The sequence below is a fragment of the Stenotrophomonas maltophilia genome, from assembly GCF_013464915.1.
In the GTDB taxonomy this organism is placed as follows: domain Bacteria; phylum Pseudomonadota; class Gammaproteobacteria; order Xanthomonadales; family Xanthomonadaceae; genus Stenotrophomonas; species Stenotrophomonas maltophilia_AT.
Map to the genome: position 1 here is coordinate 1 of NZ_RAVT01000040.1, position 55,051 is coordinate 55,051.

53 protein-coding genes are annotated in these 55,051 nt (G+C 66.6%); 24 read left to right on the forward strand and 29 right to left on the reverse strand.

Annotated features, from left to right (window positions below):
• Positions 1–40: 40 nt before the first annotated feature.
• Complete coding sequence (locus D7T59_RS13895) at positions 41–889, reverse strand: endonuclease/exonuclease/phosphatase family protein (protein WP_180851764.1); 849 nt, start codon at positions 887–889, stop codon at positions 41–43.
• Positions 890–1,052: 163 nt separating this feature from the next.
• Here D7T59_RS13895 and D7T59_RS13900 point away from each other — a divergent pair, with 163 nt between their 5' ends.
• Both D7T59_RS13900 and D7T59_RS13905 read left to right on the forward strand, forming a co-directional pair.
• Positions 1,053–2,618: a POT-type proton-dependent oligopeptide transporter gene (locus tag D7T59_RS13900; RefSeq protein WP_032129657.1), complete on the forward strand. Its 1,566-nt coding sequence runs from the start codon at positions 1,053–1,055 to the stop codon at positions 2,616–2,618.
• Positions 2,619–2,625: 7 nt separating this feature from the next.
• Complete coding sequence (locus D7T59_RS13905) at positions 2,626–3,252, forward strand: rhomboid family intramembrane serine protease (RefSeq protein ID WP_010486760.1); 627 nt, start codon at positions 2,626–2,628, stop codon at positions 3,250–3,252.
• A 43-nt stretch (positions 3,253–3,295) separates the two neighbouring features.
• On the opposite strand, the gene D7T59_RS13910 is transcribed toward D7T59_RS13905, so the two are convergent.
• On the reverse strand, positions 3,296–3,457 hold the full coding sequence (locus D7T59_RS13910; RefSeq protein ID WP_180851762.1) for a hypothetical protein: 162 nt from the start codon (positions 3,455–3,457) through the stop codon (positions 3,296–3,298).
• A gap of 209 nt (positions 3,458–3,666) precedes the next feature.
• Between D7T59_RS13910 and D7T59_RS13915 the strand changes: the two genes are divergently transcribed.
• The 3 genes from D7T59_RS13915 to cfa are packed head-to-tail and all read left to right on the forward strand — an operon-like array spanning position 3,667 to position 6,023.
• Positions 3,667–3,969, forward strand: a complete 303-nt coding sequence (locus D7T59_RS13915) for a GNAT family N-acetyltransferase (protein WP_006455911.1) — start codon at positions 3,667–3,669, stop codon at positions 3,967–3,969.
• A gap of 37 nt (positions 3,970–4,006) precedes the next feature.
• Positions 4,007–4,888 carry a DUF3298 and DUF4163 domain-containing protein gene (locus tag D7T59_RS13920; protein WP_180851760.1) on the forward strand — a complete coding sequence of 294 codons (882 nt, stop codon included), beginning with the start codon at positions 4,007–4,009 and terminating at the stop codon, positions 4,886–4,888.
• 19 nt (positions 4,889–4,907) lie between these two features.
• Positions 4,908–6,023 (forward strand): cyclopropane fatty acyl phospholipid synthase, encoded by a 1,116-nt coding sequence (gene cfa / locus D7T59_RS13925; RefSeq protein WP_164135976.1) that lies wholly within the window; start codon positions 4,908–4,910, stop codon positions 6,021–6,023.
• Between the two features lie 175 nt (positions 6,024–6,198).
• On the opposite strand, the gene D7T59_RS13930 is transcribed toward cfa, so the two are convergent.
• Positions 6,199–8,367 carry a M3 family metallopeptidase gene (locus D7T59_RS13930; RefSeq protein ID WP_180851758.1) on the reverse strand — a complete coding sequence of 723 codons (2,169 nt, stop codon included), beginning with the start codon at positions 8,365–8,367 and terminating at the stop codon, positions 6,199–6,201.
• 176 nt (positions 8,368–8,543) lie between these two features.
• Between D7T59_RS13930 and D7T59_RS13935 the strand changes: the two genes are divergently transcribed.
• Positions 8,544–9,029 (forward strand): glutathione peroxidase, encoded by a 486-nt coding sequence (locus tag D7T59_RS13935; protein ID WP_180851756.1) that lies wholly within the window; start codon positions 8,544–8,546, stop codon positions 9,027–9,029.
• A gap of 33 nt (positions 9,030–9,062) precedes the next feature.
• On the opposite strand, the gene D7T59_RS13940 is transcribed toward D7T59_RS13935, so the two are convergent.
• The 5 genes from D7T59_RS13940 to D7T59_RS13960 all read right to left on the reverse strand — a co-directional run bounded on the left by D7T59_RS13940 (position 9,063) and on the right by D7T59_RS13960 (position 14,142).
• The gene (locus D7T59_RS13940) at positions 9,063–9,617 is read right to left on the reverse strand and encodes a TlpA disulfide reductase family protein (RefSeq protein WP_164135980.1); all 555 of its coding nucleotides are present in this window, start codon (positions 9,615–9,617) and stop codon (positions 9,063–9,065) included.
• 168 nt (positions 9,618–9,785) lie between these two features.
• Entirely contained in the window at positions 9,786–10,565 is a 780-nt protein-coding gene (locus D7T59_RS13945) for a ferredoxin--NADP reductase (RefSeq protein WP_164135981.1), read from the reverse strand.
• Positions 10,566–10,645: 80 nt separating this feature from the next.
• Complete coding sequence (locus tag D7T59_RS13950; RefSeq protein WP_180851754.1) at positions 10,646–12,517, reverse strand: ABC transporter ATP-binding protein; 1,872 nt, start codon at positions 12,515–12,517, stop codon at positions 10,646–10,648.
• A 242-nt stretch (positions 12,518–12,759) separates the two neighbouring features.
• A complete protein-coding gene (locus D7T59_RS13955; protein ID WP_053509636.1) occupies positions 12,760–13,209 on the reverse strand; it encodes a carboxymuconolactone decarboxylase family protein in 450 nt (149 codons plus the stop codon).
• Between the two features lie 36 nt (positions 13,210–13,245).
• Positions 13,246–14,142, reverse strand: a complete 897-nt coding sequence (locus tag D7T59_RS13960; RefSeq protein WP_180851752.1) for an RNA polymerase sigma-70 factor — start codon at positions 14,140–14,142, stop codon at positions 13,246–13,248.
• Between the two features lie 147 nt (positions 14,143–14,289).
• Here D7T59_RS13960 and D7T59_RS13965 point away from each other — a divergent pair, with 147 nt between their 5' ends.
• The 3 genes from D7T59_RS13965 (at position 14,290) to D7T59_RS13975 (ending at position 16,962) form a co-directional block, all read left to right on the forward strand.
• Positions 14,290–15,807: a fumarate hydratase gene (locus tag D7T59_RS13965; protein ID WP_049434851.1), complete on the forward strand. Its 1,518-nt coding sequence runs from the start codon at positions 14,290–14,292 to the stop codon at positions 15,805–15,807.
• A gap of 122 nt (positions 15,808–15,929) precedes the next feature.
• Positions 15,930–16,268 (forward strand): hypothetical protein, encoded by a 339-nt coding sequence (locus D7T59_RS13970; protein WP_164135984.1) that lies wholly within the window; start codon positions 15,930–15,932, stop codon positions 16,266–16,268.
• 58 nt (positions 16,269–16,326) lie between these two features.
• The gene (locus D7T59_RS13975) at positions 16,327–16,962 is read left to right on the forward strand and encodes a glutathione S-transferase family protein (protein ID WP_164135985.1); all 636 of its coding nucleotides are present in this window, start codon (positions 16,327–16,329) and stop codon (positions 16,960–16,962) included.
• Positions 16,963–17,123: 161 nt separating this feature from the next.
• On the opposite strand, the gene arsC is transcribed toward D7T59_RS13975, so the two are convergent.
• The 3 genes from arsC to D7T59_RS13990 form a co-directional block, all read right to left on the reverse strand.
• Entirely contained in the window at positions 17,124–17,465 is a 342-nt protein-coding gene (gene arsC, locus D7T59_RS13980; protein WP_164135986.1) for an arsenate reductase (glutaredoxin), read from the reverse strand.
• Positions 17,465–18,619, reverse strand: a complete 1,155-nt coding sequence (locus D7T59_RS13985; RefSeq protein ID WP_005413953.1) for a phospholipase A — start codon at positions 18,617–18,619, stop codon at positions 17,465–17,467. The genes arsC and D7T59_RS13985 overlap by 1 nt, the downstream gene beginning before the upstream one ends.
• A gap of 119 nt (positions 18,620–18,738) precedes the next feature.
• The gene (locus D7T59_RS13990; RefSeq protein ID WP_049429424.1) at positions 18,739–19,224 is read right to left on the reverse strand and encodes a DUF456 domain-containing protein; all 486 of its coding nucleotides are present in this window, start codon (positions 19,222–19,224) and stop codon (positions 18,739–18,741) included.
• 236 nt (positions 19,225–19,460) lie between these two features.
• On the opposite strand from D7T59_RS13990, the gene D7T59_RS13995 reads away from it, so the two are divergent.
• Positions 19,461–19,670, forward strand: a complete 210-nt coding sequence (locus tag D7T59_RS13995; protein WP_005410290.1) for a cold-shock protein — start codon at positions 19,461–19,463, stop codon at positions 19,668–19,670.
• Positions 19,671–19,743: 73 nt separating this feature from the next.
• Here D7T59_RS13995 and D7T59_RS14000 read toward each other — a convergent pair whose 3' ends face one another.
• Positions 19,744–20,238: a glycine zipper 2TM domain-containing protein gene (locus D7T59_RS14000; RefSeq protein WP_005410289.1), complete on the reverse strand. Its 495-nt coding sequence runs from the start codon at positions 20,236–20,238 to the stop codon at positions 19,744–19,746.
• Between the two features lie 136 nt (positions 20,239–20,374).
• On the reverse strand, positions 20,375–20,809 hold the full coding sequence (locus tag D7T59_RS14005) for a cytochrome c (RefSeq protein ID WP_180851750.1): 435 nt from the start codon (positions 20,807–20,809) through the stop codon (positions 20,375–20,377).
• An 80-nt stretch (positions 20,810–20,889) separates the two neighbouring features.
• Here D7T59_RS14005 and D7T59_RS14010 point away from each other — a divergent pair, with 80 nt between their 5' ends.
• Positions 20,890–21,690 carry a tRNA threonylcarbamoyladenosine dehydratase gene (locus tag D7T59_RS14010; protein WP_164135989.1) on the forward strand — a complete coding sequence of 267 codons (801 nt, stop codon included), beginning with the start codon at positions 20,890–20,892 and terminating at the stop codon, positions 21,688–21,690.
• Positions 21,691–21,761: 71 nt separating this feature from the next.
• On the opposite strand, the gene D7T59_RS14015 is transcribed toward D7T59_RS14010, so the two are convergent.
• Both D7T59_RS14015 and D7T59_RS14020 read right to left on the reverse strand, forming a co-directional pair.
• Positions 21,762–22,541 carry a TatD family hydrolase gene (locus D7T59_RS14015; protein WP_180851748.1) on the reverse strand — a complete coding sequence of 260 codons (780 nt, stop codon included), beginning with the start codon at positions 22,539–22,541 and terminating at the stop codon, positions 21,762–21,764.
• Entirely contained in the window at positions 22,538–22,756 is a 219-nt protein-coding gene (locus tag D7T59_RS14020) for a DUF6116 family protein (protein WP_005410285.1), read from the reverse strand. The genes D7T59_RS14015 and D7T59_RS14020 overlap by 4 nt, the downstream gene beginning before the upstream one ends.
• Positions 22,757–22,919: 163 nt before the next feature.
• On the opposite strand from D7T59_RS14020, the gene D7T59_RS14025 reads away from it, so the two are divergent.
• The 11 genes from D7T59_RS14025 to D7T59_RS14075 all read left to right on the forward strand — a co-directional run bounded on the left by D7T59_RS14025 (position 22,920) and on the right by D7T59_RS14075 (position 36,657).
• On the forward strand, positions 22,920–23,762 hold the full coding sequence (locus D7T59_RS14025) for a glycine zipper 2TM domain-containing protein (protein ID WP_049429434.1): 843 nt from the start codon (positions 22,920–22,922) through the stop codon (positions 23,760–23,762).
• Between the two features lie 124 nt (positions 23,763–23,886).
• Positions 23,887–24,429, forward strand: a complete 543-nt coding sequence (locus D7T59_RS14030) for a GNAT family N-acetyltransferase (RefSeq protein ID WP_164135991.1) — start codon at positions 23,887–23,889, stop codon at positions 24,427–24,429.
• A 175-nt stretch (positions 24,430–24,604) separates the two neighbouring features.
• The gene (locus tag D7T59_RS14035; RefSeq protein ID WP_164135992.1) at positions 24,605–25,261 is read left to right on the forward strand and encodes a glutathione S-transferase family protein; all 657 of its coding nucleotides are present in this window, start codon (positions 24,605–24,607) and stop codon (positions 25,259–25,261) included.
• Between the two features lie 77 nt (positions 25,262–25,338).
• Complete coding sequence (locus D7T59_RS14040) at positions 25,339–27,618, forward strand: transketolase C-terminal domain-containing protein (RefSeq protein WP_180851746.1); 2,280 nt, start codon at positions 25,339–25,341, stop codon at positions 27,616–27,618.
• A 3-nt stretch (positions 27,619–27,621) separates the two neighbouring features.
• Complete coding sequence (gene asnB, locus D7T59_RS14045) at positions 27,622–29,565, forward strand: asparagine synthase (glutamine-hydrolyzing) (protein WP_180851744.1); 1,944 nt, start codon at positions 27,622–27,624, stop codon at positions 29,563–29,565.
• Between the two features lie 66 nt (positions 29,566–29,631).
• Entirely contained in the window at positions 29,632–30,192 is a 561-nt protein-coding gene (locus tag D7T59_RS14050) for an NADPH-dependent FMN reductase (RefSeq protein ID WP_005410279.1), read from the forward strand.
• A 405-nt stretch (positions 30,193–30,597) separates the two neighbouring features.
• Complete coding sequence (locus D7T59_RS14055) at positions 30,598–32,028, forward strand: replicative DNA helicase (protein ID WP_099552507.1); 1,431 nt, start codon at positions 30,598–30,600, stop codon at positions 32,026–32,028.
• Positions 32,029–32,201: 173 nt separating this feature from the next.
• A complete protein-coding gene (locus tag D7T59_RS14060; protein WP_180851742.1) occupies positions 32,202–34,445 on the forward strand; it encodes a TonB-dependent receptor family protein in 2,244 nt (747 codons plus the stop codon).
• Complete coding sequence (locus D7T59_RS14065; RefSeq protein WP_180851740.1) at positions 34,445–36,034, forward strand: alkaline phosphatase D family protein; 1,590 nt, start codon at positions 34,445–34,447, stop codon at positions 36,032–36,034. Before D7T59_RS14060 ends, D7T59_RS14065 begins: the two co-directional genes overlap by 1 nt.
• 165 nt (positions 36,035–36,199) lie before the next feature.
• Positions 36,200–36,412: a hypothetical protein gene (locus D7T59_RS14070; RefSeq protein WP_010486834.1), complete on the forward strand. Its 213-nt coding sequence runs from the start codon at positions 36,200–36,202 to the stop codon at positions 36,410–36,412.
• The gene (locus D7T59_RS14075) at positions 36,409–36,657 is read left to right on the forward strand and encodes a hypothetical protein (RefSeq protein WP_180851738.1); all 249 of its coding nucleotides are present in this window, start codon (positions 36,409–36,411) and stop codon (positions 36,655–36,657) included. The genes D7T59_RS14070 and D7T59_RS14075 overlap by 4 nt, the downstream gene beginning before the upstream one ends.
• A gap of 25 nt (positions 36,658–36,682) precedes the next feature.
• Here the strand turns inward: D7T59_RS14075 and gstA are convergent, their stop codons facing one another.
• A complete protein-coding gene (gene gstA, locus D7T59_RS14080) occupies positions 36,683–37,285 on the reverse strand; it encodes a glutathione transferase GstA (RefSeq protein WP_180851736.1) in 603 nt (200 codons plus the stop codon).
• A 124-nt stretch (positions 37,286–37,409) separates the two neighbouring features.
• Here gstA and D7T59_RS14085 point away from each other — a divergent pair, with 124 nt between their 5' ends.
• Complete coding sequence (locus tag D7T59_RS14085; protein ID WP_258016832.1) at positions 37,410–38,306, forward strand: LysR family transcriptional regulator; 897 nt, start codon at positions 37,410–37,412, stop codon at positions 38,304–38,306.
• 136 nt (positions 38,307–38,442) lie between these two features.
• Here D7T59_RS14085 and lpdA read toward each other — a convergent pair whose 3' ends face one another.
• From lpdA to purB, 6 genes are all read right to left on the reverse strand, one after another.
• A complete protein-coding gene (gene lpdA / locus D7T59_RS14090) occupies positions 38,443–39,879 on the reverse strand; it encodes a dihydrolipoyl dehydrogenase (RefSeq protein ID WP_108762410.1) in 1,437 nt (478 codons plus the stop codon).
• Between the two features lie 63 nt (positions 39,880–39,942).
• Positions 39,943–41,145 (reverse strand): dihydrolipoyllysine-residue succinyltransferase, encoded by a 1,203-nt coding sequence (gene sucB / locus D7T59_RS14095; protein ID WP_005410272.1) that lies wholly within the window; start codon positions 41,143–41,145, stop codon positions 39,943–39,945.
• 40 nt (positions 41,146–41,185) lie between these two features.
• The gene (locus tag D7T59_RS14100; protein WP_164136001.1) at positions 41,186–44,017 is read right to left on the reverse strand and encodes a 2-oxoglutarate dehydrogenase E1 component; all 2,832 of its coding nucleotides are present in this window, start codon (positions 44,015–44,017) and stop codon (positions 41,186–41,188) included.
• A 186-nt stretch (positions 44,018–44,203) separates the two neighbouring features.
• Complete coding sequence (locus D7T59_RS14105) at positions 44,204–45,100, reverse strand: GNAT family N-acetyltransferase (RefSeq protein ID WP_180851728.1); 897 nt, start codon at positions 45,098–45,100, stop codon at positions 44,204–44,206.
• A gap of 8 nt (positions 45,101–45,108) precedes the next feature.
• A complete protein-coding gene (locus tag D7T59_RS14110; RefSeq protein ID WP_180851727.1) occupies positions 45,109–46,524 on the reverse strand; it encodes a ribosomal protein uL16 3-hydroxylase in 1,416 nt (471 codons plus the stop codon).
• A 724-nt stretch (positions 46,525–47,248) separates the two neighbouring features.
• Complete coding sequence (gene purB, locus D7T59_RS14115) at positions 47,249–48,616, reverse strand: adenylosuccinate lyase (RefSeq protein WP_180851726.1); 1,368 nt, start codon at positions 48,614–48,616, stop codon at positions 47,249–47,251.
• Between the two features lie 294 nt (positions 48,617–48,910).
• On the opposite strand from purB, the gene D7T59_RS14120 reads away from it, so the two are divergent.
• A complete protein-coding gene (locus D7T59_RS14120; protein WP_180851725.1) occupies positions 48,911–50,350 on the forward strand; it encodes a class II fumarate hydratase in 1,440 nt (479 codons plus the stop codon).
• Between the two features lie 115 nt (positions 50,351–50,465).
• On the opposite strand, the gene D7T59_RS14125 is transcribed toward D7T59_RS14120, so the two are convergent.
• The 7 genes from D7T59_RS14125 to D7T59_RS14155 all read right to left on the reverse strand — a co-directional run bounded on the left by D7T59_RS14125 (position 50,466) and on the right by D7T59_RS14155 (position 55,048).
• Complete coding sequence (locus tag D7T59_RS14125; protein ID WP_033833950.1) at positions 50,466–50,891, reverse strand: hypothetical protein; 426 nt, start codon at positions 50,889–50,891, stop codon at positions 50,466–50,468.
• A gap of 100 nt (positions 50,892–50,991) precedes the next feature.
• Entirely contained in the window at positions 50,992–51,603 is a 612-nt protein-coding gene (locus tag D7T59_RS14130) for a DUF2884 family protein (protein WP_106550270.1), read from the reverse strand.
• A 30-nt stretch (positions 51,604–51,633) separates the two neighbouring features.
• Entirely contained in the window at positions 51,634–52,521 is an 888-nt protein-coding gene (locus D7T59_RS14135) for a DUF4097 family beta strand repeat-containing protein (RefSeq protein WP_180851724.1), read from the reverse strand.
• Positions 52,522–52,546: 25 nt separating this feature from the next.
• Positions 52,547–53,575, reverse strand: coding sequence for an ABC-2 transporter permease (locus tag D7T59_RS14140; protein WP_180851723.1), 1,029 nt, complete (start codon positions 53,573–53,575; stop codon positions 52,547–52,549).
• A complete protein-coding gene (locus D7T59_RS14145; RefSeq protein ID WP_180851722.1) occupies positions 53,572–54,447 on the reverse strand; it encodes an ABC transporter ATP-binding protein in 876 nt (291 codons plus the stop codon). The genes D7T59_RS14140 and D7T59_RS14145 overlap by 4 nt, the downstream gene beginning before the upstream one ends.
• Positions 54,447–54,806, reverse strand: coding sequence for a GntR family transcriptional regulator (locus D7T59_RS14150; RefSeq protein WP_079222416.1), 360 nt, complete (start codon positions 54,804–54,806; stop codon positions 54,447–54,449). Before D7T59_RS14150 ends, D7T59_RS14145 begins: the two co-directional genes overlap by 1 nt.
• A 2-nt stretch (positions 54,807–54,808) precedes the next feature.
• Entirely contained in the window at positions 54,809–55,048 is a 240-nt protein-coding gene (locus D7T59_RS14155) for a hypothetical protein (RefSeq protein WP_142806340.1), read from the reverse strand.
• Positions 55,049–55,051: the final 3 nt, after the last annotated feature.

Genomic DNA, 55,051 nt, shown 5'->3' on the forward strand with positions numbered 1-55,051 from the left:
CTCGGGTACCACACGATTGCCGGCCAGCGGCCGGCACTACCTATTCCGCGGTGGCCGTTTCGCCCTGCAGGCGCAGGGTGGCCATCACGCCCAGGCGCAGGCCGGGCAGATCGCCGTCGGCGGGCAGCAGGATCGGCTGCTGGCGGATGCCGCCGAAGTGCTTGACCTGGAACAGCACGTCCAGGCCATGACCACTGGCGCCGCCGCCGCTGGCCGCCGGGGGCTCGGGGCGGCCGCCCGGGTTGCGCCGGGCCGGCTGGAAGCCGGGGGTACTGCGTACCAGTTCCACGGTGTTGGCGGAGAAATCACCCGCGATCAGGCTGGGCATGCCCTCGGCAGTAGCGCCGATCCAGGTCATCAGGTCGCTGGTCTGGTGCTGGCGGGCGGTGGTTTCATCCGGATCCGGGCGCAGCCGCGCCACATAGATGTTGACCAGCGCCTCGCCCAGCTTCAGCCGCATCATGCCGGCAGCGCTGAAGGTACCGGGCGGGTGCAGCAGGGTCACGCCATCCTCGCTGACCGGCAGCCGGGTCAGCATGGCGTTGCCATGCCGCAGCGGCTGGCTGGGCGGGTCTGCGGTAACGAAGTCGCAGCTGTAGCGCAGCCGGCTTGCCAGCCAGCAGGCCGGATTGCGGCCTTGCTGCTGCAGCACCTGCTGCACCGAGATCACGTCCGGCTGCAGGTCGGTGAGCAGCTGCGCCACCTGCTCGCGGCGCTGCTTCCACTGCGCGTCATCGCGGCTGGGTAGTTCCAGGGCGGCCACCGTCAGCTGGCGCGCCTCGCCCTCATTGGCGGCAGAGGCCGGTGCCTGCGGCCGCGCCTGGGCCTGCAACGCCAGCACCAGCACGAGGCTTCCGAGCAGGAGACGGGCGTGGGCGAGGGGGCGCATAACGATAAGTTTACGCTTTTGTCGTGCAGGTGCCGTGACTTCCGGCATGTAGTGTCGCTGCCTGCCATGGATTGGCACCGTTGTCATGCAGCCCTGCAGCGTGCTTCGCAAGCCCCGGTTCCGGTAACCTTGCGCCTTTCGCTTTGCAGGAATGCCTTACAGGATGAGCCACGACGCAGTTGCCCCCATCGCCGGCCAGGGAAAGATGCCGCGCCAGATCCCGTACATCATCGGCAATGAGGCCTGCGAGCGGTTCAGTTTCTACGGGATGCGCAACATCCTGGTGCAGTTCCTGATCACCTCGCTGCTGCTGCAGGAAATCACTGCGGAAGGCCGTGCCGGTGAAGCCAAGGACATCATGCACAGCTTCATGATCGGCGTGTATTTCTTCCCGCTGCTCGGTGGCTGGCTGGCCGACAGGTTCTTCGGCAAGTACCACACCATCCTCTGGTTCAGCCTGGTCTACTGTGCCGGCCACCTGTGCCTGGCGCTGTTCGAGAACAGCCGCGAGGGCTTCTTCCTCGGCCTGGGCCTGATCGCGCTCGGTGCCGGTGGCATCAAGCCACTGGTGGCCTCGTTCATGGGCGACCAGTTCGACCAGAGCAACAAGCACCTGGCCAAGATCGTCTTCGACGCCTTCTACTGGATCATCAACTTCGGCTCGCTGTTCGCCTCGCTGCTGATCCCGCTGGTGTTGAAGAACTGGGGCCCGCAGTGGGCGTTCGGCATCCCGGGCATCCTGATGTTCATCGCCACCTTCGTGTTCTGGCTGGGCCGCAAGCGCTACGTGCTGGTGCCGCTGCCGCCGAAGGATCCGCATTCGTTCGCCAACGTGGTGCGTACCGCACTGACCACGCGCGTGGCCGGCCAGGGCCGTCCGGGCCTGGTGATCGCCGTGCTCGGCCTGGTGCTGGCAGTGGCCTCGTTCGGCCTGGTTGGCTCGCTGGGCATCGTCATCTGCCTGTGCCTGGCGCTGGTATCGATCCTTGCCGGTATCGGCGGTGGCACCTGGCTGCAGCTGGATCGCGCCCGTGGCCAGCATCCGGCCGAAGCGGTTGAAGGTGTGCGCTCGGTGCTGCGCGTGCTGGTGATCTTCGCCCTGACCACGCCGTTCTTCTCGCTGTTCGACCAGAAGGCCTCGACCTGGGTGCTGCAGGGCCAGCAGATGCAGATGCCGAGCTGGTTCACCGCCTCGCAGATGCAGGCGCTGAATCCGCTGCTGGTGATGATCCTTATCCCGTTCAACAACCTGGTGCTGTACCCGGCCCTGCGCCGCTTCGGCTTCGAGCCGACCGCGCTGCGCCGCATGACCGCCGGTATCGCCTTCAGCGGCCTGGCCTGGATCGTCGTCGGCGGCATCCAGGTGGTGATGGACGGTGGCAACGCCATGTCGATCTTCTGGCAGATGCTGCCGTACGCGCTGCTGACCTTCGGTGAGGTGCTGGTCTCGGCCACCGGCCTGGAGTTCGCCTACAGCCAGGCGCCGCAGGCGATGAAGGGCGTGGTGATGAGCTTCTGGAACCTGACCACCACCATCGGCAACCTGTGGGTGCTGCTGTCGAACGCTGCCGTGCGCAACGATGCCGTCACCCACAAGATCGCCAGTACGGGCCTGAGCGAGGCGGCATTCCTGATGTTCTTCTTCGCCGGTTTCGCCTTCGTCGCGGCGTTGGCCTTCGGTTGGTACGCGAAACGCTATCGTATGGTCGACAACTACCGTAGCGCCTGAGCCTGACATGACCCCCGTCAATCTGCTGTTGATCGCCATCACCGCCATCCTGTCGTGGATGGCGTTCAACAACCGCAAGCTGGCCGACCGCCTGATCCTGTGGCCGCCGGCCATCGACCGTCACCGCCAATACGACCGGTTGGTGACCTATGGCTTCATCCACGCAGACTGGTCGCACCTGATCTTCAACATGATCACCCTGTTCTTCTTCGGGGGATTCATCGAGAGCGTGATGGTGCAGCTGACCGGCAGCTACCTGACCTACCCGGCGTTCTACATCGGTGCGCTGCTGGTCTCGATCCTGCCCAGCTACCTGAAGAACCAGAAGAACCCGAACTACCTCAGCCTCGGCGCGTCCGGGGCGGTGTCGGCGGTGCTGTTCGCCTTCATCCTGATCAAGCCGTGGTCGATCATCCTGGTGTTCTTCATCCCGGCGCCAGCGATCGTCTATGCCGCGTTCTACGTGGGCTACAGCATCTGGATGGACAAGCGCGGTGGTGATCGCATCAACCACAGCGCGCACCTGGCCGGTGCGGCATTTGGCGTGATCTTCATGCTGGCCATGCAGCCGAGCATCTTCACCCACTTCCTGCGCGAACTCTCCAACCCGACCTTCCGCCTCGGCGGCGGTTGATGGCGGGAGCGGGGCGGATCGGCAGCGATCCGCCCCGGCAGGCTCAGGCCGCGGTCTGCTGGCCGTAGGTGTCCAGCAGGCGGGCGAACACTTCCTCGCCGATGCGCTGGAAATCCTGGTCTTCGGTCTGCCCTTCCACCGCCAGCTGCAGCAGGCCCTCCAGCAGGGCGCGGTCGGTGTCGGAATGGGAATCGCTGGGGTGCATCGGGGCCTCCGCGGTGATGCGCATGGTCAACGGTCGCAAGGGCCGTGCCAGCCTGGCCGTACCCCTCCATAGGCGATAGCGGCCGTCCTCCCTCCAGCTTGAGGGTCGGAAACTGACGTGAATGGATTGGACTTGCCCCTGTTCAGGCTTCACGCGATCATGGCGCCCGGCTGCGCACCATCCACGCAGTCGCCGCAGGAGACAGTTCCATGGCTTCGGTCACGCCCCCCGGTCTGGCCTACGAGGTCGAACACGACCTGGCCAACCATCGCTTCACCGCCCGTGTGCGCGGACAGCTGGCGGTGCTCGATTACCAGATCAAACGCAGGCGCATGGTCATCACCCACACCGAAGTGCCCGAGCCGATTGCCGGCCGAGGCATCGCCGGTGAGCTGACCCGCGTGGCGCTGCGTTTTGCCCGCGAGCAGAAGTACAAGGTGGTGCCGGCGTGCTCCTACGCCGAGGCCTTCCTGCAGCGGCACGAGGAGTACCACGACCTGCTCGTTGGCTGAATGCCAGCGGGCCACGCTTCAGCCACGGCAGGCGATGATGTACAAACATGAACAGGGGATCCCGATGAAGATTGGAAACAACCGGCCATTGCGCGGCAGCGTGCTGGCCGGCGTGGTGGGCGTGCTGTTGCTGGCCGGTTGCCAGCGCGAGAGCGAGCCGGCTCCGGCGACCGATGCGGCCCCCGCCGCCGAGGCCACCGCTGCGGGTGAGACGCCGGCCACGGAGGCGCCGCTGGACCTGCGCGACGTGATCGAGAACAACGAACGCGAAGTGGTGGGCATCAGCTACCCGGCCGGCATTGACCGTTACCCGGGCCTGGCGCGCGCGCTGCAGGACTATGCCACCAGCGCGCGCAGCGACCTGCAGCAGGCGCTGGACGGGCTTGGCAACGACAAGCCGACCATGCCGTACGAGCTGTCGCTGAGTTTCGAGAAGCTGCTGGAAACCCCGCAGCTGGTGGTGGTCAGTGCCGATGGCAGCCGCTACACCGGTGGCGCCCACGGCGAGCCGCTGGTGGCCCGCTTTGTATGGCTGCCGCAGCATCAGCAGATGCTCAGCGCCGAAAAGCTGGTGGCCGATGCCAAGGGCTGGAAGGCGATCAGCGATTTCGTCGCCGACCAGTTGCGCGAACGCGTGGCTACCCGCCTCAGCGGCGAGGACATGGACCCGGCCCAACTGCAGGAATCGCTGCGCAACGCATCGCGCATGATCGCCGACGGTACCGGCCCGCAGGCCGACAATTTCAGCCAGTTCCAGCCCCTGACCAACGACAAGGGGCAGATCACCGCACTGCGCTTTGTGTTCCCGCCGTACCAGGTGGGTCCATACTCGGACGGCACCCAGACCGCCGATGTACCGGCGGCGGTGCTGTTGCCGCACGTGGCCAAGGACTACGTGGAGCTGTTCGCACGCGGTTGACCGCAGTCGAGGAGGTGGCGTGGATACAGGGTTGCAGGAGCGGGTCGCCGGCCTGCTGCAGGAAGCCGGGGTCCGCATCGGCGGTACCCAGCCACAGGACATCCAGGTGCATGACCCGCGCTTCTTCGCGCGGGTCATGGGCCACGGCTCGCTGGGCCTCGGCGAGAGCTACATGGAGGGTTGGTGGGATGCCAACGTCCTGGATGAATTCCTCGTCCACCTGATGCGGGCGCACCTGGACGAACGGGTGCACGGCTGGCGCGAAGTGGCAGACGCGCTGAAGGCGCGGCTGTTCAACCTGCAGGCCGGGCAGGGCAGCTACGAGGTCGGCCGCCGCCATTACGATCTCGGCAATGATCTGTACCAGGCCATGCTCGGCCAACGCCTGGTGTACAGCTGCGGCTATTGGCGCAATGCCGGTGATCTCGATGCCGCGCAGGAGGCCAAGCTGGACCTGGTCTGTCGCAAGCTGGGCCTGCGCCCGGGGCAGCGCGTGCTGGACATCGGCTGCGGTTGGGGCGAAGCCCTGAAATTCGCCGCCGAGCGCTACGGTGTGAGTGGCGTCGGCGTGACCATTTCGCAGGAACAGGCCGAGTTCGCCCGCGAACTGTGTGCCGGCCTGCCGATCGAGATCCGCCTGCAGGACTATCGCGAACTGGATGAGCCGTTCGATGCGATCTTCTCGATCGGCATGTTCGAGCATGTCGGCGACAAGAACTACGCCAGCTTCTTCGAGGTGGCCCGGCGCTGCCTGTCGTCGCGCGGGTTGCTGCTGCTGCACACCATCGGTACCAACATCTCGCGGCATCGTACCGATCCGTGGATCGCGCGCTACATCTTCCCCAATTCGATGCTGCCGTCGGCGGTGCAGATCACCAGGGCGTTCGAAGGGCGCTTCGTGCTGGAGGACTGGCACAACTTCGGCACCGACTACGACCTGACCCTGCAGGCGTGGCGGCGCAACGTGGAAGCGGCCTGGCCGCAGCTCGACGCCGGTTACGACGAGCATTTCCGGCGCATGTGGCGCTTCTACCTGGCCGGGTCGATGGCCACCTTCCGTTGCCGGCACGCGCAGCTGTGGCAGCTGGTGCTGTCGCCGGAGGGTGTGCCGGGTGGGTACGTGGCGCCGCGTTGACAGCCAGTAGATCCACGCCATGCGTGGATGGACGATGCCGGGGTTCATGGCCCGGAAGGATCGTGCCGGCCAACGGTCGGCAGCCACCCGTAGATCCACGCCATGCGTGGATGGCGCAACGAAAAAACCGCCCGGTCTCCCGGGCGGTTCTCGTTTCACGCTACCGCGCGGGCGATCAGTTGCCGGCGCCGGTCAGGCCACGCTTTTCCAGCAGCGGCTCGATCTGCGGCTCGTGGCCGGCGAAATCGCGGAACAGCTGCATCGCATCCACGCTGCCGCCCTTGGACAGCAGGGTGGCGCGGAAGTGGTCGCCGTTCTTGCGGCTCAGGCCACCGTTGTCCTTGAACCACTTCTGGGTGTTGGCGTCGAGCACTTCCGACCAGATGTAGGCGTAGTAGCCGGCCGAGTAGCCGCCCATGATGTGGCTGAAGTACGGGGTCTTGTAGCGCGGCGGAACCGGCGCGTAGTAGATGCCGTCCTTCTCCAGTGCGGCGCGCTCGAAGGCCATCACGTCCTTGGCGGCCGGCACCTGGTCGGCGCCGATCTGGTGCCAGCGCTGGTCCAGCATGGCCGCACCCAGGTACTCGGTGGTGGCGAAGCCCTGGTTGAACTTGGCAGCGGCCAGCACCTTGTCCAGCAGCGCCTGCGGCATCGCCGAACCATTCTGGTAGTGCTTGGCGTAGTTCTTCAGGATGACCGGGTTGTCCGACCACATCTCGTTGACCTGCGAGGGGAACTCGACGAAGTCACGCGGCACCGAGGTGCCCGAGAAGTACGGGTACTTCACGTTGGAGAACATGCCGTGCAGGGCGTGGCCGAACTCGTGGAAGGTGGTGTTCACCTCGTCCCAGGTCAGCAGAGTCGGCTGGCCGGCCGGCGGCTTCGGGATGTTCAGGTGGTTGGCGACCACCGGCTTGAAGCCGGTCAGCTTGGACTGCGAAACGTAGGAGTTCATCCACGCACCACCGCGCTTGGAGGCGCGTGCATACGGGTCGAAGATGAAGATCGCCAGCTGGCTGCCGTCGGCGTCGAACACGTCGTAGACGGTGACGTCATCGTGGTAGACCGGCAGGTCGGTGCGCTGCTTGAAGGTCAGGCCGAATTCCTGGCCGGCGGCGTAGAACACGCCGTTCTCCAGTACGTTCTTCATTTCGAAGTACGGCTTCAGCTGCGACTCGTCGAAGTTGTACTTGGCCTGGCGCACCTTCTCGCTGTAGAAGGCCCAGTCCCACGGTTCCAGCTGGAAGGTCGGCTTGCGCGCGGCCTTCTGTTCCTTGTCGATCATCGCCTGCAGGTCGGCGGCTTCGCGCTTGGCGTTGGCCACGGCGGCCGGAGCCAGCTTGCCCAGCATTGCGTTGACCGCTTCCGGGGTCTTGGCGGTCTGGTTGGTCAGGTTGTAGGCGGCGAAGTTCGGGAAGCCCATCAGCTTGGCCTTGTCGGCACGCAGCTGCATGATGCGCGAGACCAGCGCGGTGTTGTCGAACTCACCGCCGCGGCTGCCGCGGCTGACCGATGCTTCGTAGATCTTCTGGCGCAGGGCGCGGTTGGCCAGGTTGGTCAGCGGCGGCTGGCCGGTGGTGTTGAGCAGGGTGATCACGTACTTGCCGTCCTGGCCGCGGGCCTTGGCGGCTTCGGCAGCGGCGGCGATCTGCTCCTTGGACAGGCCGTCCAGTTCCTTGACGTCGTCGACGGTGATCGCCGAAGCGTTCACTTCCGACTGCACGTTCTGGCTGAACCTGGTGCCCAGGTTGGCCAGCTCGGCGTTCATCTCCTTCAGCTTGGCCTTGTCGGCCTCGGACAGCTTGGCGCCTGCGCGCACGTAGTTGTCGTAGTACTTCTCGACCAGGCGCACGCCCTCGGCGTCCAGGCCCAGCTGGCTGCGGGTGTCGTACAGCGCCTGGATGCGGGCGAACAGCTTGCCGTTCAGCGCGATCGCATCGCTGTGCGCGGCGAACTTCGCCGAGTAGTCGGCCTGCAGCTTCTTGCGGGTGTCGTTGGTATCGGCGCCCACCAGGCTGAAGAACACGGTGGTCGCGCGGTCGAGGATGTCACCGCTCTTTTCCAGGGCGATGATGGTGTTGTCGAAGGTCGGCTTGGCCTTGTTGCTGGCGATGGCCTCTACTTCCTTCAGCTGCTGCGCCATGCCGGCGTCGAAGGCCGGGGCGAAGTCGCTGTCCTTGATCTTGTCGAACTGCGGGAAGTGCAGCGGCAGCGGGCTTTCGGCGAAGAACGGGTTGGCCTGCTGGGCGGCGGTGCTGGCGGCCGGGGTGGCGGCGCCGGCCGAGAAGGCGGGCAGGGCAAGGCCGAGGGACATGGCCACGGCAAGGGCAAGGCGAGTGGTCAAGGTAGGAACTCCGGTAAGGCAAACAAGGGCCCGAGGGTAACCCGGCCGGCCGCGCCTGCACTTGTGTCAAAAGGCATGCTGGCAATGCCAGCGGCGGTGGAGCCAGCCCATGGATGGCTGCCAGGGACGTGGCTACCCCGGTACCATGCGGGTGTCGTCTTTCCGGGCCCACTTCCATGACCACCGCCTACGATTTCAGCTTCAACGACCTGGACGGCCAGCCGCAGGCCTTGGAGCGGTACCGCGGCAAGGCGCTGCTGCTGGTCAATGTGGCCAGCAAGTGTGGTTTCACCCCGCAGTACGAGGGGCTTGAGGCGCTGTGGCGCGAGTACGGCCCGAGAGGCCTGGTGGTGATCGGCTTCCCCTGTGACCAGTTCGGTCACCAGGAACCAGGCAATGCCGAGGAGATCCGGAGTTTCTGCTCGCTGACCTATGCAGTGGACTTCCCGCTCTCGGAGAAAATCGAGGTCAACGGTGACGGCGCGCATCCGCTGTGGAAGTGGCTGAAGGCCGAGAAGACCGGGCTGCTGGGCCTGAGCGCGATCAAATGGAACTTCAGCAAGTTCCTGATCGGACGTCAGGGGCAGGTGCTGGGGCGCTATGCACCTACCGACAAGCCGCAAAGCCTGCGCGGGGATGTCGAGAAGGCGTTGCAGTCCTGAGCATGCGGGCGTGTTCTCCTGCTTGAGGACGGATCAGCCCTGCGGCGGACGGTTACGCACCTCTTCAGGGAGTTGGGCCAGGATGGCGTCAATCACCTTGGGCAGGCTTTCTTCGGAGTAGCCGCGGTGGATATGGGCAATCCGGCCGTCCTGTCCGATGATGAACATGTGCGGGATGGTCTGGATGCCGTACTGGTCGCTGACCTCGCCCTTGGCGTCGTGAATGTAGTCCAGTACCGGCGCATTGCGGTTGCGTATCACGCTGATGAAGTCGCGACGCGGTTCCTTGAAATTGACCGCATACACCTGCAGTGCGTCGCGCCCGACCACCCGCTGCAGGTTGCCCAGCATGGGCAGTTCCTTGCGGCACGGGCCACACCAGGACGCCCAGAATGTCACGATGACCACTTTGCCTCGCTGGGTGCCGAGATCGACCAGGTTGCCATCGCGATCCTTGCCCAGGATTTGCGGAGGTACTTCGTTCGGGCGCGGGCGCGAAGCCGGGTCGACGGGCGCAGCGGTGGCGACCCCACTTGCCGCCAGCAGTGCGACGGCCAATACCAATACACGACGAAGCATCCTGATCATCGTTGTTCCAGGTAGGGACGGGCTCACTGCCCGCCGGGCTCGGAGCATACGCAATTGCGGGAAGCGCGCGAATCCCCTCGGCCCCGCGATGGCCACGCCCGGGTGGGCCGGGCGCAGGCCCGGCGCCATTCAAGCCGAGCATGGGCCCGGCTCTACAGCTGCAATGCCTTATTTCTCGACGAACGCGCGTTCGAACACGTAGTGGCCCGGCTGGCCGATACGCGGCGAGACCTGGAAGCCGCGCGCGTCAAGCACGCTGCGCAGGTCGGCCAGCATCTGCGGGCTGCCGCAGATCATCGCGCGGTCGTTCTCCGGGCTCAGTTCCGGCAGGCCGAGGGTGCGCTGCATTTCACCGCTTTCCATCAGCGAGGTCAGGCGGCCCTGGTTGGCGAACGGCTCGCGGGTGACGGCCGGGTAGTACAGCAGCTTGTCGCCGATCATCTCGCCGAGGAACTCGTGCTCACGCAGTTCCTTCTCGAAATACTCGCGGTAGGCGAGATCCTTTTCGTAGCGTACGCCGTGGCACAGGATCACCTTCTCGAAACGCTCGTAGGTTTCCGGGTCCTTGATGACCGACAACCACGGCGCCATGCCGGTGCCGGTGCCCAGCAGGTACAGGTTCTTGCCGGGGTGCAGGTCGCTGATCAGCAGGGTGCCGGTGGGCTTCTTGCCGACCAGCACCTTGTCGCCCGGCTTGATGTGCTGCAGGCGCGAGGTCAGCGGGCCGTCCTGCACCTTGATGCTGAAGAACTCCAGGTGCTCTTCCCAGTTGGCGCTGGCGATGGAATAGGCGCGCAGCAGCGGCCGCGCTTCGGTTTCCAGGCCGATCATCACGAACTGGCCGTTCTCGAAGCGGAAACCGCTGTCGCGGGTAAGGGTGAAGCTGAAGTAGGCGTCGGTCCAGTGGCGGACCTCAAGCACCGTTTCGGCGCCGAAAGCGGAGGACATGGGCGTATCTATCGGAAGTCGTCGGGGGTGATTCTATCTCAAATGAGACAGGTTCTCATTAGGCGGAACGAGAGGCGTTCTCAGCGGTAACCCGCTGCCTGCAGCTCGAACAGCTCGGCGTACCGCCCTCCTTGGGCCATCAGCTGCTCATGGGTGCCGCTGGCCTCGATGCGGCCATCGGCCAGCACCAGGATGCGATCGGCCATGCGTACCGAAGAGAAACGGTGGGAAATCAGCACTGCGGTACGATTATCCGCCAGCTCCCTGAACCGCTGGAACACTTCGAACTCACTGCGCGCATCCAGCGCTGCGGTTGGCTCATCCAGGATCATCACCTGCGCATTGCGCATCCATGCGCGGGCAATGGCGATCTTCTGCCACTGGCCACCGGACAGGTCCACGCCCTGCTTGAAGCGGCGGCCGATCAACTGGTCGTAGCCGCCGGGCAGGTCGTCGATCACTTCCTCGGCCATGCCGCGCCGCGCGGCGTCGGCGATGCGCGCCTGGTCGTCCATCGCCTCGACCTGGCCGACGCCGATGTTCTCGCCGGCGCTGAGGTTGTAGCGCACGAAGTCCTGGAAGATCACCCCGAGGTTGGCGCGCAGGTCGTCCAGATCGTAGTCGCGCAGGTCGCGACCATCGAGCAGGATGCGGCCTTCGTCCGGTTCGTACAGCCGCGCCAGCAGTTTCACCAGCGTGGTTTTGCCGGCGCCGTTCTCGCCGACCAGGGCCAGCACTTCGCCGGCCTGCAGCTGGAAATCAAGGTGGCGCACCGCCCATTGCTCGGCATCGGGATAGCGGAAGCCGACGTTCTCGAACACGAAGCCCTGCTGGATCGGCTGCGGCACGCGCACGGCACCTTCGCGCGAGTGGATTTCCGGCTGGATCTGGAAGAACGAGAACAGGTCATCCAGGTACAGCGCCTGGCTGGCCACCTGCGAGAACCCGATCAGCAGCCCTTCCAGCAGCTGGCGCAGGCGCAGGAAGCTGCCGGCGAGGAAGGTCAGGTCGCCGATCGAGAAGTCGCCGCGCACCGTGCGCCAGGCAATGTAGGCATAGGCGGTGTAGTAACCCAGCGTGCCCAGCGCGGCCAGCAGCGTGCCCCAGAACGCGCGGCGCCGGGCCAGGGCGCGGTTGGCCTGGAACAGCGCCACCGACAGCCGCCGGTAGCGTTCCACCAGGAAGCGGTGCAGGTTGTAGATCTTCACTTCCTTGGCCGTTTCCACGCTTGCACCGAGCTGGCGCAGGTAGTCGAGCTGGCGGCGCTCGGGCGTCCACTGGAAGTTGAGGCTGTAGCCGGCCGCGTTGAAGTGCGATTCGCCGATGAAGGCCGGCACCAGCGCCAGCGCCAGCAGCAGGATCAGCCACGGCGCGTAGACCAGCAGGCCGACGGCGAGGCTGGCCACGGTGATCGCATCCTGCACCTGGCCGAACAGCTGGCTCATCAGGTTCATCCGGCCCATGGTCTGGCGCCGCGCACGGTCCAGCTTGTCCTGCAGGTCCGGGTCTTCGAAGTCCTCCAGGTCCAGCGTTGCGGCGTGTTCCATCAGCCGGATGCTGGTGACGTTGGCGAACAGTTCCGAGAGCAGGGCATCGGCGTAGCTGACCAGGCGGCCGAGCAGATCCGAGGCGATGGCCAGGCCGAGTTCCAGCGCCAGCAGGCCCAGCAGCGGATTCAGCACACCACTGGACAGTGCCTCGCCCAGCGGCGGGAAACCGGCATCGTGCTGGCTCAGGTGCAGGGCGCTGTCGATGATCAGCTTGCCGACGTAGAGCATCGCCACCGGCAGCAGCGCACGGATCAGGCGCAGCCCCAGGCTGGCCAGGGTGAGCGCGGGGCTGGTCTGCCAGACCATGCGCAGGAACGGCGGCAGGTTGCGCATCGCCCTGAAGCGCTGGCGCAGGCTGGGTTTCTTCGCGGCGGCAGCGCCAGCGGTGGGGGAAGCAGGCATGCGCGTATTGTGCGCGCCGGACGCGTGCAGATGGGGTCAGTGCAGGCGTGTGGCCGCGCCGGGGTCAGATCCCTTTGCGGCGCAAAGGGCTCTGACCCCATCAGCCCGGATCGGGTCAGAGCCCTTCGCGTGGCGAAGGGATCCGACCCTGCCGCATCCACGCATGGCGTGGCTCTACCGTGTCGACCAAGGTCGACACCTACCAACCGTTGCAGGAACCTGACCCGCCCGGCCAGACCCCTTTACGGCAGCGGCGGCAGCAGCCCTGCACCCAGCCGGTTCCAGGCATTGATCACCGCAATGCCCATGCTCAGGTCGCTGATGCCCTTCTCATCGAAGTGCGGTGCCAGTGCATCGAACGCCGCCTGCGACGGCGCGCCGTCGGTCAGCCGGGTCAGCGCCTCGGCCCAGCCCAGCGCCGCGCGTTCGCGCGCATCGAAGAAGCGGCTTTCGTGCCACGCGGGCAGGGTGTCCAGCTTGCGCGGCTCGATGCCGCCCTTGCGCAGCGCGGTGCCGTGCATGTCCATGCAGTAGCCGCAGCCGTTGAGCTGCGACACACGCAGGAACAGCAGTTCCATCAGGGTCGGGTCGATCGAACTGTCATGCACCGCCTTGCTGGTAGCCAGCAGGCCCTTGAAGGCCTCGGCGGCCAGGCGGGTGTAAGGGACGCGGGGAGAGGCGTGGTCGGACATTTTCGGCTCCACGGCGGCCACGGCGGCCGCCTTTCACTACCAGGACGCCGTACCGTCGCCGCGCGTGACAGCATCCGGCAGCTTCTGCGGATTCAGCACGCTGTACACATTGGCAATACGGCCATCGACCACTTCGATGGTGGTGATCGAGTGCAGGCGATCGCCCTGGAAGCGCAGGATCGCAGGCTCGCCGTTGACGTAGCCCAGCTGCGCCGGATGCGCCGCGCCACGGCGGGCGATGGCCCAGAACAGACGTCCGATGCGTTCGGCGCCCAGCAGGGGCCGCACCGCCGCAGTAACCACGCCACCGCCGTCGGAAACCAGCAGCGCGTTGGCGTGCAGCAGGGCCTGGATCGCCTCGCTGTCGCCACGTTGCGAGGCATCCATGAAGCGCGCCAGCAACTGCCGGTGCTGGCTGGCGTCGGCGTTGAAGCGCGGCCGCCCGGCCTGCAGGCGCTGCCGCGCGCGGTGCACCAGCTGCCGGCAGTTTGCCTCGCTGTGGCCGAGCAGGTCGGCGATCTCGCGGTAATCGTGATCAAAGGCCTCCTTCAGCAGGAACGCGGCGCGTTCTTCGGGGCCCAGCTGCTCAAGCAGGGTCAGGAAGGCGACCGAGACATCGTCGGCCAGCGCGTGCAGCTGGGCGGGGCCGGGCGCGGGGTCGGGCTCCAGCGTGACCGCCAGCGGCTCGGCCAGCCACGGGCCAACGTAGTGCACGCGCTCGCGCTTGGCCGCGCGCAGCCGGTCCAGGCCGAGCCGGGTAGTGGTGGTGACCAGCCAGGCCTCGGCATCGCGGACGCCGGCCGGATCGGCGCCGGACCAGCGCAGCCAGGCATCCTGGACCACGTCTTCGGCATCGGCGCGGCTGCCGAGCAGGCGGTAGGCCAGGGCCATCAGGCGCGGGCGGTGGGTCTGGAAGGCGGTTTCGGCGTTCATGTGGGCAAGGACGCCGCAGTGGCGCGTGGCGTGACAGAGGGCTTGCGCGGATATTGCCGGCCAGCGGCCGGCACTACCACCCTGCGGCCGGGGGAGGGGGTAAAATGGTGGGATTACCCCCGCCAGCCTCCAGCAAGCGAGCAAGTCGTGACATCGATCAAGCAGGAAGACCTCATCCAGTCCATCGCCGACGCGCTGCAGTACATCTCGTACTACCACCCGGTCGACTACATCAAGAACCTTGCCGCCGCCTACGAGCGCGAGGAGTCGCCGGCCGCGAAGGAAGCGATGGCGCAGATCCTGATCAATTCGCGGATGTGCGCCGAAGGCCACCGTCCGATCTGCCAGGACACCGGCATCGTCACCGTGTTCCTGGAAATCGGCATGGACGTGCGTTGGGATGACGCCACCATGGGCGTGGAAGACATGGCCAATGAAGGCGTTCGCCGCGCCTACATGCACCCGGACAACAAGCTGCGCGCTTCGGTGCTGGCTGATCCGGCCGGCAAGCGCATCAACACCAGGGACAACACCCCGGGCGTGGTCAACGTGAAGGTGGTGCCGGGCAACACCGTCGACGTCATCGTCGCCGCCAAGGGTGGTGGTTCGGAAGCCAAGACCAAGTTCGCCATGCTCAACCCGTCCGACTCCATCGTCGACTGGGTGCTGAAGACCGTGCCGACCATGGGCGCCGGCTGGTGCCCGCCGGGCATGCTCGGCATCGGCATCGGTGGTACCGCCGAGAAGGCGATGCTGCTGGCCAAGGAAGCGCTGATGGAGCCGATCGACATCACCGAGCTGCAGGCCCGTGGTGCGTCCAACCGCATCGAAGAGCTGCGCCTGGAGCTGTACGAGAAGGTCAACGCACTGGGCATTGGCGCGCAGGGCCTGGGCGGCCTGACCACCGTGCTCGACATCAAGATCAACGACTACCCGACCCACGCGGCCAACCTGCCGGTGGCGATGATTCCGAACTGCGCTGCGACCCGCCATGCGCATTTCACGCTGGATGGCAGCGGCCCGGTGATGCTGGACCCGCCGTCGCTGGAAGACTGGCCGAAGCTGACCTACGATTCGTCCAAGGGCACCCGCGTGGACCTGGATACGATCACCCCGGAAGATGTGGCCAGCTGGAAGCCGGGCCAGACCCTGCTGCTCAACGGCAAGCTGCTGACCGGCCGCGACGCCGCGCACAAGCGCATGGTCGACATGCTCAACAAGGGCGAGGAGCTGCCGGTCGATCTGAAGGGCCGCTTCATCTACTACGTCGGTCCGGTCGATCCGGTGCGCGACGAGGTGGTGGGCCCGGCCGGCCCGACCACGGCGACCCGCATGGACAAGTTCACCCGCCAGGTGCTGGAGCAGACCGGCCTGCTGGGCATGGTCGGCAAGGCCGAGCGCGGCCCGGCGGCGATCGAAGCGATCCGTGACAACAAGTCGGCCTACCTGATGGCGGTCGGCGGTTCGGCCTACCTGGTGTCCAAGGCGATCAAGGCGGCCAAGGTGGTCGGTTTCGCTGACCTGGGCATGGAAGCGATCTACGAGTTCACCGTGCAGGACATGCCGGTGACCGTGGCGGTCGATTCCACCGGCGAGTCGGTGCACAAGACCGGCCCGCGCGAATGGCAGGCCCGCATCGGCAAGATTCCGGTGGTGGTGGAGTAAGCCTTCCACCCCGGGCCAGACAACGGCGCCTGTGTGGCGCCGTTGTTGTGTTGGCAGAAGGATTAACGCGCCTGTAGCCGTTGTTCTGCTACGGGCGGCGCACCTTCGCACAGGACGTGTCCATGGCCCTGCATCGATTCATCGTGGTGGGCGTGCTGCTGGCCCTGGCCGGCTGCAGTACCCCGGCGTCGTACGAAGGCGCGGATTTCCCTGCATCGGCGCAATGCCGCGTGCAGTGCCAGGCTGGCTATCGCAGCTGCATGGCGCAGAATGACTCCCTCGGCAGCCGCCAGAGCAATTGCGAGCAGCAGGTGGTGCCGGCGCCGGACAAGCGCTGCAAGGACGTGGACAACCCGGACCTGCGCCGTGCCTGCGAACTGAAGACGCATGACTGCACGATGCGCGCGCCGATGATGTCCTGTGGCGAACGCCGGGATTCCTGCATGAGCAGGTGCGGCTGAGCAACGAGCGCGCGCGTGGGCGCATAATCGGCTGATCCATCTGCACAGGATCTTCCGCATGAGCACCACGCTGTATGGTTCGACCAGTACCGCCGCCCTGGTCGTGCACTGGCTGCTGATCGAGCTGGGCATCGAGCATGAACTGGTGCTGCTGGATTTCGACACGCGCGAGCACAAGTCGGCGCAGTACTTGGCGCTCAATCCGGCCGGTGTGGTGCCGACACTGCTGATCGATGGCCTGGTACTGACTGAAGCGGCGGCCATCGCGCTGTATCTGGCCGATCGCCATCCGGACGCCGGCCTGCTGCCCGCAGTAGGCACACCGCAGCGCGCCGATGCCTATCGCTGGATGTTCTGGTGCGCCAATACGCTGCAGCCGGCCTACCGTGCCTGGTTCTATCCGAACGAGGTGGCGGGCGAGGCGAACGTCGAGGCCAGCCGCGAGATGGCACGTCGGCGTCTTGAAGCGGCCTGGCAGCATGTCGCCGCGCACCTGCAGTCACAGGGTCCGTACCTGCTGGGCGCCACGCCCTGCGTGGTCGATTACATGCTGGTGATGCTGATGCGCTGGTCGCGCAACATGCCCAAACCCAGCGACACCTGGCCGGTACTGAAGGCGCATGCCACGTCGATGAAGGCGCGCCCTGCGTTCGCCGAGGTGTACCGCCGCGAAGGCATCACCGACTGGCTGTAAGCCAGCCGGAGGGAGAGGCGTCCGGGTAGAGTCGACTGTCAGTCGACTATCGCACGCAGTGCGGGCCGTTCCGCAGAAGCATATGAAGGATGGGGGAGTCGACCAACAGTCGACTCTACCAACAGACTTCGCCGCCCGCGGCGAAGGCGAGGCGGTGTGGGTTACAGGATCTCCAGCACCGTTTCCGGTGGCCGGCACAGGCGCGTGCCCTTGGCCGTTCGCACCACGGGGCGGTTGATCAGCCGCGGGTGCTCGGCCATCGCCGCCAGCAGCGTGGCCTCGTCCGCATCTTCCAGGCCCAGTTCGGTGAACTGCGCTTCCTTGCTGCGCACCAGCGCCTGCGCGTCCAGCCCGGATTCGGCCAGCACCTGGCGCAGCACGGCGACGTCCGGCGGGCTGTCCAGGTAATCGACCACCACTGGCTCGAAGCCGGCATCACGAATCAGCTTCAATGCGCCGCGCGAGTTGCTGCAGGCCGGGTTGTGCCAGATCGTCACGTGCATCAGAACCACTCCAGCAGGGACACGCCCACGCCCACGTAGGTGGCCTTGTGGTTGTAGTCGATCAGGCTTTCGCCGTAGCCGTCGAACACCTGTACATGGCCGCGCAGCAGGTTGCTGATCGGGAAGCCGTAATCCAGCTGCAGGGCACCGTGCGAGCGGCTGCCGGTGCGCAGCGAATGGCGCGCCATCAGCGAGACCTCGTGGCCGTTGCGGTTCCAGGTCAGGGTCGCATCACCGCGGCCCATGTAATCCTCGATGTCCGGGTTGTTGTCGTCGCTGCGGGTCTCGGGAATGCGGTACCAGGGGCGCAGCACCAGTGCCCAGTTCTCACGGTCCAGGCCGATGTTGAGCATCACCCGGTTCCAGCTGCGCGACAGCGGGTCGGCGCGGCCGTTGGACTGGTGGTTCAGCGCGATACCGGTCATGCGCCCGCGCCAGCCACCGATCGAGTAGCCGTTGCGGAACACCATCATCACTTCCGGCTCGTAGTTGGTTTCGCGGAACGGGCGCGAATCCTCGCCGTTGTAGGCCTGCCAGCGCGAGCTCTGGGTGTAGCCGGCCCAGATGTCGCCGTTGTCGCCGAACAGGTTCTCGGCGATCTTGGTCTTGAAGCTGATCTGGAACTTCAGTTCGGCACTGTCCAGCACCTGCGGCGTGGTGACCGTGTTGGCCGGATTCGGCGAATGCGGCGTGGTGTTGCGATCACTGGTCCAGAACGCCGGCAACAGGTACACCGGCTTGTAGGCGCGCAGCTGGAACGGGCCGAGCTTGGAGTCTTCGGCCAGCTCCCAGCGGCTGTCCAGTAGCGAGCCACGGCCGGCATTGGCCAGTGCGCTGTCAGGGGCTGCTGGACGGAACAGGTCACTGACCCGCTCGCGCAGTTTTTCCTCGCCTTGGCTCACGCGCGCAGTCTGGCGTTCTTCGCGACGGGCCTGCGCGGCCGCTTCGGCCGCAGCGTCGGCCTCGGCGGTGGCCTGCGGGGTACGCCCGAACTGGCGGTCATAACAGGCCAGGCGGGCAGCATCGGTGGTAATCGCCGCGCACGCGGCAGGCGAGGCTTCGGCACTGGGCGCGAACTCCTGCGCGGCCAGCGGCGCACTGGCCAGGGCCAGCGCCAGCGGCGCGAGGCGGGGAAGCAACGGAGACAGGGTCATTGCAACAGGCCCTTCGGTGAATACGGGAATCGCACAGTGTGGCGGCTGCACCGGATCACGGCCAGCCCCCACGGTTTATGCACGGCCACCGCGTGCGTGTGGCGTGAAGGCGAGGCCGCTCACAGGAACCAGGCGAACGCAAACAGCCCCAGCATCGCGATCACCACCGCCAGCTTCAGCGCCAGGCCGAGCAGGATGCCAAGCCATGTGGCCAGGCCAACCTTGGTCGAGCGCCCCAGTTCGCGGGTGTGCCAGTACTCGCCCAGCAGGGCGCCGATCAGGGGGCCGGCGAACAGGCCGATCGGCATGAAGAACAGGCCGACGATGCTGCCGACGAAGGTTCCCCACAGTGCCTTGCGGCTGGCACCGACCCGCTGCGCTCCGACGACGGTGGCCAGCACGTCCACCAGCAACGAGAGCAGGGTCAGTACCCCCAGCGCAACCAGGGTCGGCCAGCCGACGTGGGCGAAGCCGTCCGCCCAGGCCGCCAGCAGCAGCCCGATGAACACCAGCGGGATCCCGGGCAGGGCCGGCAGGATGATTCCGGCGATGCCGACAAGGACAAAAATGACCGCTAGCAGATATAAGATGAATGAGAGTCCCATGCTGTCCCGTATGGTGGCCGTTTTGGGGTTGACAGTGAAAGATTTTGCCAGTTGCTTTTTCGTTTTGGGCGGGTTAAGTTGCAGTCGCTGAGCTTGGCAAGGTCACCGTGGATCGTGGCCTGATGAAGCAAGATCTTCCCGATCCGCTGCATCGATGCACCTCGCTTCCCCCTTGCTTGTCAGCCGCCCACCAGGCGTTTCCTACAACAAGAGAGAGTCACCAGGGAGTTAGTGAGATGTCTGATCGCGAGACCGGTACCGTCAAGTGGTTCAACGATGCAAAGGGCTTCGGCTTCATCAGCCGTGAAAACGGCGAAGACGTGTTCGTGCACTTCCGTGCCATCCAGACCCAGGGCTTCAAGAGCCTGAAGGAAGGCCAGAAGGTCACCTTCACCGTCGTGCAGGGCCAGAAGGGCCTGCAGGCCGACGCCGTGCAGCCGACCTGATCGCGCTGCAAGCCGTCACATGAAAAAGGCCCGCGCAAGCGGGCCTTTTTCTTTGCCGTCGGCCCGGTGCAGGTCAGCGCAGGATGACCTTGCCGTTGACTACGCGCACGTAGGTGTTTTCGCGGATGCCGCCGAGGTCGCGCTGGTTGACCACGATGGTGCGGCCATCATCCATACGCACGCTGATGTCGTAGGTATCACTGGTTACATTCTTCTGGATCTGGTTGCCGGCCAGCGCACCACCGACCGCGCCTGCGGCCGCAGCGATGTTCTTGTTGCCACGGCTGCCGCCGGTGTGATCGGAGATCTCATGGCCGGCGACGGCGCCGACGATGCCGCCGAGGATGGCGCCGGTCGCGCTGGGCGCGGTGCGGCCTGACGGCACGGTGTTGATGCGGGTGACGATGCCGCAGTCGGCGCAACGGCCCTGGTTGTAACCGCCGTTGTTGCCGTAGCCGCCATTGTTGTAGCCGTTGTTGTAACCACCGCCACCGTAGCCGGGCGAGGTGGCACAGCCAGCCAGGGCGAGGGTAGCGATGGCGCTGGCGGCAATGAGCTGGATCTTCATGGGGCGTCTCCTGGCCGTGAAGGCGGGTGCGTTGGGTGGTACTGCGTCATGCAGCAGGGTGGACGAATCCTCTCCTTTCGAACGTGAACGACGCGCCAACCGTGCATGGCTTGCCCGGCTGCAGGATGAATGCGGCTCAGCGGAAGTCCTGGTGGCAGGCGCGGCAGTCGGCCTGCAGGGTTTCCACCACCTTGGCCAGAGCGGTGCAGTCGCTGGGCGGCGCCGCCAGCGCGGCGTTGAGGTTGCCACGCAGCTGGCTGGCGTGCTGCTGGAACCGGCCGTTGTCCTTCAGCCCGGGAAAGGCCAGGTCGAGGTCGTTGGACAGAAGGCGCAGGGCCTGCAGCCGCGGCACGCTGTCGGCCAGGCTGCAGCGGTTCTGCTGCTGGGCCTGCTGCAGCAGCTGCGATTGCCGCTGCATCACCTGCATCAGGCTGTCCGGGAACGGGTCGCGGCGGGCCTGCAGGGCGCGGCCGACCATGACCGTGGCGGCCAGGCCGATCAGCAGGCCCAGGCACAGCACGAACAGGTAGCGATGGGCAGTGGACGGGTGGCGGGGCGGGCTGGCGTTCATGGCGGGCTCTCCGGGCGTGCAACGGTGGGTTCGATGCCGGCGCGCTGCAGGCGCTGGCGCCTGCACGTTAAAATAGCCGGATGAACGAACAGGTCAAACAACGCTTCGCCGGCATCGAACGGCTGTATGGCGCAGGTGCGCTCGAGCGCCTGCAGGGCAGCCGCGTGGCGGTGGTGGGCATGGGCGGGGTCGGCTCGTGGGTGGTGGAAGCGCTGGCGCGTTCGGCGGTCGGCCACCTGACCCTGATCGACGCCGATGACATCTGCGTGTCCAACACCAACCGGCAGCTGCCGGCGATGGAGGGCAACTACGGCCGCAACAAGGCCGAGGCAATGGCAGAGCGCTGCCGCGCGATCAACCCGGACATCGAGGTCGATGCCGTGCAGGCGTTCCTGACCGTATCCAACATGGCCGAGTTGCTGGACCGTGGATTCGACCTGGTGATCGATGCCTGCGACAGCTTCCGGGTCAAGGTCGAGACGATCGCCTGGTGCCGCCGCCGCAAGCTGCCGCTGCTGACCGTGGGGGCTGCCGGTGGTCGTACCGATCCGACCCTGGTGCGCATCCGCGATGTCTCGCGCACCGAGCACGACGCCATGCTGGCGCTGATCCGCAAGAAGCTGCGCAGCGAGTTCAATTTCCCGAAGAACGCCAAGCGCTATTTTGGCGTGCCGGCGGTGTACTCGCTGGAAAACGTGAAGTATCCGCAGGCCGATGGCAGCGTCTGCGGCATCCGTCCGAACCTGGGTGCGGATGCGGCATTGAAACTGGACTGCGGCGCAGGCCTGGGCGCCGCAACCCACATCACCGGCGCGTTCGCGTTCGCTGCGGTGGGCAAGGCGCTGGAAATGCTGCTGGAGCCGAAGAAGGCGAAGGCCTGACGGTAGTGCCGGCCGCTGGCCGGCTTCCGCGCTGATTCAATCATTCCTGGGTTGCCGGCCAGCGGCCGGCACTACCGGTGCGGGGCTGGCAGCGCGAACAGCCGCTGGGCGTTCTCGCTTGTCACCCGTGCCACGGTCTCCACGTCGGTACCGCGCAGTGCGGCCACGTGGCGGGCGATGACCGCCAGCCGCGCCGGCTCGTTGCGCTGGCCGCGGATGCCGGCATCGGGCTGATCCGGTGCATCGGTTTCCAGCAGCAGTTGTTCCAGCGGCATCCCGCGCACCAGGCGCTGCAGCCGTTGCGCGCGTTCGTAGGTCAGCGGACCGCCAAGACCAAGCAGGAAGCCTTGCCGGTGCAGTTGCGCGGCCTGTTCCGGGCTGCCGGAAAAGCTGTGCACCACGCCGCGCAGGCCGCCGATGCGACGGATCGCGGCAATGACCGCATCCACCGCGCGTCGCGCATGCACGATCACCGGCAGCTCGAACTCGCGGGCCAGTTGCAGCTGGCCGATGAAGTACGCCTGTTGCGCCTCTGCATCCAATCCCTCGACGAAGAAATCCAGCCCGCATTCGCCGACCGCACACGGTCGTTCGCGCTCGATCCACTCGCGCAGCAGCGGCAGATGGTCGGGCCGGTGCTCGGCCAGGAACATCGGATGCAGGCCATAGGCCGGGTACAGCCCCGGTGCCTGCCCGCAGACCTCGCGCAGCTTCGGCCAGCTGGCGGCAGTGACGGCCGGTACCACCTGCGCGTGCACGCCGGCGGCGCCTGCGCGCTCGATCACCGCCGTGCGGTCAGCATCGAATTCACTGGCATCCAGATGGCAGTGGCTGTCGACCAGCGGGGTCAACGCTGTTCCAGCGGCGGCGGAGCCGGGACTGTATTGCGGCTCTTCCAGTTGGCCAGCAGCAGGGTGCCGAAGCCCAGTACCAGCTCGTCGACGAACGGGATCGGGTCGGGGATGAACAGGGTCAGCACGAACAGGCCGGCGGTGAGCTTGAACAGGGTGGGGTAGCGCAGCCGGCGGGCCCATTGCAGTACCGGGAGCAGCATCGGGTTGGCCATGGCGAGGATCCTCTTGGGGAATATGCAAACGCTACCACGGGCCCAGCATTTCCCGATGCTGAATGGGTTACAGGAATGAGCAGGAAATGTGGAGATTCCGTTCAGGCAGTGCATGCTGCAATCTGGCCCGAGAACGTTGCGGATGGTCCGCAAGGAGCAGGTCATGAAAAGCACAACTACAACTGTCCTGGTCGCAGCGGGCGCGCTGCTGGTCGGTGGCATCGCCACCGCCGCCTTCATGAAGAGCGGCGACAAGTCGCCCGATTCCATCAGCGCCGGAACCCCCAACGGTGAATCACGCCTGGTTGACGGCAACGCCGTTGACGATGGCGCACGCGGTGACAAGCTCGACCCGTCTGCGCCACGCGGGCTGGAATATGCCGACGTGCTGAAGGTCGACCCGATCACCGAGAAGCAGAAGGCCTACGCCACCGTGATCGGCACCGATGCCGTGCGCGAGACCTCCACCACCCAGACCCCGCACGAGGTCTGCCAGGACGTGACCGTGCAGGAGCGCCTGCCGGAGCGTGACGGCAACGTCGGCGGCACCGTGGTTGGTGCGGTGGTCGGCGGCCTGCTCGGCAACCAGGTCGGCGGTGGCAATGGCAAGAAGGCCGCGACCGCAGCCGGTGCCGTGGCCGGTGGCTTCATCGGCAACCAGATCGACAAGCGACACGTGGGGGGCCGCGTGGTCAACCGCACCGAACGCCAGTGCCACACCGAGACCGCCACCTCCGAGTCGAGCCGCGTTACCGGCTACAACGTGACCTACCGCAACGAGGACGGCACCACCGGCACCATGCGCATGGCCAGCAAGCCGGGCAACCGCATCGCCATGGGCACCAATGACGTGGTGAAGGGCTACAACGTGACCTACCGCTACGACGGCGCCGAGAAGACCGTGCGCATGGACAACAAGCCGGCCAGCGATCGCCTACCGGTGGTCGATGGCCAGCTGGTCACGCAGACCGCCGCTGCCGGCGCCACTGCGGCCACGCGCCAGTAATCCAGAACACCCTGCTGTACCCGACGGGCCGGCTCATGCCGGCCCGTTTCGTTGTGAGCGCGGGCATTCATCCGTGTGGAGGCGGAATCCACCATCATGGTGGCCCCTTCGACATGGAGTCGGCATGAGCATCTTCGACCTGCGCCTGGAAACCGAGCGCCTGATCCTGCGCCCGCTGCTGCGCGAGGACTACGAACCTTACCTGGCGTTCTGCGCCGACGAGGAAACGATGCGCACCCTGGGTGGCGTGCAACCGGCATCGGTAGCCTGGCGCGGTTTCTGCAGCCTGGCCGGCGCCTGGCAGCTGTTCGGCTTCTCGATGTTCAGCGTGATCGAAAAATCCAGCGGCGACTGGATCGGGCGGATGGGACCGTGGCAGCCGCAGGACTGGCCGGGTACCGAGGTCGGCTGGGGCATCCGCCATGCCAGCTGGGGCAGGGGCTATGCGCCGGAGGCGGCGGTCGCGGCGATCGACTGGGCCTTCGACACGCTGGGCTGGGATGAGGTGATCCATACCATCGCCGAGAACAACGACAACTCGCGGGCGGTCGCGCGCAAGCTGGGCAGCACGTTGCTGCGGATGGGCGAACTGCCGCCGCCGTACAACGACAAGCCGATGCAGATCTGGGGCCAGTCGCGCGAACAGTGGCGGCGGCGCGCGCGCTGAGCCTTGCCCGGTAGTGCCGGCCGCKGGCCGGCAATCGCGTTGCGGCAGATTCGTACGGTTGCCGGCCAGCGGCCGGCACTACCGTGTTGCCATGCTGCACCCGCGCTTGGCATTCCCTGGCGCACTTGCCAGACTGCATGCAGCCGGCCGCCGGCCGGATCCGATGGAGCAGGCAATGCTGGAAGAGCGCATCCCGCTGACGGTGCATGGCATGTCGGTCTCGGGCAACTGCCACAAGGTTCGCCTGCTGCTGGAGCAGCTCGGCAGCCGCTACCGCTGGGTGGAGGTGGACAGTGCCCACGGCCAGACCCATACCCCCGAGTTCCTGGCGCTCAACCCGAATGCCAAGGTGCCGCTGATCGTGCGCGACGACGGCCGTGTGCTGACCGAATCCAACGCGATCCTGTTCTGGCTGGCCGAAGGCACGCCTTACCTGCCCAGCGATGGCTGGGAGCGCGCGCAGGCATTGAGCTGGATGTTCTTCGAGCAGTACACGCACGAGCCCTGCGTGGCAGTGGCGCGCTTCATCCGTGGCTGGACCCCAGCTGATTCACCGCGCCGCGCCGAACTGCCGCGCCTGCACGAGCGCGCCGCCACCGCGCTGGCAGTGATGGAGCAGCACCTGCGCCAGGCGCAATGGTTCACCGGCAGCGGGTACGGCATCGCCGATATCGCCCTGTTTGCCTATACCGATGTGGCGGGCGAGGGCGGCATCAGCCTGGAACCGTTCCCGGAAGTGCGTGCCTGGTTGCAGCGCGTGCGTGCGCAGCCGCGCTTCCTGCCGATGCCAGCGGTGACCGCCGAAGTGCGCTTGCGCTTCGAAGCCGCGTGATTCTCACCAAGGTGACCCCCACAGGGTAGCGCCGGGCCAGGCCCGGCCGAACGCAACAACGACACGGAGGGTGTTCGATGTTCGCTGTGGTTCCAGATCCGATTCCCGCACGCATGCGCGTGCTCAACCGCGCCGATGTGTGCGACGTCAATTTCCTCGAGGCGGTGCGTGGTTGGCGCGGTACGCCGCGCCCGCGACCCGCAGCGGATGCACCGATCCTGCCGGGCAGTACGCTCACCGCCGCCGCCTTCGATGAACTGTTCCATTCGCAGCTGGCCAGCCGTCAGCTGGACCTGATGGCGCGCGTACTGCGCGTGCAGAACAAGGTCTTCTACACCATCGGTTCTTCCGGCCATGAAGGAAACGCGCTGCTGGCGCGGGCCTGCAGGCACACCGATCCGGCGTTCCTGCACTATCGTTCCGGCGCTTTCATGGCCGAGCGTTCGCGGCAGGTGCCGGGCATCGACCCGCTGCGTGATGCCGCGCTCTCGTTCGCCGCCAGTGCCGAGGATCCGGCCAGCGGTGGCCGCCACAAGGTGTGGGGCAGCAAGCCGTTGTGGGTGCTGCCACAGACCTCGACGATCGCCTCGCACCTGCCCAAGGCGCTGGGCACCGCGCTGGCCATCGAGAGTGGCAAGCGCCTGGGGCAGGCGCTGCCGGTTCCGCCCGACAGCATCGTGCTGTGCTCGTTCGGCGATGCTTCGGCCAACCACGCCACCGCGCAGACCGCCTTCAATACCGCGATGTGGTCGGCCTACCAGAAACTGCCGGCGCCGATCCTGTTCGTCTGCGAGGACAACGGCCTGGGCATCTCGGTGAAGACCCCCGAAGGCTGGGTCGCCGAGCGCTTCAGCCATCAACCGGGGCTGGACTATTTCTTCGCCGATGGCCTGGACCTGGCCAAGGGCCACGCGCAGGTGCAGGCCGCGGTGGAGCACTGCCGACGCACCCGGCGGCCGACCTTCCTGCATCTGCGCACCACGCGCCTGATGGGCCATGCCGGCACCGACTTTGAAGTGGAATGGCGCGCGCTGCCGGAGCTGTGCGCGGCCGAGGCCCAGGACCCGCTGCTGCGTTCGGCGCAGATCGCGCTGGAATCAGGCTGGATGGATGCGCCCGCCATCGAGGTGGCCTACGAAACGATGCGCGCGCGCTGCATGGCCGCGGCGGCGGATGCCGAAGGCCGCCCTACGCTGCAGTCGTTGCAGGAAGTGATGGCGCCGTTGGCACCGTACACCCCTGCAGCGGTGCAGGCCGAGGCGCAACGCGAGGTCGCTGCCGAAGCGCGCGAGGCACTCTATGGCGATGCCGAGGCATTGCCCGAACGACAGGCGCCGCGGCATCTCGCGATCCAGATCAACCATGGCCTGCAGGAACTGCTGGCCAAGTATCCGCAGAGCCTGTTGTTCGGCGAGGACGTCGCGCAGAAGGGCGGTGTCTACACCGTCACCAGGGATCTGCTGCGCCGCTTCGGGCCGCGCCGGGTGTTCAACACCCTGCTGGACGAGACCATGATCCTGGGCATGGCACAGGGTCTGGCCAACATGGGCATGCTGCCGATTCCGGAAATCCAGTACCTGGCCTACCTGCACAACGCCATCGACCAGCTGCGTGGCGAGGCCTGTTCGCTGCAGTTCTTCTCCAACGACCAGTACCGCAACCCGATGCTGGTGCGGGTGGCCGGGCTGGGCTACCAGAAGGGTTTCGGCGGCCATTTCCACAACGACAACTCGATCACCGCGCTGCGCGACATCCCCGGGCTGGTGGTCGGCTGCCCATCGCGCGGCGACGATGCCGTGATGATGCTGCGCACGCTGGCGGCGCTGGCGCGGGTGGATGGGCGCGTGGCCGTGTTCCTGGAGCCGATCGCGCTGTACATGAGCAAGGACCTGCACGAACCCGGCGACGGCCAGTGGTTGTTCGACTACCCGGCCCAGGGCCAGGCGCTGGTGCCGGGCGAAGGCCGTGTCTACGGGCCGGAGGCTGGCGACCTGGTGGTCTACACCTACGGCAATGGCGTGCCGATGGCGCTGCGCGCGGCGCGGGCGATCGAGCAGCAGCTGGGCTGGCAGGTGCGGGTGGTGGACCTGCGCTGGCTTGTGCCACTGGATGCCGGGTTCATCGCCGCCCAGGCCGCCAGTGCGCGACGTGTGCTGGTACTGGACGAAGGACGCCACAGCGGCGGAGTAGGCGAGGGGGTGGTCACCGCACTGGTCGAGGCCGGTTTCGGCCACCTGCCGCTGCGCCGGGTCTGCGGTGCCGATACCTATACCCCGCTGGCGGGGGCAGCAATGTTCGGGCTTCCAAGCGACAATGCAGTGATTGGCGCCGCCCTTGAACTGGCGCAGGAACCCTGATGCATGTGTGGATTGGCGGGAATGTTGTTGCCGGCGCCGGTGGCGTCGGCCGAGGTGCTGCAGGCGCAGGTCCTGGCCATGGGCGAGGCGCTGCACCACCGCGGGCCGGATGATGGCGGCAGCTGGGTCGACGCCTCGGCCGGCATCGCGCTGGCGCATCGCCGCCTGAGCATCCTCGACCTGTCGCCGCTGGGCCACCAGCCGATGGCCTCGGCCGACGGTCGCTACGTGATGGCCTACAACGGCGAGGTCTACAACTTCGCTGCCCTGCGTGCCGAACTGGAGCCGCTGGGGCACGCCTTCCGCGGCCATTCCGATACCGAGGTGCTGCTGGCAGCGATCCTGCAGTGGGGTATCGAGGACACCCTGCAGCGTGCCAACGGCATGTTCGCCATCGCCCTGTGGGACCGCCAAGAGCGGTGCCTGTGGCTGGCCCGCGACCGCGTCGGCAAGAAGCCGCTGTACTACGGCTGGGCCGGTGGCACGCTGGTGTTTGGTTCCGAACTGAAGGCGCTGTGGCAGCACCCGGCGTTCGACAACGACATCGACCGGGATGCACTGACCCTGCTGCTGCGGCTGGACTACATTCCTGCACCGCACAGCATCCACCAGCGCTGCTACAAGCTGATGCCCGGGCGCGTGCTGCGCCTGGACGCCGAAGCCGTAGCGGCGGGTGCGGCCGCGCACCGTCCGGAGCAGGCACAGCGCCCGTACTGGGATGCGCGCGCGCGCATGCAGGCCGCGCTGGCCGCGCCGTTCCAGGGGCGCATCGAGGAGGCCGAGGAACAGCTTGATGCGCTGCTGCGCGATGCGGTCGCGCTGCGCATGGTGGCCGACGTGCCGGTGGGCGTGTTCCTGTCCGGCGGCACCGATTCGTCGCTGGTGGCGGCGCTGATGCAGGCGCAGAGCGGGCAGCCGGTGCACAGCTTCAGCATCGGCTTCACCGGTTCGGGCCACGACGAGGCACCGCTGGCCAGGGAACTGGCCACGCATCTGGGTTGCGACCACACCGAGCTCTACGTCAGCGGCGCGGATGCACTGGCAGTCGTGCCGCAGTTGCCGGCGATGTTCGACGAACCTTTCGCCGACGCCTCGCAGGTGCCGACCGCGCTGGTCGCGCGCCTGGCGCGGCAGGGCGTGACCGTGGCGTTGTCTGGTGACGGCGGTGATGAGCTGTTCTTCGGCTATACCCGCTACGTGCGCGCGCTGCGCAACTGGCAGATGCTGGGCCGCGTGCCGGGCCCGCTGCGGCGCTGGATGGGCGCGCGCTCGCAGCAGCAGGGCGAGGCCTCGCGGACCGGCGGACTGGCTGCGCTGCTGGCCGAGTCCGGCGCGCGTGGCATCGGCGACGTGTACCGCAACCGCATCTCGCGCTGGCGCGATCCGGCGGCGGCAGTGCCGGGCGCGCAGGCTGCCGGCAGCTTCTACGACCTGGCCGATCCGTTGCACGGTGCCGGCACACCGGCCGATGCGATGATGCTGGCCGATTACGTGACCTACCTGCCGGATGACCTGCTGTGCAAGGTCGACCGCACCTCGATGGCGGTCAGCCTGGAGGCACGCGCGCCGCTGCTGGACTGGCGCGTGGCCGAGTTCGCCTGGTCGCTGCCGCTGGGCTTCAAGCGCAGCGAAACCACCAGCAAGGTGCTGCTCAAGCGCGTGCTTGGCCGTTACGTGCCGCCGTCGATGGTGCACCGGCCCAAGCGCGGTTTCGGTGCGCCGGTCAGCGATTGGCTGAAGGGCGACCTGCGGCCGTGGGCCGAAGACCTGCTGCAGCCGGCACGCCTCGAACGCGAGGGAGTGCTGTCGGCGGCCGCGGTACAGCCGCTGTGGCAGCAGTTCCTGGGCGGCCAGCGCAAGTGGCACACCCACCTGTGGAACGTGCTGATGTTCCAGGCCTGGCAGGCGCATTGGCGGCAGGTACGGAACCGCGTGACCGGCGGCTGATCTTCACCGGACGGCACGGGCCCGGCGTCTAGGCTGGGCCTCCCGTACCGTGAGGAGTATGTCCCGATGTCCGTCCCCACCATCGCCGTGTTCGTCGGCAGCCTGCGCAAGGATTCCTGCAACCGCAAGCTGGCCCATGCGCTGGAGAAGATCGCTGGAGACCGCGCGCGCTTCCAGTACGTGCAGATCGGCGATCTCCCGCTGTACGACCAGGATTTCGATGGCCAGTACCCGCCGCAGGGCACCCGGCTGAAGGACCAGGTGCGTGCCGCCGACGCGGTGCTGTTCGTGACCCCCGAATACAACCGGTCGGTACCGGGCGTGCTGAAGAACGCCATCGACATCGGCTCGCGCCCCTACGGTGACAGCGCGTTTGCCGGCAAGCCGGCGGCGGTGATCGGCGCCTCCATCGGCCAGATCGGTACCGCCGTGGCCCAGCAGCACCTGCGCAACAGCCTTGCCTTCCTGGACATGCACGTGCTCGGCCAGCCCGAAGCGTTCATCCACTTCAAGGACGGCCTGATCGATGCCGATGGCACGATTCACAACGAGGGCACGCAGAAATTCCTGCAGGGCTACGTGGACCGGTTCCTGGCACTGATCGCGGTGCACGTGAAGGGCGATTGAGACCGATGGGGCCGGAGCCCTCTGCTTTGCAGGGGGATCCGACCCCTGCCACGATTGAGGCCTGCGGGGTCAGAGCCCTCTGCTTTGCAGAGGGATCCGACCCCAACCATGCCCGGGGTCGGATCCCGTCGCGCAGTGGCGGGCTCTGACCCCACGTCCAACTGAGCGGGCGAGCGCCCGTGCGTGGCGCGGGATCCGACCCTGGCCGCCTGATCTGCGATAATGCCCCGCTCGGGCGTCGCAACGGCGCCCGTCGCAGGCACTGCGACGCCCCCGCGCCAGAGTGGCGAGGCACTGGCGGATATCCCCCGTTTCTCCACGGCTTATCCACAGGCTTGTCCATGGCCGCCGGGGTCGGCGCATGCCTACACTCGTCCGGCCCACTTTTGCAGGAAACACCGCAGCATGTCCGCTCGTCCCGGCTTCCGTTCCAACCGCAGAGAGCGCGGTGATGGCTTCGATCGCGATCGCGATGAATCGCGTATCGACCAGCTGCGCGTGCCGCCGCATTCGGTGGAAGCCGAGCAGGCGGTGCTGGGTGGCCTGATGCTGGCGCCGGAGGCCTATGACCGGGTCAACGACCAGCTGACCGAGGGCGATTTCTACCGCCGCGATCATCAGATGATCTACCGCGCGATCCGCGAGCTGTCCGAGCGTGAGCGGCCGTTCGATGCGGTGACCCTGGGCGAGTGGTTCGAATCGCAGGGCAAGCTGGAGCTGGTGGGCGATGGCGCCTACCTGATCGAGCTGGCGAGCACCACGCCGTCGGCGGCCAACATCGTGGCCTATGCCGAGATCGTGCGTGACAAGGCGGTGCTGCGGCAGCTGATCCAGGTCGGCACCGACATCGTCAACGATGGCTTCCAGCCGGAGGGCCGTGACAGCAGTGAGCTGCTGGCTTCTGCGGAGAAGAGCGTGTTCGCCATCGCCGAACAGGGGGCACGCGGGCGTACCGACTTCGTGGCCATGCCTGGCGCGCTGAAGGATGCCTTCGAGGAGCTGCGCAACCGCTTCGAGAACGGCGGCAACATCACCGGCCTGCCGACCGGCTACAACGACTTCGATGCGATGACCGCCGGCCTGCAGCCAACCGACCTGATCATCCTCGCCGCGCGCCCGGCCATGGGCAAGACCACGTTCGCACTGAACATCGCCGAGTACGCGGCGATCAAGTCGAAGAAGGGCGTGGCGGTGTTCTCGATGGAAATGTCGGCCTCGCAGCTGGCGATGCGCCTGATCTCCTCCAACGGCCGCATCAACGCGCAGCGCCTGCGTACCGGCCAGCTGGAAGACGAGGACTGGAGCCGCGTCACCAGCGCGATCAAGATGCTGAAGGAGACCAAGATCTTCATCGACGATACGCCGGGCGTGTCGCCGGAAGTGCTGCGTTCCAAGTGCCGCCGCCTCAAGCGCGAGCACGACCTGGGCCTGGTGGTGATCGACTACCTGCAGCTGATGAGCGTGCCGGGCAACAGCGAGAACCGCGCAACCGAAATTTCGGAAATCTCGCGTTCGCTGAAGGGCCTGGCCAAGGAACTGCACGTACCGGTGATCGCGCTGTCGCAGCTCAACCGCTCGCTGGAAACACGTACCGACAAGCGCCCGGTGATGGCCGACCTTCGCGAATCGGGCGCAATCGAGCAGGACGCGGACATGATCGTGTTCATCTACCGCGACGATTACTACAACAAGGAAAATTCGCCGGACAAGGGCCTGGCCGAGATCATCATCGGCAAGCACCGTGGTGGCCCGACCGGTTCGTGCAAGCTGAAGTTCTTCGGTGAATACACCCGCTTCGACAACCTGGCCCACGACTCGGTCGGCTCATTCGAATAACCGTAGTGCCGGCCGCTGGCCGGCAACCACTCCACGGCCGGCAAACCATTCCAAACGCCAATCTTCCGTATGTGGCGTGTAAATGACATGTAACGCGACGCTTCTACGATTCCGCCGCTGCTGCCCTTCGACGCCGCCCTTCGGCGTCCAGCGTGCCCAAGGAATCCGCCCCCATGCCGTCCCACGCTCCGCTCCGCCGCAATCTGCTGGCCCTGCTGGTCTGTGCTTCGCTGCCGTCGCTTGCCGCCGCTGAAACCGCCCCCGCCACCGACGCACCGTCGGCCACCACGCTCGATTCGATCTCGGTGATCGGCCGCGGCGAAGCGCGCCAGGTCCAGCGCGTGACCGCCGAGGACATGAAGGTGCTGCCGCCCGGTGCCAACCCGCTGAAGCTGCTGGCGACCAAGCCGGGCGTGCATTTCGAATCGGCCGACGCCACCGGTGCCTACGAGTGGTCCACCACCATCAGCCTGCGTGGCTTCAACCAGAACCGCCTGGGCTACACGCTCGATGGCATTCCGCTGGGCAACATGGCCTACGGCAACAGCAACGGCCTGCACATCAGCCGCGCGGTGATCAGCGAGAACCTGGGCGGTGCCGAAGTGTCCACCGGCATCGGTGCGCTCGGTACGCCGTCCACCAGCAACCTCGGCGGTGTGTTCCAGTTCTATTCGATCGATCCGTCCACCGAGTATGGCGTGGTGCTGGCACAGGGCTTCGGCAGCGACAGTGCGCGCCGCAGCTATGCGCGCCTGGAGACCGGTGAACACCAGGGCTTCGCCGCCTACCTGTCCGGCGTGTATTCCGAAGGCGACAAGTGGAAGGGCAAGGGCTCGCAGGAACTGAAGCAGTTCAACGGCAAGGCCACCTACAACTTCGGAACGGACAGCAGGATCACCGCGCTGTTCAACGCCTCGCGCCGCGTCGAGGCCGATTACCAGGACCTGTCGCTGGAGATGATCGATCGCCTCGGCTGGGACTGGGACAACTACGCACCGGACTGGGATCGCGCGGTGGCTGCCGCACGCGGCACGTTCAGCGGTGGCGTCAACAGCCCGTGGGACGCGTATTACTCCGGTCACGGCCTGCGCAATGACGACCTGTCCAGCATTGCCGGCGACTTCGGCCTGAACGAGTCGATGCGCCTGAAGGTCAACGTCTACAACCACAGCAACCGTGGCCAGGGCCACTGGTTCAGCCCGTCCAATCCGTCCAACCCGGGCACCAGCCGCGAACTCCCGATCTCGATCCGCACCACCGAGTATGCGATCGACCGCACTGGCGTGACCTCGGCGTTCACCTGGAACGTGGCGGGCCACGAACTGGAAGCGGGCCTGTGGTACGAAGACAACGGCCACAGCGTGCAGCGCAACTTCTACTACATCGACGGCCCGATCACCGACGATTTCTTCCTGCGCAATCCGGACCAGCGCGTGTGGCACCAGCGCTACACCACCATCACCCGCCAGTTCTACGTGCAGGACCGCTTCCGCCTGTTCGATGACCGCCTGACCATCGACATCGGTGCAAAGTCGCCGAACACCCGCACCAGCGTGCGCACGCCGCTGGGCAGCTATGCCAACAACAGCAGCCTGACCTCGAAGAAGGGTTTCCTGCCGCAGGCCGGCTTCAACTTCAAGCTCAACGAAGGCAACGAGATTTTCGGTTCGTTCGCCAAGAACATCGCGGCCTATGCACTGGGCGTGGGCAGCCCGTTCAACGTACCGCAGGCCGCATTCGATGCCAGCGCGAAGAACCTGAAGCCGGAACAGTCGCGCACCATCGAGCTGGGCTGGCGCGGTTACGGCCAGGGCTATGAAGCCTCGGTGGCGGTGTACGACGTGAAGTTCGACAACCGCCTGCTGGCCATCGCCCAGTGCGTGGGCATCCTCGGTTGCCCGGCGCTGTTCTCCAACGTCGGTTCGGTGACCAGCCGCGGTGCCGAGGCGACCCTGCAGCTGAAGCCGATGCAGGACCTGACCTGGTCCAACGCGCTGTCGTGGAATGACAGCACCTACGACAACGACTACGTGAACAACGGCGTGGTGCCGACCCGCGGCAAGAAGACCGTCGACACCCCGGAATGGATGTTCGCCAGCACCCTGGCCTGGACGCCGGGCCCGTGGGACCTGCGCCTGGCCGCCAACCATGTCGGCAAGCGTTACGTGACCTATACCAACGACGTGTCGGTGCCCAGCTACTGGCTGGTCAACGCTTCGGTGGCCTATGACTTCGGCAGGCTCGGCCCGGCACAGAACCTGACCGTGGCGCTGAACCTGACCAACCTGACCGACAAGCGTTACCTGTCCTCGATCAACACCAATGGCACCTACGCCGCCGACCCGACCCGCAGCCTGGCGACCATGCAGGTCGGTGCACCGCGGCAGGTGATGGCCACCGCCACCGTGCATTTCTGATGCGCGGGCCTGTTGATCCGGACAGCCGTCGTCGCCTGCTGCGCATGGCGTGGCAGGGCACGGGGGCGGCGATCGCACTGGCGGCGATGCCGGGGCTGGCTACGGCCGGCCCACGCCCGCGGTTGGGGCGTGATCCGTTCACCCTCGGCGTCGCCGCCGGTGATCCGGATCCACAGGGGGCGGTACTGTGGACGCGGCTGGCACCGGACCCGCTCAACGGCGGCGGCATGCCGTCGCGGGCGGTGCCGGTGCGCTGGTTCGTGGCCGAAGACCCGGGCATGCACCGGCTGGTGCAGCGCGGCGTCGCCGCGGCGGTGCCGGAGCTGGCGCATTCGGTACATGTGGAAGTCAGCGGCCTGCGTCCGGGCCGTGACTACTACTATCGTTTCGCCTGTGACGGCGATGAGGAAAGCGCGGTCGGTCATTTCCGCACCGCGCCGCTGCTGGACACGCAGCTGCAGCAGCTGCGGCTGGCGCTGTGTACCTGCCAGGCCTGGAACAGTGGCTACTACCCGGTGCTGCGCGATATCGCGCAGAGTGATGTTGACCTGGTGCTGCATGCCGGTGACTACCTGTACGAATACAGCCCGCTGAAGAACGCGCGTGGTCGTGCGCTGGATGCGGAACGCTTCAGCGGCGAGACCGTCAGCCTGGAGCGCTACCGCGACCAGTACGCGCTGTACAAACTCGATCCCGACCTGCAGGCCGCGCACGCCGCGCACGCGTTCGCGGTGATCTGGGATGACCACGAAGTGCAGAACGACTATTCCGGCATCCATCCGGAAAAGAGCGACGTGCCGACCGAGGACTTCATCATCCGCCGCGCCGCCGCCTACCGTGCGTTCTACGAGCACCTGCCGATGCGCAGCACGCCTGCGGGCAATGGTGGCCTGCGCGTGCATCGGCGCCTGCGATACGGCGATCTGGCGCAGCTGACCCTGCTCGACTGCCGCCAGTTCCGTCCGGCAAATCCCTGCGGGGTGGGCGAGTCGCCGCGCTGCGACGCTGCGCTGGATCCACGCATGAGCATGCTGGGCGTGGGCCAGGAAGCCTGGTTCGCGCAGTCGATGGCGGCCGCACGCGGCACGCGCTGGAACGTGGTGGTGCAGCAGTTGCTGATGGCGCAGCTGCGGCTGGACGGCGGCACGCCGCGAGAGCGCTTCTGGAACGACGCCTGGGATGGCTATCCCGCCGCACGTAACCGGCTGCTGCAGGCCTTGCAGGCGGGCGGGCAGGGCAATGCCATTGTGCTCGGTGGTGACTGGCATTCCACCTTCGTCAACGACCTGAAGCTGGATTTCGACACGGCCGATGCCCCGGTGGTGGCCACCGAATTCATCGCCCCGGCGATCAGCAGCGGCGGCGACGACACACCCTATGGCCCGTACTACGGTCCGTCGATTCCGCAGAACCCGCACATCCGCTATTTCGATGGCGACCGCCGTGGCTGGTGGAAGCTGCAGCTGAACCGGCAGACCGTGGATGCCGAACTGCGCTTCGCCGACAGCGTGCTGCGCGCCGATGCGCCGGTGCGTACCGCGGCCCGCTTCCAGGTCACCCACGGCCGCCCGGGTGCACTGCCGGTGTGAACCCGATCCTGACCGACGATGGTAGTGCCGGCCGCTGGCCGGCAACCTCATGAACCACCGGTTTCATCGGTCCCCAGCCCGGTTTCGTCGCAAACCGTTTGCGGCCGCCGGGGCAGGGCGCCAAGGTGGTCGCAGGCGGCAGGGTGCCGCCCCAAGGAGACTGTGATGAAGACCCTGTTCGCGCTCGGTGTGTGGTGCCTGCTGTTCGTGCTGTGCTGGCCGCTGGCGATCCTCGCCCTGATCGCGTGGCCGTTCGTCTGGCTGCTGAGCCTGCCGTTCCGCCTGGTCGGCATCACCTTCTCGGCCCTGTTCGCCTTCCTGCGCGCGCTGTTCATGCTGCCGGCGCGCCTGCTGGGCGGCAGGGCGGTGGCGGCATGAGGGTGGTGTTGCTGGCGGGTCTGGTCCTGCTTGCGGGGCCGGTGCTGGCCGCACCTCCGGCGCCGCCGTCAGCTTGGCTGGAGCGCCAGCAGACTGCTGCGGCTGACGAGGCGAATGCTGCAGCGGTCTCTGTGCCGAAAGCCAAGGAGCGCTGCCGGGTCACGAAGGAATGGAAGGTCGGCGAGACGGTCGTGCAGCACAAGGTCTGCGACGATCCACCCAAGAAGCAGGCTGGAAAGGTGTAGCGCCGAGCCTACGCTCGGCTGCACATCATGCTGCCTCTGCGCGCAGCGCCGCCTGCACGGCCGGTCGCGCATTGACCCTGCGGATGTACGCAGGCAGGGCCGGCCACGTCGCCAGATCGATGGAGAAGAAGCGGCACCAGCCAAGCACCGTGAAAAGATAGGCATCGGCGACGCTGAAGTCCGGCCCCATCAGGAAGTGCTGTGTTGCCAGGGTGTCCTGCAGCAGGTCGAAACGCTTGAACAGCTTCTGCCGGAAGAAGGCCTTGGCCGTTTCCGGAAGTTCGGCGTTGAACAGCGGCGCCGAGCCGGCGTGGATCTCGCTGGTGACGAAGTTCAACCACTCCTGCAGTCGTACCCGCTCCCAGCTGCCGGCCGGTGGGGCCAGCGCGCATCCGGGTTTCAGGTCGGCCAGGTACTGGACGATGGCCGGGCCTTCGGTCAGCACCTGCCCGTCATCCAGCTCCAGCGCCGCGACATAGCCTTTGCGGTTGATGGTGCGGAAATCGCGGCCATCGGCGGTCTGTTTGCTGGTGTTGTCGACCTTGACCAGCTCGAAGGGCAGGCCAAGTTCACGCAGCACGATATGGGGCGACAGCGAGCAGGTGTAGGGCGCGTAGTACAGCTTCATGGGAAGTCTCGATGGGGCGGAGAACGGCTGGGCCAGCCGATGTGAGGCAGTCTGCTGGGTGAGCCGCATCCGGTAAAATCAATCTTCGATTTTCTTGCCATAAGACGAGCTACTGCCTGCCATGATGAATCTTGCCCATTGGCGCCTGCTGGTTGCCGTGGCCGACGAGGGAACCATCTCGCGTGGCGCTGATCGCGTTGGCATCAGCCAGTCCGGTGCCAGCCAGGCGCTTGCCCAGCTGGAGTCCTCACTGGGTTTTGCGGTGTTCGTGCGCGAGCGGCGGCAGGTGGAGATCACCGTGCTCGGGCAGCAGGTGATTGAACACGCACGCACCATGCTGGGCAGCCTGCAGGCGATCCGCGCGCTGGCCGATGACAGCCAGGGACTCAGCGGTGCACGCATCCGACTTGCGACATTTCCGTCGCTCGTTTCCAGCGTGCTGCCGGCGCTGTTGCGTGACTTCCAGCGCCGTCACCCGGGCATCGAGGTGGTGGTGGTGGAGGGGACGGACGAGGAAGTGGAGTGCTGGCTCGAGTCGGGCACGGTCGATGCCGGGGTGGTGATGAATCCCGCTGCCGATCGCCACCCGCTGATGCTGGGCAGCGATGGATGGATGGCGGTGTTTGCGCAGGCGCATCCGCTGGCGCGGCGCGCCACGGAAAGCGGGGTGGCCTTGAGCGAGCTGGCGGCCGAGCCCTTCATCCTCGCAACAGGGGGCTGTGCGGTGAACGGTCAACGCCTGATGGCGGACGCCGGTCTCCAGCTGAGCGACATACGGGTGACCGTGCGCGACTGGGCCAGCGCGTGCGTGCTGGCCCGCGAGGGCCTGGGCGTCTCACTGGTGCCGGAATCGACGTTGCCGGACGATCTCCACGGCCTGCGGGTGCTGCCGGTGCAGCCGGGCATCCGCCGCATGTTTGGCCTGGTCTGTTCGCAGGCAGGACGCGCATCGCGTCCAACGCAGGTCTTCATGCAGGTGCTGGGCATGGCCGCTGCAGGCAGTGCGTCAGGATCAGCGTGAACCCGCTACCGGGGGGGAGCCGGAGCGTGGGGACGTCAAGCTGCCCGGCAGGGTTGCGGGCAACAAAAAACCCCGCCGAGGCGGGGTTTTTTGTATCCAGTCATGCCGGCCWGCGGCCGGCACTACCCGCGAACGATCAGTTCGCCTTGTGGATGGCGCGCTTGCTGACCGCCATCGCCGCGTCGTGGATCACTTCCGACAGCGACGGGTGGGCGTGGCAGATGCGGGCCAGGTCATCGGCCGAGCCGCTGAACTCCATGGTCAGCACGCCTTCGTGCACCAGCTCGGAGACGTTGGCGCCGACCAGGTGCATGCCGAGGATGCGATCGGTTTCGGCATGGGCCAGGATCTTCACGAAGCCTGCCGGCTCGATCATCGCCACGGCACGGCCGTTGGCGGCGAACGGGAAGCTGCCGGCCTTGTACGGAATGCCTTCGGCCTTCAGCTGGGCTTCGGTCTTGCCGACCCAGGCCAGTTCCGGCTCGGTGTAGATGACCCACGGGATGGTGTCGAAGTTGACGTGGCCCGGCAGGCCGGCGATCAGTTCGGCCACCGCGATGCCTTCCTCGAAGCCCTTGTGCGCCAGCATCGGGCCGCGCACGCAGTCGCCGACGGCCCACACGCCGTTGACGCCGGTGTGGCAATGCGCGTCGACTTCGATCTGGCCGCGGTCGTTGATCTTGACGCCGGTGCCTTCGGCCAGCAGGCCCTTGGTGGCGGCGCGACGGCCGACGGCCACCAGCAGCTTGTCCACGGTCAGGGTCTTTTCGCCTTCGCTGTCGGTGTAGGTGACAACGACTTCCTTCTTCTTGCCCTTGCCGGTGATTTCGGTCTTGGAGACCTTGGCACCGAGGCGGATGTCCAGGCCCTGCTTCTTGAATTCCTTGGCAGCGGTCTTGGCCACTTCGGCGTCGGCCACGGCCAGGAACTCCGGCAGTGCTTCCAGGATGGTGACTTCAGCGCCCAGGCGCTTCCACACGCTGCCCAGTTCCAGGCCGATCACGCCGGCGCCGATCACGGCCAGGCGGTTCGGCACTTCGGTGAAGTCCAGGCCGCCGACGTTGTCGACGATGGTCTCGCCGTCGAACTTGGCGAACGGCAGTTCGATCGAATCCGAACCGGCCGCGATGATGACGTTGGTGCCCTTCAGCTCGACGATGGAACCGTCATGCTGGGTGACCTTGACCACGTTGCCCGGCTGCAGTTCGCCGAAACCGTAGTAAGCGGCGACCTTGTTGGCCTTGAACAGCATGCCGATGCCGCCGGTGAACTGCTTGACGATCTTGTCCTTGCGGCCAACCATCGCCTCGACGTCGATCTTGGCATCCTTGAAGCTGATGCCGTGGTCGCCAAAGATGTGGCCCATGTTCCAGAACTGGCGCGAGGAATCCAGCAGCGCCTTGGACGGGATGCAGCCCACGCGCAGGCAGGTGCCGCCGAGGGCCGGCTTGCCGTCCTTGCCCAGCGCTGCGTCGATGCAGGCGGTCTTCAGGCCCAGCTGGGCCGCGCGGATGGCAGCGTGGTAACCGGCCGGGCCGGCACCGATGACGACGACGTCGAATTGTTCAGCCATTGAATTATTCCTTGATGCATTACCAGAACCCCTCCGCGCAGGCGCGGAGGGGCGGGAGGTGTCTTACAGGCCGAACAGCATGCGGCCCGGGTTTTCCAGCTGGTTCTTGATGTCCACCAGGAACTGCACCGAATCCTTGCCGTCGATGATGCGATGGTCGTAGGACAGGGCCAGGTACATCATCGGCGCGATCACGACCTGGCCGTTCTGGGCGATCGGACGCTCCTTGATGGCGTGCATGCCCAGGATGGCGCTCTGCGGCGGGTTGATGATCGGGGTCGACAGCAGCGAACCGAAGGTGCCGCCGTTGGTCACGGTGAAGGTGCCGCCCTGCAGTTCATCCAGGCCCAGCTTGCCGTCACGGGCCTTCTTGGCGTAGTCGGCGATGGTCTTTTCGATATCGGCGAACGACATGCGCTCGACGTTGCGCAGCACCGGGGTGACCAGGCCCTTTTCGGTGGACACGGCGATCGAGATGTCCGAGTAGCCGTGGTAGATGATGTCGTCGCCGTCGATCGAGGCGTTGACCAGCGGGAAGCGCTGCAGCGCGTTGGCAGCGGCCTTCACGAAGAAGCTCATGAAGCCCAGCTTGATGCCGTGGGCCTTGACGAACTCGTCCTGCAGTTCCTTGCGCGCCGCCGAGACCTTGGACAGGTCGACTTCGTTGAAGGTGGTCAGCATCGCGGTGGAGTTCTTCGACTCCATCAGGCGCTCGGCGATGCGCTTGCGGATGCGGGTCATCGGCACGCGCTCTTCCGGACGTGCGCCACCGGCTTTGCCGGCGCCGCCGTTGCGGGCGAAGTTGACGATGTCTTCCTTGGTGACCGCGCCGCGACGGCCGGTGCCGTCGACGTCGGCCGGGTTCACGCCTTCGGTGATGGCGGTGAAGCGGGCGCCCGGCGGCAGTGCATCGGCGGCCGACTTGGCAGCCGGTGCCGGCGCGGCGGCAGCCGCCGGAGCAGCGGCGGCCGGGGCAGCGGCGGCCGCCGGAGCGGCTTCAGCAGCCGGAGCCGGGGCAGCAGCGACGGCGCCTTCTTCGATGATCGCCACGACCTGGCTGGAGGTCACGGTCGAGCCTTCGGCGAACTTGATTTCCTTCAGCACGCCGTCGACCGGCGACGGCACTTCCAGGACGACCTTGTCGGTTTCCAGGTCAAGCAGGTTTTCGTCGCGCTTGACGGCGTCGCCCACCTTCTTGTGCCAGGTGGCGATGGTGCCGTCGGCGACGGATTCGGGCAGTACCGGGGCTTTGACTTCGGTGGCCATTGCGGGAGCTTCCTGGTTTGTCTTCTAAATAGGGGGAGGATTATTCAGCGAACGTGTCGTTGAACGGGTTGACCAGTGCATCGGCGACCAGCTGCTGCTGTTCGCGGACGTGGTCAGCCATGTGACCGGCAGCCGGCGAAGCCGAACGTGCGCGACCGGCGTAGTGCAGGTTCTGGCCATCGGCCAGGCAGAACTGCAGGTGGTGGCGGATCTGGTACCACGCACCCTGGTTCTGCGGTTCTTCCTGCGTCCACACCACGTCGGTGGCCTTGCCGTACTTCTTCAGTTCGGCAGCCAGCAGCGCACGCGGGAACGGATACAGCTGCTCCACGCGGATGATCGCCACGTCGTCCTGGCCACGCTTGGTCTGGTCTTCCAGCAGGTCGTAGTAGACCTTGCCCGAGCACAGCACCACGCGCTTGACCTTCTTGGCGTCCGCGTTGGCGTCGCCGATCAGGTGCTGGAACTCGCCGTTGGCCAGTTCGTCCAGGGTCGACACGGCCAGCTTGTGGCGCAGCAGCGACTTCGGCGACATCACCACCAGCGGCTTGCGGGTGGTCAGGTGCTGCTGGCGGCGCAGCATGTGGAAGGCCTGTGCCGGGGTGGACGGAACCACGACCAGCATGTTCTCCAGCGCGCACAGCTGCAGGAAGCGCTCCAGGCGTGCCGAGCTGTGTTCCGGGCCCTGACCTTCATAGCCGTGCGGCAGCAGCAGGGTCAGGCCGGAAATGCGGCCCCACTTGGCTTCACCGGCGGCGATGAACTGGTCGATGACGACCTGGGCGCCGTTGGCGAAGTCGCCGAACTGGCCCTCCCAGATGCACAGCGTGTTCGGATCGGTGGTGGAGAAGCCGTACTCGTAGGCCATCACCGCTTCTTCGCTCAGCAGCGAATCGATGACGGTGGCCTTCTCCGGCGAATCCACCAGCTGCCGCAGCGGCATGTAGTAGTTGTCGGTCTTCTGGTCGTGCAGGATCGCGTGGCGGTGGGTGAACGTACCGCGGCCCACGTCCTGGCCGACCAGGCGCAGTGCATTGCCTTCGTCGAGCAGGGTGGCGTAGGCCAGGTTCTCGGCAAAGCCCCAGTCGCCCGGGATCTCGCCGGCGGCCATCTTGCGGCGGTCGTCGTAGACCTTGGCCACGCGCGAGTGCAGCTGCACGTCTTCGGGAATGGTGTTGATCAGCTTGGCCAGCTCGACCAGCTTGTTCTTCTCGACCTTGGTCGAGATCGGATCGGACAGCTTGCCTTCCAGCAGCTTCGGCCAATCGACGAACAGCGGGCTGGTCGGCGGGGTCTTCTCGACCTTGGCCAGCTCGGTGGTCACTTCACCGGCATCGAGCTTCTCGCGGTAGGCATCGACCATCGCCTTGCCGGCGCCGGCGGCGATCACGCCTGCCTTTTCCAGCTGCTCGGCGTACATCTCGCGGGTGGTGGCGTGCTTGCGGATCACCTGGTACATCAGCGGCTGGGTGATCGCCGGCTCGTCGGCCTCGTTGTGGCCCCAGCGGCGGTAGCACATCAGGTCGATGACCACGTCCTTGGCGAACTTCTGGCGGAACTCGAAGGCCAGCTGCGCGGCGAACACCACCGCTTCCGGATCATCGCCGTTCACGTGCAGCACCGGGGCGGCGATCATCTTCGCCACGTCGGTGGCATAGCGCGTGGAGCGCGTGTCCAGCGGGTTGGAGGTGGTGAAGCCGACCTGGTTGTTGACCACGATGTGCACGGTGCCACCGACGGCGAAGCCGCGGGCCTGCGACATCTGGAACAGCTCCATGACCACGCCCTGGCCGGAGAAGGCGGCGTCGCCGTGGATCAGGATCGGCATGACCTGCTTGCGGGCGGTGTCCTTGCGGCGCTCCTGGCGCGAACGCACGGAACCGGCCACGACCGGGTCGGCGATTTCCAGGTGCGACGGGTTGAAGGCCAGCGCCAGGTGCACCGGGCCGCCGTCGGTAGCCACGTCGGCCGAGAAGCCCATGTGGTACTTCACGTCGCCGGCAGAAGCGTGCTCGTCGTGCTCGAACTTGCCTTCGAATTCGTCGAACAGCTTGCGCGGGTTCTTGCCCAGGGTGTTGACCAGCACGTTCAGGCGGCCGCGGTGGGCCATGCCGATCACCACGTCCTTGACGCCATCCTTGCCGGCGCTGCGGATGATGGTGTCCATCATCGGGATCAGCGAGTCGCCGCCTTCCAGCGAGAAGCGCTTCTGGCCAACGTACTTGGTGTGCAGGTAGCGCTCCAGGCCTTCGGCCGCGGTCAGGCGCTCCAGGGTGCGGCGCTGGGTGTCAGCGTCCAGCTGGTAGTTGCCACCGGCCAGTTCCAGCTTCTTGTAGATCCACTGGCGCTGCTCGACCTCGGAGATGTGCATGAACTCCGCACCGATCGAGCCGGTGTAGGTCGCCTTCAGGCGTGCCAGCAGGTCGCGCAGCTTCATGCGCGGCTGGCCACCGACGCCGCCGGTGCTGAACTCGCTGTTGAGGTCGCCATCGGACAGGCTGTGGAACGGCAGGCCCAGGTCCGGGGTGTTGACCGGCGCGGCCAGGCCCAGCGGGTCCAGGCGGGCGTCCAGGTGGCCGCGCGAGCGGTAGGCGGTGATCAGACGACCGACATTGCGCTCACGCTCGTCGCCCGCACCGTTGCCGGTGCCGGCCTTCAGCGCTTCCTTGGCCGCGTCCGCAATGTGGGAGATGACGGCCGAGTGCGGAATGTCGCCTGCTTCGCGGCCCTTGAAGCCGTCGAAGTAGGTCTTCCATTTGGGATCGACACTGTCCGGGGAGACCAGGTACTGCTCGTACAGGTCCTCGACATAGGAGGCGTTGCCGCCGGCGAGTTGCGAAGATTGCGCAAACTGCTTCAGTTGATTGTCCACGATGGAGGGTGTTGATTCGCTTTGTGGGGTATGGCTTCAGAAGGACCCGGCAGGAAGATGAATAGCCCTGCGCGGGCGCGTTCAAACAGCCAAATTGTACCCCCATCCGGACACGAAGGGGCACCACCACAGGCATCCCGGGTCCCCCGGTGCCGCTTCCAGACAGGTTGAGTCAGCCAGCTCCGCTCAGATGCCGAGCGCACGCAGTTCGCTGCAATCGCGCGAACGGTCCCAGACGCGCTGCAATTGCTGCTCGAACGGCTGCGAACGTGCAGGCAGCGCGATGCCGGCCTCGCCGTCGAGGCGATGGCCGATCAGACGAAAGTAGAAGTCGCCTGCATCGTTGAGCAGGCAGGCCGAGGCCAGCGCACGGTCGACCGGGTCGGTGACCTCGCGGAACTGGATCACACTGGGCAGGCGCTGGGCCAAGGCCAGCAGCGGCGCACCGGCCGAGGCGATCGCCGCCGCGTCGTGCACGATCACCCGCAGCTGCTTGTCATGGCGGGCGGTGACGAAGCGGCGCAACGCGGCTTGCACCGGCGGCGCGTCCAGCAGGCCGGGGTCCAGCTGTCGGCTGTGCAGCCACAGCTGGCGGCGGGCGCGGTGGATGATGGCGGTGGTGATGGCCAGCGCCTGCTCGCGGCCATCGATGGCGCTGGCCGCGCCCAGCCTGCGACGCATCTGCTGGTGGCCGATGCCGGCCTCCTCGAACACCTCGCCCTCGGGCAGGAAGCCCTGGCGGGCGTAGAAGTCGCGGGCGGGAAGCTGTGCATGCAGGTGCAGTTCGGCCAGGCCGAGCCGGCGCCCGGCCTCCACCAGCGCCGCCAGCAGGGCCTCGCCGACCCCGTTGCTGCGATGGCTGGCCAGCACCGCCATGCGGCCGATGCGGCCGTCCGGGGCCAGCCGACCGGTGCCGACCGGCTGGTCGTCACTGTCCAGCGCCAGCACATGGGCGCTGACCGGGTCCAGCGCATCGCGTTCCAGCTGCGCGGCGATGCCCTGTTCCTGCACGAACACCCGCTGACGCACGTCGTGGATGGCGACGTGGGCATCGGCGTGGCTGACCTGCTGGACCCGGACCATGGCAGGTCTCAGGCGCGACCGTCGTCGCTGTCGTCTTCGTCGTGATCCTCGAAGTTGACGATGACCTCGATGCCGTCGTCGTGCACGGTCACGGTGTGGACATCGTCGGACACCGCGTCGGCGTCGATCGCATCGACACGGTCACGGCCTTCGACCACTTCGCCGAGCACCACGACATCCTCGCCGTCTTCCTCGTCTTCGGCCTCGTATACCTCATTCGGGTCGATCAGCTGGAACACGCCACCGACCAGCAGCTGCTGGACCACCGCGCGGCCCTTGTCGGACAGGCCGCGATAGGCGGCGGCGTCGAGCTGCTCGGCACCGGCCAGGCGCTGGGCGTCCTTCACCGGCAGCGCGAAGTCCTGGCCGCTGACATACAGGCTGGCGCCACGCTTGGCCCGGCGCCAGGCCAAACGCGCCCACGGGTGGCGCTGCAGCAGCAGGCCGGACGCCAGTGCCTCGACGACCTCTTCCTGTGCCGGTGCGGCCTGGTGCGCCATCACTTCACCGGCGGCGCGGTAGGTGGTGATGAAGCGGCCGAACCAGTCGCCCAGCTTGTCCGGGTCGTTCATGCGGATGGCGTTGAGGGCGGTGATCACCCGCGCCATCGCCACGGTGTCGATTTCGTTCGGGTCGGCCGGCACCTTCAGGTCGGCATCCTGGTAGCGGATGTTCTCGTCGGCATCGGCGATCAGGGTGTCCAGGTAGTCGCTGATCAGCTCGGCCGAGCCCGGCGCGCGCATGCCGAACGAGAAGGTCAGGCAGGGATCTTCGGCGACGCCGTGGTGCGGCACGTTCGGCGGCAGGTACAGCATGTCGCCCGGCGCCAGCACCCAGTCGTGGGTGGGCTTGAACACCTTCAGCAGCTTCAGCTCCACGTCTGGGCGGAAGCCCAGCGGCGGCTGCTTGCCCTTGATCGATTCGCTGGCGTCGATCTGCCAGCGGCGGTGGCCTTGGGCCTGCAGCAGGAACACGTCGTACTGGTCGACATGGGCGCCCACCGAGCCGCCGGTGGCGGCGAAGCTGATCATCACGTCATCCATGCGCCAGCGCGGCAGGAAGCGGAAGTGTTCGATCAGGGCACGCACGTCCTTGTCCCACTTGTCCACGTCCTGCACCAGCAGGGTCCAGTCGTGGTCGGGCAGGGCGGGGAAGATGTCTTCCTGGAACGGACCGGTACGCACGCGCCAGCCGTCCTGGGCCTTGTCGTGCTCGATCAGGCGCGCCAGCACGCCTTCCTCGCAGGCCAGGCCCGCGAGGTCTTCCGGCTGAACCGGCGTCTGGAAATCGGGGAAGGCGTTGCGGATCAGCAGCGGGCGTTTCTGCCAGAAGTCGCGCAGGAAGGTGGCCGGCGCCATGCCCAGCGGCTGGCCGGGGCGGGCGGTGACTTCAATGAGCGGAGCGGAGGACTTGCGGGCGGCCATGGGGGAATCCTTGCAGCGGAAAGCGGGAGGGGCGGCGCGGCGGGCCGCCAAGGGGGCCATTGTCCGCCGTTCGCCGGGATTGCGCACGTGTGGTGGTTTGTCGCGGGGGTTCCGGCCAACGGCGGAGCCCCTCGTGGCGGTCAGGCTCACAAGCAAAAGCTGCGCTTGGCCGGGCGGGTGGGCCATGCAGGGGACGCTGCAAGTACGTCCCTGTAAGCTCGATGGCGCCATCCATGGCGCCAACGCCCCTGCATGACCCACCCGCCCGGCCCCTGACAGTTTCGTGCGGGGGCCGCCACGGAATGGAAGAAGAAAAGCAAGGCAAAAGCGGATCGCGCGCTGCGCTTGCTCGTGCTCCTGCGCTCGTGGGGTCAGATCCCTTTTCCAATGGAAAAGGGATCTGACCCCATCGGACAAACGAAAGAGGGACGCGGCGAAGCCGCGTCCCTCTCAAATTCCGTCCCGACAACCCAACGCTCTTCGATCCGTCACCGGAAATCTGTCAGAGGTGGGGCGGGATGGGCCAGCGGGACCGTTGGCGCCATGGATGGCGCCATCGAGCCCCCATGGATGGGTTCACGGCGTGTCCCGCTGGCCCATCCCGACCCGCCCAGCTAGCAGCAATCCAGAGCCGCTTTTGACGTTGCTGTTGCTGTTGCTGCTGCCGTGGCAGTACAAGCCTGCCGCAGGCAGCGCCCGCGGCCGCCGCCGCAAAGGAAACCCCTTAGATCTTCTTCGCCAGCGACTCAGCCAGGCCGGTATAGCTGCCCGGGGTCATCTCCAGCAGGCGCTGCTTCGCATCCGCCGGCAGCTCCAGCCCCTGCACGAACGCCCGCATCGACTCAGCGGTGATGCCCTGGCCGCGGGTCAGCGCCTTCAGCTGCTCGTACGGGTTCGGCAGGCCGTGGCGGCGCATCACCGTCTGCACGGCTTCGGCCAGCACTTCCCAGGCCGCGTCCAGATCGGCGTCCAGGCGCTGCGGGTTCACTTCCAGCTTGCCCAGGCCCTTGGCCAGCGAGTCCAGCGCCACCTGGCTGTGACCGAACGCGGTGCCCAGCGCACGCAGCACGGTGGAATCGGTCAGGTCACGCTGCCAGCGGCTGATCGGCAGCTTGGCGCTGAAGTGCTCGAACAGCGCATTGGCGATGCCGAAGTTGCCTTCCGCATTCTCGAAATCGATTGGATTGACCTTGTGCGGCATCGTCGACGAGCCGACTTCGCCTTCCTTCAGGCGCTGCTTGAAGTAGCCCAGCGAGATGTAGCCCCAGATGTCGCGGGCCAGGTCGATCAGGATGATGTTGGCGCGGCGCGCGGCATCGCCGATCTCGGCGACGTTGTCGTGCGGCTCGATCTGCGTGGTGTACGGGTTGAACACCAGGCCCAGGCCGGTGACGAAGCGCTCGGCGAAGGCCGGCCAGTCCACGTCCGGGTAGCTGGCCACGTGCGCGTTGTAGTTGCCGACCGCGCCGTTGATCTTGCCGGTCAGCTCGACTGCGGCGATCTGCCTGCGCTGGCGCTCCAGGCGCGCGACCACGTTGGCCAGCTCCTTGCCCAGGGTGGTCGGCGAAGCGGTCTGGCCGTGGGTGCGCGACAGCATCGGCTGGCCGGCCTGGGCATGGGCCAGGGTGCGCAGGGTGGTGGCGATGCCGTCCAGGGTCGGCAGCAGCACCTCGCGGCGGGCCTGTTCCAGCATCAGGCCGTAGCTGAGGTTGTTGATGTCTTCGCTGGTGCAGGCGAAATGCACGAATTCCAGCGCCGGAGCCAGTTCGGCGTCGTCCTTCAGCTGTTCCTTGATGAAGTACTCCACCGCCTTGACGTCATGGTTGGTGGTGCGCTCGATCTCCTTCACGCGCGCGGCCTGGGCCGGGCTGAAGCGGGCGGCCAGCTCGCGCAGGCGGGCGACGGCGGCGTCGGAGAACGGTGCCAGTTCGACGATGCCCGGTTCGGCGGCCAGGGCCAGCAGCCATTCCACCTCCACCACGATGCGGGCCTTGATCAGGCCGTATTCGGAGAAGATCGGGCGCAGGGCGTCGACCTTGCCGGCGTAGCGGCCATCGAGCGGGGACAGGGCGAGCAGGGCGGAATCGGACATGTCGGCAGGGCGGGGGCGAGCGGCGGGGGCCATATTCTACGACGTGCCGGTGAGGTAGTGCCGGCCGCTGGCCGGCAACCACGCCCGGCCCACGATTCCATGGATTGCCGGCCAGCGGCCGGCACTACCCCTTGCGCGTGCAGATCGGCCCGGCGGGCGGAACGATCTGGCCCGCGCTCGTCATCCCACGCTGCAGGCAAGGGAGTATCGTTGTCGCAGCCGCCAGCCCGGGAAGCGACACCCTGCCAGCCGCCGCTTCCCTTTCCCCAACTGAAGTAGTGCGGAGTCGATGCAATGAGCAAAGCTGCAAGCAAGGGTGGAACCACCGGGTTCCGGATCGAACACGACAGCATGGGCGAGCTGCAGGTGCCTGCCGATGCCCTGTGGGGCGCGCAGACCCAGCGTGCCGTGCAGAATTTCCCGGTCTCGGGCCAGCGCATGCCGCGCGGTTTCATCCGTGCGCTGGGCCTGGTCAAGGGCGCGGCCGCCGGCGTCAATGCCGAGCTGGGCCACCTGCCCAAGACCGTGGCCAAGGCCATCCAGACCGCCGCCGCCGAAGTGGCTGCCGGTGCCTGGGACGCGCAGTTCCCGATCGACGTCTACCAGACCGGCTCGGGCACCTCCTCGAACATGAATGCCAACGAGGTCATCGCCACCTTGGCCAACCGTGCCGGCAAGGCGGGCAAGACCGTGGTGCACCCCAACGACCACGTCAACCAGGGGCAGAGCTCCAACGACGTGATCCCGACTGCGCTGCGGGTGTCGGCGGTGCTGGCCACGCACGAACAGCTGCTGCCGGCGCTGGTGCACCTGCGCAAGACCCTGGACAAGAAGGGCCGCAGCCTGCGCAAGGTGGTCAAGACCGGCCGCACCCACCTGATGGATGCGATGCCGCTGACCTTCGAGCAGGAATTTGGCGCGTGGTCGGCACAGCTGGCCTCGGCGCAGGAGCGCATCGAAGACAGCCTCAAGCGCGTGCGTCGGCTGCCGCTGGGTGGCACTGCGATCGGCACCGGCATCAACGCCGATCCGCGTTTCGGTGCACAGGTGGCCAAGGCGCTGAAGCAGCAGACCGGTTTCAAGTTCGACAGCGCCGAGAACAAGTTCGAAGGCCTGGCCGCGCAGGACGATGCGGTGGAACTGTCCGGCCAGCTCAATGCGCTTGCCGTGGCCCTGATCAAGATCGCCAACGACCTGCGCTGGATGAATGCCGGTCCGTTGGCCGGGCTGGGCGAGATCGAACTGCCGGCACTGCAGCCGGGCAGCTCGATCATGCCGGGCAAGGTCAACCCGGTGATTCCGGAAGCGACGGTGATGGCCTGTGCGCAGGTGATCGGCCACCACACTGCGATCACCGTGGCCGGGCAGACCGGCAATTTCCAGCTCAACGTCACCCTGCCGCTGATCGCAGTGAACCTGCTCGATGGCATCGGCCTGCTGGCCAATGTGTCCACCCTGCTGGCGGACAGTGCCATCGCCGGCCTGAAGGTGCGCGAAGACCGCGTGGCCGAGGCGCTGGCGCGCAACCCGATCCTGGTCACCGCGCTGAACCCGATCATCGGCTACGAGAAGGCGGCGGCGATTGCCAAGCGCGCCTACAAGGAACAGCGCCCGGTGCTGGATGTGGCGCTGGAAGACAGCGGGCTGGACGAGGCCGAGCTGCGTCGCCTGCTGGACCCGACCGCGCTGACCGCTGGCGGCATCCAGGCTGGTGGTGGTGGCGCCGGCGGTTGATCTGGATTCTGCAATCTGTAGAGCCGAGCCCATGCTCGGCTCAGGTTCCAGCCAGTAGCCGAGCATGGGCTCGGCTCTACAAAAGGAAACGCCGCCCTTGGGCGGCGTTTCTGCTTCAGCGACGGTCGGCGACGATATTGCCGAAGGTGTCGGTGTAATCCTTGAACTCGGGGATGCGCTGGATCAGGTCGGCCGGGATCACCTCCATGCCCTCCGGCGGCTGGATCTTCACCGGCTGCATGTTCGGGTCGGCCGGCGCAGCCACCAGCGTGTTCTGGCGCAGCACCTGCAGCTTGCCGAACATCGTCTGCAGCATCTGCTTCTGACCGTCGTCCAGCGGAATCTGGATCTCGTCCACCTTCATCGTGCCATCGCCGAGGATGATGATGTTCGGTGCCGGTGGGCGACGCACGGTCACCATGCCTTCGCTGACGGAAATCTTGGGCTTGCCGCGCTCGGCGCGGTGGTTGCGGTAATCCTTGTCGCAGCCGACCAGGCCCAGGCAGAGCAGGGCGGCCAGCAGCAGGAACAACTTCTTCATGGCGTTCGGTTCGGGGGAATCCGGGGCCCCCATTGTAAGCCCGTCGACGCAGCCGGACCGGCAACGGAAGGCCGCTGCCGGCCGGGTGCGTCGATTTGTCTCAGTTGGAGAACGTGACCGAGTTGTTCTTGCCGCAGTCGTCCACGTCGCTCTGGTCCATCGTCGCGTAGGGCTTGAACGCCGGCAGTTCGCGCGCCAGTGCCTGCTGGCTGGCCAGCATCGCTGGCAGGCGATCACAGATGCGCTTGGCCTGGACCTCGATCTTGGCGGCTTCGGCGTTGATGCGCTTCTCCACACCTTCACTGTCGCCGCTGAAGATGCCCTTCAGCGCTTCGCCGGCCGCATTGGCGCCGAGCTTGGCACCGGCCAGGCCGACGTCCATGCCGTCCATCGCGATGGCGACCACGTGGCCGCGGTACTCCTGCAGGTGACGGCGCTGGGTGTCGTTGGCCGCGACCTCCTTGCCGGCGATCAGCAGGCGGCCGTCGGGCGTGATCTCCGCACGCGGCTGCTTGTCGGCGGAGATCTTGATGTTGCCCTGGGCGATGTCCTTGCGGGCATCGTCCATGGCTTCCTTGACGGTCTGGCCGACGCCGCTGGTGGCTTCGGCGACGCTCTTGCCAACGGTCTTGTCGGGGGCGGAGGACGTGCCGCCGCAGGCGATCAGCGGCAGGCACAGCAGGGTGGCAGGCAGCAGGCGCAACAGATTCATGATGTTCCCCTGGACGTGTCTGGAAGAGGATTACTTGCTGCGCGGCAGGGTGACCCTGCCGCTGACGTTGCGGTGTTCGACATCGCCGCTGCCGCTGTGATCGACGGTCAGGCTGCCGCGTACGCCGTCCACCTGGATGTCGCCCGAGCCGTGGCTGCGCACATGCACGTTGCCGCCGATATCGGTCAGGTCGACACCACCGGAGCCGACCACGCCGACTTCGACGCTGCCCTGCACGCGCTTGAATTCGATGTCGCCCGAACCGACCGTATCCAGACGTGCGTTGCCACGCACATCGGTGATCTTCAGGTCACCCGAACCGACCGTGCCGGTCACGGCGTCGCCGCCGATGTTGCGGGCATTGACGTCGCCCGAACCCAGCGACAGCAGGTTCAGCGAACTGCCACCGTCGATGTTCAGGTCGCCCGAGCCCACTGCGGCGTGGATGCTGCCGCGCGTGCCGCGGGCAACCGCGTCACCGGAGCCGACATCCACGCTGAGCGACTGCGCGTTCTCTACGCTGGCATCGCCGGAGCCGACCTTGAGCTGCAGTGGCAGGTTGTCCGGCACGCTGCCGTGGATGTCCAGCCAGGCGTAGCTGTTGCCGATGCTGATGCTGGGCGAGCGCCCCTCGCGACGCAGGCTCACCACAAGCTTGTCACCAACCTTCCGCTGGTCCAGCACCAGCTGGTCCAGCCATTCCTGGCTGGAGGCGCAGGCGCGGCCTTCGAGCTGGCCACCGCCGGCACTGGCGGTGATCTTCAGGTCGTGCTGGTTGACCTCGATCACCACCGCCTTGGCACCGGCCACGTCCAGCTTCAACGTGCGCGCAGCAGTGAACTTGCAGTTCGGGGCATCGGCAGCGAGTGCCGACAGCGGCAACAGCAACAACGCAGAGCAGGCGAGCAGGGAACGCATGGGTGGTGCCTCCGGGTGGATGGAATCAGATCTCGCCGGCGCGCTTGCGCAGGCGGATGGCGAGGAAGATGAACACTGCACCGACGGCCGCACCGATCCACAGTTCCGGCATCGCCAGCGACTTCAGCTGCGAGGCGGGGGACATCAGGCTGACCACCGAGTCCAGGTCGCGGCGCGAACCTTCACCTGCGCCGAGGCGGTACAGCAGGTCCATGCCGGGCACGCCGCCCAGCAGCAGGCGGCCGACGATGTTCTGCCAGAACCAGCCGGTGGTGAGGCCGAACAGCGGCATGATCTTGGTGGTGCTGACGATGACGCCGGCAAACAGTGGCAGCATCACCGCCCACAGGAACGGCTTGCTCTTGGCCCAGGCCGAGCACAGCAGCAGCCAGCCTGCAGTGGGCAGGGCCCACAGCGCGTAGACCGGAATCCAGCTCAGGTGGCCAGCGGCCAGGGTCAACGGGCTGGCGGGCCCCCAGATCAGGGCCATCGGGCTGCCACCGTGCATCAGGGCGACGATGCTGATGATCAGCATGAAGCCGAACATGGTGATGATGCCGGCAATCACCGCGATCAGCGGCGCCACGATCAGTGCGCTGATCACCTTGGACAGCACGGTCTGGGTGTCCGACAGCGGCAACGACTTCCAGAACAGGATGCTGCGGTCGCGGCGGTCGTCGTACAGGGCGCCCAGGCAATAGAAGAACACCACGAAGGCCAGCACCAGGAACGGCCACGCCGAGCTGAGCACCAGGGTCAGGTCGAGGCCGTTGCCGAGGTCGGCAAGGTCCTTGCTGTCGATGTTGCGGGTGAGCAGGGCCAGGTCCAGGCCATTGACGTTCACGCTTTCGCCATCGACATGCAGCGCACCGTTGCGCGCCGCGCGGTTCAGTGCGAACAGGCCGAAGGCGATGCCGACGGTACTCATCACCAGCGAGATCAGGCCGGCGATCAGCGGGGCATACAGGAAACCGCCGCGGTTTTCCCAGTACTCGCGCTTGAGCAGCCAGCGCAGGGTGCCGAGGGGGCTGACGGGGTGGTTGACGGCATTCATGCGTAGGTCCCCTTCATGACGGCGACGAACAGGTCGGCCAGGCCCGGGCTGCGGGTCTCGCCAAGGGTGGAAAGCTGGGCGCGCGGTACGCCGTCGAACAGCATCACGGTCTTGCCGAACGCCAGGCTGCGCTCGTCGATCGGCTTCAGGGCGCGTGCGGTTTCCAGCTGGTCGGCGTTGACCAGCAGTTCGGTGTAGCGCTGGCCGACCTCGTCCATTTCCGCATCGAGCACGATGCGGCCGTCGCGGATGAACATGACGTCGCTGAGGATGTGCTCGATCTCTTCCACCTGGTGGGTGGTGACGATGATGGTCTTCTGCTCGTCGAAGTAGTCTTCCAGCAGGCGCTGGTAGAACTCCTTGCGGTACAGGATGTCCAGGCCCAGGGTGGGCTCGTCCAGTACCAGGATGCGGGCATCGATGGCCATCACCAGCGCCAGGTGCAGCTGCACGATCATGCCCTTGGACAGTTCGCGCACGCGCTGCTTCGGCTGCAGCTTGGTATTGGCGAGGAAGCGTTCGCAGCGGGCGCGGTCGAAGCGCGGATGCACGCCGGCGACGAAGTCGATCGCCTCGCGCACCTTCAGCCACCGCGGCAGCACGGCGACATCGGCGATGAAGCAGATGTCGTTCATCAGCTCGTCGCGGTGCAGGCGTGGATCGCGGCCAAGCACGCTCAGCTCACCTTCCACCGAGGTCAGGCCGAGCAGGGCCTTCAATGCCGTGGTCTTGCCGGCACCGTTGGGGCCGATCAGGCCGACGATGCGCCCGCTCGGAATGCTGAAGCTGGCATTGTCGAGGGCAACGGTGTTCTTGTAGGCCTTGCGCAGGCCTTTTGCGGTGATGACGGCTTCGCTTGCTACGGTACTCATCAGATCTTCCCCTGGGGCAGCAATTCGTCGAGGCTCAGGCCCAGGCGCTGGATGCGCTCCAGCACGGCCGGCCATTCTTCATTGAGGAAGCGCTCGCGCTCGCTGCTGCGCAGCTGCGTGGCGGCCTGCTCGGTCATGAACATGCCCAGGCCGCGGCGCTTTTCGACCAGGCCTTCGTCGGCCAGTTCCTGGTAGGCGCGCGAAACGGTGATGGGGTTGAGCTGGTAATCGGCGGCCACCTGGCGCACCGAAGGCAGGGCATCGCCCGGCTTGAGGATTCCGTCGAGCATCATGGCGATCACGCGCTCCTTCAACTGACGGTAGATGGGAGCGCCGTCGCTCCACTGGATGTCGCTCATATTCAGCTCCGTGGGGTCAGCGGCTGGGCGAACGAGAAATACGGCATGGACAGGGAGCTGTGCAGCCGACGCGGGGGAGGGGGGGAGGGGGCAGTGGCGTTCCCTGCCGGTGAGGCGGTCGCGTCCTGCGCACTGTCAGCGGAGTCGGAGAAGCTGGGCGCGGCCAACCAGGCCAGCACGATCAGGGTCGAAACGGCAGCGGCCGCAGGTGCGGTGAGGTTGCGACGGATCCGGACGTTCATGGC

What these genes read in the sequence shown, in the direction of transcription:
- D7T59_RS13940 (WP_164135980.1), bottom strand. Translation starts at nt 9,617, where the DNA reads ATGATCAGGATGCTTCGTCGTGTATTGGTATTGGCCGTCGCACTGCTG.
- D7T59_RS13910 (WP_180851762.1), bottom strand. Translation starts at nt 3,457, where the DNA reads ATGCACCCCAGCGATTCCCATTCCGACACCGACCGCGCCCTGCTGGAG.
- D7T59_RS14005 (WP_180851750.1), bottom strand. Translation starts at nt 20,809, where the DNA reads ATGAACGCCAGCCCGCCCCGCCACCCGTCCACTGCCCATCGCTACCTG.
- D7T59_RS14130 (WP_106550270.1), bottom strand. Translation starts at nt 51,603, where the DNA reads ATGAATCTGTTGCGCCTGCTGCCTGCCACCCTGCTGTGCCTGCCGCTG.
- D7T59_RS14060 (WP_180851742.1), top strand. Translation starts at nt 32,202, where the DNA reads ATGCCGTCCCACGCTCCGCTCCGCCGCAATCTGCTGGCCCTGCTGGTC.
- D7T59_RS14150 (WP_079222416.1), bottom strand. Translation starts at nt 54,806, where the DNA reads ATGAGCGACATCCAGTGGAGCGACGGCGCTCCCATCTACCGTCAGTTG.
- D7T59_RS14140 (WP_180851723.1), bottom strand. Translation starts at nt 53,575, where the DNA reads ATGAATGCCGTCAACCACCCCGTCAGCCCCCTCGGCACCCTGCGCTGG.
- D7T59_RS13995 (WP_005410290.1), top strand. Translation starts at nt 19,461, where the DNA reads ATGTCTGATCGCGAGACCGGTACCGTCAAGTGGTTCAACGATGCAAAG.
- D7T59_RS13975 (WP_164135985.1), top strand. Translation starts at nt 16,327, where the DNA reads ATGAGCACCACGCTGTATGGTTCGACCAGTACCGCCGCCCTGGTCGTG.
- D7T59_RS13950 (WP_180851754.1), bottom strand. Translation starts at nt 12,517, where the DNA reads ATGCCTGCTTCCCCCACCGCTGGCGCTGCCGCCGCGAAGAAACCCAGC.
- D7T59_RS14085 (WP_258016832.1), top strand. Translation starts at nt 37,410, where the DNA reads ATGAATCTTGCCCATTGGCGCCTGCTGGTTGCCGTGGCCGACGAGGGA.
- D7T59_RS13985 (WP_005413953.1), bottom strand. Translation starts at nt 18,619, where the DNA reads ATGACCCTGTCTCCGTTGCTTCCCCGCCTCGCGCCGCTGGCGCTGGCC.
- D7T59_RS13905 (WP_010486760.1), top strand. Translation starts at nt 2,626, where the DNA reads ATGACCCCCGTCAATCTGCTGTTGATCGCCATCACCGCCATCCTGTCG.
- lpdA (WP_108762410.1), bottom strand. Translation starts at nt 39,879, where the DNA reads ATGGCTGAACAATTCGACGTCGTCGTCATCGGTGCCGGCCCGGCCGGT.
- gstA (WP_180851736.1), bottom strand. Translation starts at nt 37,285, where the DNA reads ATGAAGCTGTACTACGCGCCCTACACCTGCTCGCTGTCGCCCCATATC.
- D7T59_RS14075 (WP_180851738.1), top strand. Translation starts at nt 36,409, where the DNA reads ATGAGGGTGGTGTTGCTGGCGGGTCTGGTCCTGCTTGCGGGGCCGGTG.
- D7T59_RS14050 (WP_005410279.1), top strand. Translation starts at nt 29,632, where the DNA reads ATGTCCGTCCCCACCATCGCCGTGTTCGTCGGCAGCCTGCGCAAGGAT.
- D7T59_RS13895 (WP_180851764.1), bottom strand. Translation starts at nt 889, where the DNA reads ATGCGCCCCCTCGCCCACGCCCGTCTCCTGCTCGGAAGCCTCGTGCTG.
- D7T59_RS13945 (WP_164135981.1), bottom strand. Translation starts at nt 10,565, where the DNA reads ATGTCCTCCGCTTTCGGCGCCGAAACGGTGCTTGAGGTCCGCCACTGG.
- D7T59_RS13935 (WP_180851756.1), top strand. Translation starts at nt 8,544, where the DNA reads ATGACCACCGCCTACGATTTCAGCTTCAACGACCTGGACGGCCAGCCG.
- D7T59_RS14135 (WP_180851724.1), bottom strand. Translation starts at nt 52,521, where the DNA reads ATGCGTTCCCTGCTCGCCTGCTCTGCGTTGTTGCTGTTGCCGCTGTCG.
- D7T59_RS14040 (WP_180851746.1), top strand. Translation starts at nt 25,339, where the DNA reads ATGTTCGCTGTGGTTCCAGATCCGATTCCCGCACGCATGCGCGTGCTC.
- D7T59_RS13990 (WP_049429424.1), bottom strand. Translation starts at nt 19,224, where the DNA reads ATGGGACTCTCATTCATCTTATATCTGCTAGCGGTCATTTTTGTCCTT.
- D7T59_RS13920 (WP_180851760.1), top strand. Translation starts at nt 4,007, where the DNA reads ATGTACAAACATGAACAGGGGATCCCGATGAAGATTGGAAACAACCGG.
- D7T59_RS14125 (WP_033833950.1), bottom strand. Translation starts at nt 50,891, where the DNA reads ATGAAGAAGTTGTTCCTGCTGCTGGCCGCCCTGCTCTGCCTGGGCCTG.
- D7T59_RS14105 (WP_180851728.1), bottom strand. Translation starts at nt 45,100, where the DNA reads ATGGTCCGGGTCCAGCAGGTCAGCCACGCCGATGCCCACGTCGCCATC.
- arsC (WP_164135986.1), bottom strand. Translation starts at nt 17,465, where the DNA reads ATGCACGTGACGATCTGGCACAACCCGGCCTGCAGCAACTCGCGCGGC.
- D7T59_RS13970 (WP_164135984.1), top strand. Translation starts at nt 15,930, where the DNA reads ATGGCCCTGCATCGATTCATCGTGGTGGGCGTGCTGCTGGCCCTGGCC.
- D7T59_RS14010 (WP_164135989.1), top strand. Translation starts at nt 20,890, where the DNA reads ATGAACGAACAGGTCAAACAACGCTTCGCCGGCATCGAACGGCTGTAT.
- D7T59_RS14155 (WP_142806340.1), bottom strand. Translation starts at nt 55,048, where the DNA reads ATGAACGTCCGGATCCGTCGCAACCTCACCGCACCTGCGGCCGCTGCC.
- D7T59_RS14035 (WP_164135992.1), top strand. Translation starts at nt 24,605, where the DNA reads ATGCTGGAAGAGCGCATCCCGCTGACGGTGCATGGCATGTCGGTCTCG.
- D7T59_RS14120 (WP_180851725.1), top strand. Translation starts at nt 48,911, where the DNA reads ATGAGCAAAGCTGCAAGCAAGGGTGGAACCACCGGGTTCCGGATCGAA.
- purB (WP_180851726.1), bottom strand. Translation starts at nt 48,616, where the DNA reads ATGTCCGATTCCGCCCTGCTCGCCCTGTCCCCGCTCGATGGCCGCTAC.
- sucB (WP_005410272.1), bottom strand. Translation starts at nt 41,145, where the DNA reads ATGGCCACCGAAGTCAAAGCCCCGGTACTGCCCGAATCCGTCGCCGAC.
- D7T59_RS14020 (WP_005410285.1), bottom strand. Translation starts at nt 22,756, where the DNA reads ATGGCCAACCCGATGCTGCTCCCGGTACTGCAATGGGCCCGCCGGCTG.
- D7T59_RS14025 (WP_049429434.1), top strand. Translation starts at nt 22,920, where the DNA reads ATGAAAAGCACAACTACAACTGTCCTGGTCGCAGCGGGCGCGCTGCTG.
- D7T59_RS14145 (WP_180851722.1), bottom strand. Translation starts at nt 54,447, where the DNA reads ATGAGTACCGTAGCAAGCGAAGCCGTCATCACCGCAAAAGGCCTGCGC.
- D7T59_RS14055 (WP_099552507.1), top strand. Translation starts at nt 30,598, where the DNA reads ATGTCCGCTCGTCCCGGCTTCCGTTCCAACCGCAGAGAGCGCGGTGAT.
- D7T59_RS14065 (WP_180851740.1), top strand. Translation starts at nt 34,445, where the DNA reads ATGCGCGGGCCTGTTGATCCGGACAGCCGTCGTCGCCTGCTGCGCATG.
- asnB (WP_180851744.1), top strand. Translation starts at nt 27,622, where the DNA reads ATGTGTGGATTGGCGGGAATGTTGTTGCCGGCGCCGGTGGCGTCGGCC.
- D7T59_RS13955 (WP_053509636.1), bottom strand. Translation starts at nt 13,209, where the DNA reads ATGTCCGACCACGCCTCTCCCCGCGTCCCTTACACCCGCCTGGCCGCC.
- D7T59_RS13915 (WP_006455911.1), top strand. Translation starts at nt 3,667, where the DNA reads ATGGCTTCGGTCACGCCCCCCGGTCTGGCCTACGAGGTCGAACACGAC.
- D7T59_RS14070 (WP_010486834.1), top strand. Translation starts at nt 36,200, where the DNA reads ATGAAGACCCTGTTCGCGCTCGGTGTGTGGTGCCTGCTGTTCGTGCTG.
- D7T59_RS13960 (WP_180851752.1), bottom strand. Translation starts at nt 14,142, where the DNA reads ATGAACGCCGAAACCGCCTTCCAGACCCACCGCCCGCGCCTGATGGCC.
- D7T59_RS14030 (WP_164135991.1), top strand. Translation starts at nt 23,887, where the DNA reads ATGAGCATCTTCGACCTGCGCCTGGAAACCGAGCGCCTGATCCTGCGC.
- D7T59_RS13900 (WP_032129657.1), top strand. Translation starts at nt 1,053, where the DNA reads ATGAGCCACGACGCAGTTGCCCCCATCGCCGGCCAGGGAAAGATGCCG.
- D7T59_RS14000 (WP_005410289.1), bottom strand. Translation starts at nt 20,238, where the DNA reads ATGAAGATCCAGCTCATTGCCGCCAGCGCCATCGCTACCCTCGCCCTG.
- D7T59_RS14110 (WP_180851727.1), bottom strand. Translation starts at nt 46,524, where the DNA reads ATGGCCGCCCGCAAGTCCTCCGCTCCGCTCATTGAAGTCACCGCCCGC.